General features: G+C 35.8%; 50 protein-coding genes and 2 tRNA genes. 40 read left to right on the top strand and 12 right to left on the bottom strand.

All coding sequences use genetic code 11. The features are described 5' to 3' along the window. The first annotated feature begins 204 nt into the window (after positions 1-204). From QWY88_RS11425 to QWY88_RS11415, 3 genes are all read left to right on the top strand, one after another. Positions 205-543 carry a P-II family nitrogen regulator gene (locus tag QWY88_RS11425; protein WP_304546527.1) on the top strand — a complete coding sequence of 113 codons (339 nt, stop codon included), beginning with the start codon at positions 205-207 and terminating at the stop codon, positions 541-543. Between the two features lie 126 nt (positions 544-669). Continuing rightward, a complete protein-coding gene (locus tag QWY88_RS11420; RefSeq protein WP_304546526.1) occupies positions 670-1845 on the top strand; it encodes an ammonium transporter in 1176 nt (391 codons plus the stop codon). A gap of 94 nt (positions 1846-1939) precedes the next feature. After that, entirely contained in the window at positions 1940-2587 is a 648-nt protein-coding gene (locus QWY88_RS11415; RefSeq protein ID WP_304546525.1) for an energy transducer TonB, read from the top strand. Between the two features lie 79 nt (positions 2588-2666). Here QWY88_RS11415 and QWY88_RS11410 read toward each other — a convergent pair. After that, a tRNA-Glu gene (locus QWY88_RS11410) sits at positions 2667-2741 on the bottom strand. Positions 2742-2756: 15 nt separating this feature from the next. After that, a tRNA-Lys gene (locus QWY88_RS11405) sits at positions 2757-2832 on the bottom strand. Between the two features lie 118 nt (positions 2833-2950). On the opposite strand from QWY88_RS11405, the gene QWY88_RS11400 reads away from it, so the two are divergent. From QWY88_RS11400 to QWY88_RS11350, 11 genes are read left to right on the top strand one after another with little or no spacing between them, the layout of a single operon-like run. Further along, the gene (locus QWY88_RS11400) at positions 2951-3880 is read left to right on the top strand and encodes a VWA domain-containing protein (protein ID WP_304546524.1); all 930 of its coding nucleotides are present in this window, start codon (positions 2951-2953) and stop codon (positions 3878-3880) included. Beyond that, complete coding sequence (locus QWY88_RS11395) at positions 3877-5322, top strand: vWA domain-containing protein (protein ID WP_304546523.1); 1446 nt, start codon at positions 3877-3879, stop codon at positions 5320-5322. Before QWY88_RS11400 ends, QWY88_RS11395 begins: the two co-directional genes overlap by 4 nt. Beyond that, on the top strand, positions 5303-6406 hold the full coding sequence (locus tag QWY88_RS11390; protein ID WP_304546522.1) for a hypothetical protein: 1104 nt from the start codon (positions 5303-5305) through the stop codon (positions 6404-6406). Before QWY88_RS11395 ends, QWY88_RS11390 begins: the two co-directional genes overlap by 20 nt. Before the next feature lie 38 nt (positions 6407-6444). Then, a complete protein-coding gene (locus QWY88_RS11385; RefSeq protein WP_304546521.1) occupies positions 6445-7443 on the top strand; it encodes a CsgG/HfaB family protein in 999 nt (332 codons plus the stop codon). Further along, a complete protein-coding gene (locus tag QWY88_RS11380) occupies positions 7440-8432 on the top strand; it encodes an LPP20 family lipoprotein (protein ID WP_304546520.1) in 993 nt (330 codons plus the stop codon). Before QWY88_RS11385 ends, QWY88_RS11380 begins: the two co-directional genes overlap by 4 nt. Positions 8433-8492: 60 nt before the next feature. Beyond that, positions 8493-9440, top strand: a complete 948-nt coding sequence (locus QWY88_RS11375; protein ID WP_304546519.1) for an AAA family ATPase — start codon at positions 8493-8495, stop codon at positions 9438-9440. 11 nt (positions 9441-9451) lie between these two features. Continuing rightward, positions 9452-10282 carry a DUF58 domain-containing protein gene (locus tag QWY88_RS11370; protein WP_304546518.1) on the top strand — a complete coding sequence of 277 codons (831 nt, stop codon included), beginning with the start codon at positions 9452-9454 and terminating at the stop codon, positions 10280-10282. A 2-nt stretch (positions 10283-10284) separates the two neighbouring features. Next, complete coding sequence (locus tag QWY88_RS11365; protein WP_304546517.1) at positions 10285-10695, top strand: hypothetical protein; 411 nt, start codon at positions 10285-10287, stop codon at positions 10693-10695. Then, on the top strand, positions 10688-11617 hold the full coding sequence (locus tag QWY88_RS11360; RefSeq protein WP_304546516.1) for a vWA domain-containing protein: 930 nt from the start codon (positions 10688-10690) through the stop codon (positions 11615-11617). The genes QWY88_RS11365 and QWY88_RS11360 overlap by 8 nt, the downstream gene beginning before the upstream one ends. Beyond that, positions 11617-13449: a VWA domain-containing protein gene (locus QWY88_RS11355; protein ID WP_304546515.1), complete on the top strand. Its 1833-nt coding sequence runs from the start codon at positions 11617-11619 to the stop codon at positions 13447-13449. Before QWY88_RS11360 ends, QWY88_RS11355 begins: the two co-directional genes overlap by 1 nt. Beyond that, positions 13433-14872 (top strand): BatD family protein, encoded by a 1440-nt coding sequence (locus tag QWY88_RS11350; RefSeq protein WP_304546514.1) that lies wholly within the window; start codon positions 13433-13435, stop codon positions 14870-14872. Before QWY88_RS11355 ends, QWY88_RS11350 begins: the two co-directional genes overlap by 17 nt. Here QWY88_RS11350 and QWY88_RS11345 read toward each other — a convergent pair. After that, positions 14865-15695 (bottom strand): prephenate dehydrogenase, encoded by an 831-nt coding sequence (locus tag QWY88_RS11345; RefSeq protein WP_304546513.1) that lies wholly within the window; start codon positions 15693-15695, stop codon positions 14865-14867. The genes QWY88_RS11350 and QWY88_RS11345 overlap by 8 nt on opposite strands. A 105-nt stretch (positions 15696-15800) precedes the next feature. Here QWY88_RS11345 and bamA point away from each other — a divergent pair, with 105 nt between their 5' ends. Next, complete coding sequence (bamA, locus tag QWY88_RS11340; RefSeq protein WP_304546512.1) at positions 15801-18059, top strand: outer membrane protein assembly factor BamA; 2259 nt, start codon at positions 15801-15803, stop codon at positions 18057-18059. Here bamA and QWY88_RS11335 read toward each other — a convergent pair. From QWY88_RS11335 to plsY, 6 genes are all read right to left on the bottom strand, one after another. Continuing rightward, entirely contained in the window at positions 18056-19522 is a 1467-nt protein-coding gene (locus QWY88_RS11335; RefSeq protein WP_304546511.1) for a Ppx/GppA phosphatase family protein, read from the bottom strand. The two genes, bamA and QWY88_RS11335, sit on opposite strands and share 4 nt — an antisense overlap. 5 nt (positions 19523-19527) lie before the next feature. Then, positions 19528-19779, bottom strand: coding sequence for a YfhL family 4Fe-4S dicluster ferredoxin (locus QWY88_RS11330; RefSeq protein WP_304546510.1), 252 nt, complete (start codon positions 19777-19779; stop codon positions 19528-19530). Between the two features lie 82 nt (positions 19780-19861). After that, a complete protein-coding gene (locus QWY88_RS11325) occupies positions 19862-21157 on the bottom strand; it encodes a sensor histidine kinase (RefSeq protein ID WP_304546509.1) in 1296 nt (431 codons plus the stop codon). Between the two features lie 42 nt (positions 21158-21199). Next, positions 21200-21874, bottom strand: coding sequence for a homeostatic response regulator transcription factor HsrA (gene hsrA, locus QWY88_RS11320; protein WP_193112985.1), 675 nt, complete (start codon positions 21872-21874; stop codon positions 21200-21202). Positions 21875-21972: 98 nt separating this feature from the next. Next, a complete protein-coding gene (locus tag QWY88_RS11315) occupies positions 21973-22305 on the bottom strand; it encodes a dihydroneopterin aldolase (RefSeq protein WP_304546508.1) in 333 nt (110 codons plus the stop codon). Between the two features lies 1 nt (position 22306). Further along, positions 22307-22921, bottom strand: coding sequence for a glycerol-3-phosphate 1-O-acyltransferase PlsY (plsY, locus tag QWY88_RS11310; RefSeq protein ID WP_304546507.1), 615 nt, complete (start codon positions 22919-22921; stop codon positions 22307-22309). Positions 22922-23015: 94 nt separating this feature from the next. Here plsY and nadA point away from each other — a divergent pair, with 94 nt between their 5' ends. From nadA to xseA, 15 genes are all read left to right on the top strand, one after another. Beyond that, entirely contained in the window at positions 23016-24014 is a 999-nt protein-coding gene (nadA, locus tag QWY88_RS11305; protein ID WP_304546506.1) for a quinolinate synthase NadA, read from the top strand. Continuing rightward, complete coding sequence (nadC, locus tag QWY88_RS11300) at positions 24011-24826, top strand: carboxylating nicotinate-nucleotide diphosphorylase (RefSeq protein WP_304546505.1); 816 nt, start codon at positions 24011-24013, stop codon at positions 24824-24826. Before nadA ends, nadC begins: the two co-directional genes overlap by 4 nt. Positions 24827-24846: 20 nt before the next feature. Continuing rightward, complete coding sequence (flhB, locus tag QWY88_RS11295) at positions 24847-25899, top strand: flagellar biosynthesis protein FlhB (protein WP_304546504.1); 1053 nt, start codon at positions 24847-24849, stop codon at positions 25897-25899. A 151-nt stretch (positions 25900-26050) separates the two neighbouring features. Further along, positions 26051-26596 carry a hypothetical protein gene (locus QWY88_RS11290; protein ID WP_304546503.1) on the top strand — a complete coding sequence of 182 codons (546 nt, stop codon included), beginning with the start codon at positions 26051-26053 and terminating at the stop codon, positions 26594-26596. Continuing rightward, entirely contained in the window at positions 26593-27957 is a 1365-nt protein-coding gene (gene pgp6 / locus QWY88_RS11285; RefSeq protein WP_304546502.1) for a peptidoglycan metallopeptidase Pgp6, read from the top strand. The genes QWY88_RS11290 and pgp6 overlap by 4 nt, the downstream gene beginning before the upstream one ends. An 8-nt stretch (positions 27958-27965) precedes the next feature. Beyond that, the gene (gene lpxC, locus QWY88_RS11280) at positions 27966-28850 is read left to right on the top strand and encodes a UDP-3-O-acyl-N-acetylglucosamine deacetylase (RefSeq protein ID WP_304546501.1); all 885 of its coding nucleotides are present in this window, start codon (positions 27966-27968) and stop codon (positions 28848-28850) included. Next, positions 28843-29301 carry a hypothetical protein gene (locus QWY88_RS11275; protein WP_304546500.1) on the top strand — a complete coding sequence of 153 codons (459 nt, stop codon included), beginning with the start codon at positions 28843-28845 and terminating at the stop codon, positions 29299-29301. The genes lpxC and QWY88_RS11275 overlap by 8 nt, the downstream gene beginning before the upstream one ends. Positions 29302-29314: 13 nt before the next feature. Next, positions 29315-30196, top strand: coding sequence for a homoserine kinase (gene thrB / locus QWY88_RS11270; RefSeq protein WP_193112975.1), 882 nt, complete (start codon positions 29315-29317; stop codon positions 30194-30196). 60 nt (positions 30197-30256) lie between these two features. Further along, the gene (locus QWY88_RS11265) at positions 30257-30481 is read left to right on the top strand and encodes a YlxR family protein (protein WP_304546499.1); all 225 of its coding nucleotides are present in this window, start codon (positions 30257-30259) and stop codon (positions 30479-30481) included. Further along, complete coding sequence (gene infB, locus QWY88_RS11260; protein ID WP_304546498.1) at positions 30474-33041, top strand: translation initiation factor IF-2; 2568 nt, start codon at positions 30474-30476, stop codon at positions 33039-33041. Before QWY88_RS11265 ends, infB begins: the two co-directional genes overlap by 8 nt. Before the next feature lie 3 nt (positions 33042-33044). Then, positions 33045-33410, top strand: coding sequence for a 30S ribosome-binding factor RbfA (gene rbfA / locus QWY88_RS11255; protein WP_304546497.1), 366 nt, complete (start codon positions 33045-33047; stop codon positions 33408-33410). Beyond that, complete coding sequence (locus QWY88_RS11250) at positions 33410-33862, top strand: LSm family protein (protein WP_304546496.1); 453 nt, start codon at positions 33410-33412, stop codon at positions 33860-33862. The genes rbfA and QWY88_RS11250 overlap by 1 nt, the downstream gene beginning before the upstream one ends. Then, positions 33853-34866: a bifunctional diaminohydroxyphosphoribosylaminopyrimidine deaminase/5-amino-6-(5-phosphoribosylamino)uracil reductase RibD gene (ribD, locus tag QWY88_RS11245; protein ID WP_304546495.1), complete on the top strand. Its 1014-nt coding sequence runs from the start codon at positions 33853-33855 to the stop codon at positions 34864-34866. The genes QWY88_RS11250 and ribD overlap by 10 nt, the downstream gene beginning before the upstream one ends. Before the next feature lie 4 nt (positions 34867-34870). Continuing rightward, positions 34871-35581: a bifunctional demethylmenaquinone methyltransferase/2-methoxy-6-polyprenyl-1,4-benzoquinol methylase UbiE gene (gene ubiE, locus QWY88_RS11240; protein ID WP_304546494.1), complete on the top strand. Its 711-nt coding sequence runs from the start codon at positions 34871-34873 to the stop codon at positions 35579-35581. Between the two features lie 9 nt (positions 35582-35590). After that, entirely contained in the window at positions 35591-36841 is a 1251-nt protein-coding gene (gene xseA / locus QWY88_RS11235; RefSeq protein WP_304546493.1) for an exodeoxyribonuclease VII large subunit, read from the top strand. Positions 36842-36856: 15 nt separating this feature from the next. Here the strand turns inward: xseA and sppA are convergent, their stop codons facing one another. From sppA to mqnF, 3 genes are read right to left on the bottom strand one after another with little or no spacing between them, the layout of a single operon-like run. Beyond that, positions 36857-37726 carry a signal peptide peptidase SppA gene (sppA, locus tag QWY88_RS11230; RefSeq protein ID WP_304546492.1) on the bottom strand — a complete coding sequence of 290 codons (870 nt, stop codon included), beginning with the start codon at positions 37724-37726 and terminating at the stop codon, positions 36857-36859. Then, positions 37726-37983 carry an amidohydrolase family protein gene (locus QWY88_RS11225; RefSeq protein ID WP_304546491.1) on the bottom strand — a complete coding sequence of 86 codons (258 nt, stop codon included), beginning with the start codon at positions 37981-37983 and terminating at the stop codon, positions 37726-37728. Before QWY88_RS11225 ends, sppA begins: the two co-directional genes overlap by 1 nt. Further along, complete coding sequence (gene mqnF / locus QWY88_RS11220; RefSeq protein WP_304546490.1) at positions 37980-39044, bottom strand: aminofutalosine deaminase family hydrolase; 1065 nt, start codon at positions 39042-39044, stop codon at positions 37980-37982. The genes QWY88_RS11225 and mqnF overlap by 4 nt, the downstream gene beginning before the upstream one ends. Before the next feature lie 74 nt (positions 39045-39118). Between mqnF and QWY88_RS11215 the strand changes: the two genes are divergently transcribed. From QWY88_RS11215 to mnmA, 10 genes are all read left to right on the top strand, one after another. Beyond that, a complete protein-coding gene (locus tag QWY88_RS11215) occupies positions 39119-39451 on the top strand; it encodes a hypothetical protein (protein WP_304546488.1) in 333 nt (110 codons plus the stop codon). A gap of 68 nt (positions 39452-39519) precedes the next feature. Next, entirely contained in the window at positions 39520-39999 is a 480-nt protein-coding gene (gene aroQ / locus QWY88_RS11210; protein WP_304546487.1) for a type II 3-dehydroquinate dehydratase, read from the top strand. 3 nt (positions 40000-40002) lie between these two features. Next, positions 40003-40491, top strand: coding sequence for a 2-amino-4-hydroxy-6-hydroxymethyldihydropteridine diphosphokinase (folK, locus tag QWY88_RS11205; RefSeq protein WP_304546486.1), 489 nt, complete (start codon positions 40003-40005; stop codon positions 40489-40491). Further along, positions 40488-41762: a flagellar biosynthesis GTPase FlhF gene (flhF, locus tag QWY88_RS11200; RefSeq protein ID WP_304546485.1), complete on the top strand. Its 1275-nt coding sequence runs from the start codon at positions 40488-40490 to the stop codon at positions 41760-41762. The genes folK and flhF overlap by 4 nt, the downstream gene beginning before the upstream one ends. After that, the gene (locus QWY88_RS11195; protein WP_304546484.1) at positions 41759-42634 is read left to right on the top strand and encodes a MinD/ParA family protein; all 876 of its coding nucleotides are present in this window, start codon (positions 41759-41761) and stop codon (positions 42632-42634) included. The genes flhF and QWY88_RS11195 overlap by 4 nt, the downstream gene beginning before the upstream one ends. 20 nt (positions 42635-42654) lie before the next feature. Further along, the gene (locus QWY88_RS11190) at positions 42655-42990 is read left to right on the top strand and encodes a hypothetical protein (RefSeq protein WP_304546483.1); all 336 of its coding nucleotides are present in this window, start codon (positions 42655-42657) and stop codon (positions 42988-42990) included. Then, on the top strand, positions 42990-43673 hold the full coding sequence (locus tag QWY88_RS11185; protein ID WP_304546528.1) for an RNA polymerase sigma factor FliA: 684 nt from the start codon (positions 42990-42992) through the stop codon (positions 43671-43673). The genes QWY88_RS11190 and QWY88_RS11185 overlap by 1 nt, the downstream gene beginning before the upstream one ends. Before the next feature lies 1 nt (position 43674). Further along, positions 43675-44802, top strand: a complete 1128-nt coding sequence (gene fliM / locus QWY88_RS11180) for a flagellar motor switch protein FliM (RefSeq protein ID WP_304546482.1) — start codon at positions 43675-43677, stop codon at positions 44800-44802. Further along, positions 44795-45691: a flagellar motor switch protein FliY gene (fliY, locus tag QWY88_RS11175; protein WP_304546481.1), complete on the top strand. Its 897-nt coding sequence runs from the start codon at positions 44795-44797 to the stop codon at positions 45689-45691. The genes fliM and fliY overlap by 8 nt, the downstream gene beginning before the upstream one ends. 65 nt (positions 45692-45756) lie before the next feature. Then, positions 45757-46782, top strand: coding sequence for a tRNA 2-thiouridine(34) synthase MnmA (gene mnmA / locus QWY88_RS11170; protein WP_304546480.1), 1026 nt, complete (start codon positions 45757-45759; stop codon positions 46780-46782). Positions 46783-46881: the final 99 nt, after the last annotated feature.

Raw genomic sequence — 46881 nt, 5'->3', positions numbered from 1 at the left:
ATCGTTTACTATATCGCAGCTGCAATCACTGGTGGTGGTAGAGTTGATGATGAAACTGAACAACTTGGTCTTGATGAAGCTGTTCATGGCGAAAAAGTATTAAACATATAAAGTAGTTGATTTAAACCATAAAAGTGGTTACAATTTTAAAATCGAAAGAAGAGCTAACAAAGCTCTTCGAAGAAATGAATGGAGTTTTTAGATATGAAAAGAGTAGAAGCGGTTATCAAACCATTTAAATTAGAAGATGTGAAAGATGCACTAGCAGAGATTGGTGTAACTGGTATGACTGTAAGTGAAGTAAAAGGTTACGGTCGTCAAAAAGGGCACTCTGAACTTTACCGTGGTGCTGAGTATGTAGTAGATTTCTTACCGAAAATCAAAATGGATATGGTTGTAGCTGATGAGATGGTTGACCAAACGGTAAGTACAATTGTAGAAGCTGCTCGTACTGGAAAAATCGGTGACGGTAAAATCTTCGTAAGTGATGTAGATAAAATTATCAGAATCCGTACAGGTGAAGAGGATAACGAAGCTATCTAGTTGTCTTGAACAATTCTACACTGCATATGCATTTTGCATATGCAAAAACCCCTCCGTTAAAAATTATTTAATTAAAAAAAAATCTTCTTTTTGTTACACTTACCCAATTATTTAAAAAGGGTATATATGTCAGAACTAGATCTAAAGTATATTTTAGATACTTTCTTCGCACTTTTCTCAATGGTTTTAATCATTTTCATGGTTCCAGGGTTTGCTATGCTAGAGGCTGGGCTTGTTCGTACTAAAAATGTTTCTTCCGTACTTACGGTAAATACGATGATATATGCAGTAGCTTCGTTAATGTTTCTATTGGTAGGTTATACAGTAGCTTTTGGATCGTGGGAAAGCACGTCTATGAGTATATGGGCAGCATTTTTATTTCAAATGGCTTTTGTCGGTAAAACGGTAAATATTATGAGTGGTGGTGTAAGTGAGAGAGTTCGCATAATACCTTTAATGTTTTTTACGGTTGTTATGGCTGGTCTTATCTACCCTGTTGTTGTAAATATCAGTTGGGGTGCAGATATCTTAGCGGGTACAATGTTAGATATAGAGATGTATGACTTAGCAGGTTCTACAGTTATTCACTCTACAGGCGGCTGGGCACTTTTAGCTGCTATTATGATTATGGGACCGCGTCATGGAAGATATAAAGACGGTAAGATTAAAGTTATCCCTGCATCTAATATTCCGTTAGTAGTTCTTGGTGCATTGTTGCTATGGATCGGGTGGTTTGGATTTAACGGCGGAAGTGTCGGTTCAATCTCTAGTGTTGAAAATGCTGATGCCGTTGCAAAAACGATTATGAATACAAACACTGCAGGTTTAGCAGGTGCTCTTCTTGCAGGAATTTTAATGTATATTAGATATAGACTCTTAGATATTACAATGATCTTAAACGGTGCTCTAGGCGGGCTTGTTGCTATCACTGCAGGACCTGATCTTTATGATATGTATACACCTATACTTATCGGTGCTATCGGTGGTGCATTGGTTGTATTTGCAGTTCCAATGTTTGATAAGCTGCGTCTCGATGATCCTGTTGGTGCGCTTTCGGTTCACTTAGTAAATGGTATCTGGGGGACTTTAGCGGTAGGTATCTTTGCAGCAGATGTATCGTTTATGGCACAACTTAAAGGTGTGGCTGTAGTTGCAGTTTTTGTATTTGTAACTTCATTTGTTGTATTGTACATCATAAACAAAGTTATAAGATTCCGTGCTGAAGATGAAGCACAAATCGAAGGGCTTGATGTTCAAGAGGTGGGTGTGGAAGCATACCCTGAATTTAAACGCGCTATATAGTTAAAAGTTCTTGCGATATTCTAAATCTTTTCTCATATCACTGTTGATACATACAGTATTGGCAGTGGTAATATTTGTCTCATATAAAACTATCTTGCAATCCCGACAAGCAGAACATCTTTGTGCCTGTTGTACAACCAAAATCAATCTTAATACTGTAGAAACAAATAAACAAACTCAAAAGCCTCTCGAAAAGAAAGAACTAGTTCAAAAAACAGTGCCTAAAGAAGAAAAAAAAGTTGTTAAGAAAATAGAGCCAAAGAGAGAAGAAACGGTTGTTGTTCAAACACAAGAACCAAAGAGGATAGAAGAGGCTAAAACGGCAGAAAAGCTACAAAGCACTCCAGAAGTAGTTCAAGCAGATAAAAATGCCACACAGGCCTCTCAGAGTGTCCAAGAAGAGCTTCCAGACACCCATTGTGCAACAGAGGTTGTCGTGGAGAAAAAAGTAACAAATAAAGAGGATGACTATATCTCTTTGCATCTCGAAGAAATAGTTTCTTTGTTGAAAGAAAATCTATACTATCCAAGACGTGCTAGAAAACAAGGATTGGAAGGGATAGTGAAGATAAAGTTTACACTCTCTACAAATGGAGATATCTCAAATATTGAAGTACTAAACAGTGATTATGAGATACTCTCACGTGCAGCTAGAGAAACGATAGAAAACTTAGATAAAAAACTACCAAAACCTGATGAGGAATTGACGTTAACAATACCGATAGATTATGATTTAAAATAGTTAAAATATTAGTGAAAAATTCATGATGTTTTGTTTGTGTTTTCAAAAGAATTTAATTGATTGTTTTTAATAAAAAAGATGGTGACCCCACGGAGACTCGAACTCCGGTAACATGGATGAAAACCATGGATCCTAACCGCTAGACGATGGGGCCAACAATAGTAGTAAATGGTGTCCCGTGATGGATTCGAACCATCGGCCACATCATTAAAAGTGACGTGCTCTACCAGCTGAGCTAACGAGACATTTGTTTCTCTCATTTAAGAGGCTGGAATTATAGACAAAAAGAAATTATATGTCAAGGGTTTTTAGAAAAAAATATTAATTTTTTTAAAAAAGGTTGTTTTCGCTAAAATAGCATTAATGAATTACTATGATTTTGAATACCCATATTTAATATTTTTATTGTTGCCAATCTTATGGTGTCTATATAGATGTAAAGAGCATATAAAACAAAGATATTTTGTACATCTGCATCTTTTAAGGTCAGGAAGAAGATTTTTTAAAATTGAGTCTTTTTTAAAGGTACTTATCTTTGTACTATTACTGATAACATTAACATCACCCATCAAGGTAGATAAAACAAATCCAAACAATAGGTTTGGTAAAGATATAGTTTTAGCACTTGATGGAAGCGGTTCAATGAATGCAAGCGGCTTTTTAAAAGATGATGAAGCATTTGAACAAGCATTTAAAGACTCTTTACATGTCAGTAGATTTGATCTGAGTAAATATCTAGCTAAAGAGTTTATCAAAAAACGAGTGAATGATAATGTCGGTGTAGTCCTTTATGGAGATTTCGCTTTTATCGCCTCCCCGATCACTTACGAGAAAAATGTCGTAGTGGAGATGTTAGAGTATCTCACACAAGGGATGGCCGGACAAAATACCGCAATAGGGGAAGCGATTGCAATGAGTGTTCGAGCCTTTAAACATTCAAAAGCAAAAAGCAAGGTTATCATCCTTTTAAGTGACGGGGAACACAATAGCGGAAGAGTTTCACCAAAAGAGGGTGTAGCGCTTGCAGTTGAGCAAAATATAAAGATATACACTATAGCGATAGGGGAGGCTGATTCCGCTTTAATGAAACATATAGCACAAAAAAGTGGAGGGGAGTTTTTCTCTGCTAAAAATGCTACGGAATTGCAGAGTATATATGAAGAGATAGACAGTTTAGAATCTTCAAAAATCAAATCAAGCCAGTATAAAGTAAAAGATTATCTTTATCAAAGTGTTTTATTGATAGCAATCGCTTTACTTCTATACTTGATCTTTCGGGAGAGTAAACGATGAATTTTTTAAGTCCTGAATATTTTTGGCTGATGTTGTTTCTGGTAGTAGCCTTAGTGAAAAACGATTTAAAGTTTTCAAGTTTTAGAATGCTGGCATATGTAGTGAGTTTCATTTTACTTGTTATAGCACTTGCAAGACCTGTGATAGAAGAAAAACCTATTAAATCCGAGGAGTTACTCAGTGATGTGGTTTTGGGAATTGACCTCTCATACTCGATGCAATCAGATGATATCAAACCGACTCGTCTGGAGTTTGCAAAGCAACAATTAGAAAAGTTAGTCAAGAATGAGCATAAGAGCCGTTTTGGTGTAGTAGGTTTTACTACAAATGCGATTATCCTCTCCCCGCTGACACAAGACAGCGAGTTGCTTTTGCATCTGTTTAGCTCACTTGATCAAAATATGATCCTGACAAAAGGGAGTTCCGTATTACCTGCATTAGAACTTGCAAGAAAGATCTCAAGTGCGAAAAAAGTGAGTGTCGTTCTTTTTAGTGACGGAGGTGATCAAAAAGAGTTTTCAAAAGAGATCGTTTTTGCCAAAGAGAATAATTTGATAGTAAACATATTTATGAGTGCTACAAGTTTTGGAGGTACGCTAAAAACAAAAGATGGCTCATTACTCCAAGATGAAAACGGAGATATTGTAGTAAGCCGTGAAAATAGTGCCATAGAGAGTTTAAGCAGTGCCACGGGTGGTATTTATACAAAAGAGCTCTCTTCTATTGAAGATGCTTTAAGTGCGCAGCGAGATGAAAACTTTATGCAGGAGAATACGATCGTTCAAAACAAAGAATTGTATTACTATTTTGTTGCAATTGCTTTGATCTTGTTTTTAGTAGCGACTACGACACTTAAAAAGTATCTGCTTCCACTCTTTTTACTTTTTGGTATAGAGATGCAAGCGAGTGCTTTGGATTTTGTAAAGAATGAAAATTACCTGGCTTTTGAAAGGGGCGTGAGCAACTATCAAGAGGGGAAATATGAAGATGCAATAGGTGACTTTTCTCTTGTTCAATCAAGCAGTCCCAAGATAAAAGCGATTGTGTACTACAATAAAGGAAATTGTTTTGTCCGTTTAAAGCAGTTTACAAAGGCAAGGGTGGAATACTTGAAGTCTTTAACTCTTATGTATTCAAAAGAAGCGGATGAAAACCTGCAGCATATAAAAGGTGCAGCTGATAATACTGAGATGAGTACAGGGATGCAAAAATCGAAGAAAAATAAAGAGCTTGCAAGCGAAAGAAAAAATTCGCAAAGTGCTAAAAGCGGAGGGGGCTCAAACATGAAGATAGAGAGCTCTTCGAGCGGTGCAGGTGATGGAGGGAAGAAGATAAAATCTTCACTTGCAAAGATGGACCTAGGCGGTTCAAAATCTAAGCTGAGTTCAACGCAATATGAATTGATTAATAAAAGGGGTGTTAGTGAAAAAAAACCTTGGTAGAGTACTTATACTGTTTTTTCTGTTGAGTGCTGCTTTAAAAGCAAGTACATACACATGGAACTTGGAACTGGATAAAAAAGATGTTGTAACTAATGAAGCGGTTTATTTTAAATATGAGTGTGTATTTAGTGATAAATCAGAGTTGTATGTGATCGAGTTTAATCCTGTAACAGATAATGAGAACTACACAGTCAAACTTTTAAGTGAGACAGAGAATATTGTTGAGAATCATAGGGTAAACAGTTTTGAATTTGTATTATATGTAAAAAAAGGTGGAAAGTTTTCTTTGAATCTTGAAGCCAGAATGAAAAAGACAAATAAGGATTCGATCGAAAATACAGTTTTAGGGCGTGATAATGCTGTATATGAAGAGTATTCGATCAAAACACTACCGCTTGAGCCTATTGTATTGGATGTCAAGGATGTAAACCAAGCTCTTGTAGGGAATTTTTCTTTAAAAGTAAACCAAGATGAACCAAAAGTGAGTCAGTTTGAACCTTACCATCTTGAGATTCTTATCAGCGGAGAAGGGAATTTTGAAAAACTGCAACCTTTTAGTTTTGAGATCAAAGGTGTAAAAATATTTCAAGAGGAACCGGAGTTAAACGTAAAATTGACTAAAAACGGTTACGAAGGCACTTGGAGTCAAAAGTTTGCTTTTGTAGGTGAGAAAGGATTTTCTATCCCTATGAAACAACTGCACTATTACGATCTTAAATCAGCTGCATTAAAAACACTTCAGATCCAAGAGACACAAATCGATGTTAAAAAAAGTAGTTTTCAAAAAGAGGAACTTTTAGATACACCAAAAGAGAACAAGATAGAATTAAAAAAAGAGTATCTATATTATTTTTTGACATTTATAGCCGGCTTTTTAGTAGCTAAGATTAAGTTTAAACGAGACAAAGAAGCAGGGAAGAAAGAACTCGGTTTATGTGCAAAAATATCGAAATTAAAAAGTTTAAAAGAGCTCAGTGTGGTTTTAGTTTTAGAAGATGAAAAAAGATATAAAGAGATAATTGAGAAGATAGAGAAAAATGAATTCAAAGATATTTCAAAAGTGAAAAAATTAATATGTGGTTAAACTTTTTTTAACTAAAATGATTCAACAAAGGGGACTTGATGAAAAAAACGTTATGGGGTGTTGCGATATTAGCGATATTTTTTAGTGGGTGTGCACAAAAAGTTGGTATCTCTGCATTAGAGCCTGCAGAGGTTGATAGAATTTCACAAACAAAAAAAGTGACAGTAACATATTTTCAAAACGATAGAGTAGGCCTTTCTGACAAAGTTGAAGCAAAACTAGCGGGTTTTAGACTTGATAGAAAAAAATATTTTACTATAGTCAGCAGAAAAGATTTTAACGATATTATTAGTGAACAAAAACTGCAAAACAGCGGCTTGGTAGATCCAAAGGATGCAGTAAAAGTTGGAAATATTATTGGAGCCCAGGCAATTATATCGGGTAGAGTGAGCACTCCGACACTTCAAGATAGTAGTTTTTATGAAAAACGTGTGAAATGTGCAGATCTAAAGTGTAAAGAGCTTGTTTATTACAATGTACGTTGTACAAAAAGGGTATCAAGTCTTTCTGCCGATATGAGAATTATTGATGTTGCAAAAGGGGATATCATCTATGCAGATACGTTAACTAGATCGATGACAAACAAACACTGTAGTGATGACTCGAAAGTATTGCCGTCAAGAGGGATGTCCGGACAATCGTTGGCAAATTCTATAGCTGATGCATTTACATATAAATTAACCCCTCATTATAGACGTTTTAACGTGGTATTGTTAGAGGAGCCTGATATAGAATACAGTGATAGAGATGAAAAACTTTTAGAGGTCTCTTTAGAGTATATCGAGCAAGGAAGATATGATAAAGCGGAACAGCTTTTAACACAGCTTATAGACTCGACAAATCAAAAAAGTTATGTCCCTTTTTATAACTTAGGCGTTATAAAAGAAGCACAAGGAAAATACAAAGAGGCAAAAGAGTATTACGGTTATGCGGATAACTTGATGATTGAGCCTATTAAAGAGATCAACACGGCAATTGTCAGAATAGATACTTTAATAGAAAAACGTCAACGTTCAATGGAGCAAATAAACAGATGAGAATCCTCTATTTCCTTCCTTTAATTTTAATTTTTCTCCTTAGCGGATGTGGTGCAACAAAAGAGCCTCAGGTCCTCATAAAACAAGAGCTCCCGGGATGGTATCAAAACCCACCTCTTTCAAACAGCGCAACACTATATGCGATAGGTGAAGGGAAAAATAAAGAAGAAGCGATAGCAAATGCTTTAAACTATATGGCTTCAACTTTAAGCATTTCGATCTCTTCAAGCTATAATGCAAAAACAACAGTAAGAGAGGGGAGTGTTAACTCTCATGAGGGTGTTTACAAATCCGATATATCTTCAGATGTAAAAAAGATAAGAATCAGTAACTATGAAGTGATTCAGGCAAAAAGTTTAGGTTTTAGAAAATATGCAGTTTTAATTAAATCAGATAAGCAAAAACTATTTGGAAGTTTAAAACATGAGATAGATCAAACGATTGCACTCGCTAAGGCAAATGAAAAAAACTTGGGTGATGATGCTCTTGGAAAGTATCTGTTTTACAAAAAACTACAAAAAGAGTTAGAAAATTTACCACATACTTTAGTTGTGATGAAAGAGTTAGATAACCGTTTTAATTCGGAAGTTTATTTACAAACACTCAATAGCGTAAATAAAAAATACAGATATTATCAGTCAAATATTAGTTTTTCGGTAGTATCAAATATAGCAAACTTAAAAGCACCAATAGCAAAAGCACTAAGTAAAAGAAATTTTAAAGTGAATACCGCAAGTTCAAAGATGCACTATAAAATTGCTATAAATACTTCAGTAACGAAGGCAAATGCTTATGGATTTACTTTAGCTAGGGCAGAACTTCGTATTGTAACAAGCAACTATAAAGGTGCAAATGTTGCATCAAATGTCTTTCATTTAGTGGGACAGTCTTCACAGGGATATGATGTTGCAATTCAGGATTTAGTAAGACAATTGAATGATAAAATTCAAAAAGATGGAATTGATAAAGTATTAAATATCAATATTTAGAAATTATTTACCTCAAACGATTATACTTACAGTACTTTATATAAATTAGGTAGGGTAAGTATGATAAGTAAGATTGAAGAAGTTAAAAAAGAGGTTGCAAAAGTTGTAGTGGGTCAAGAGAAAATGATCGACTCTCTTTTAATAGCACTTTTATGTGAAGGGCATATCCTAATAGAAGGTGTTCCCGGTCTTGCAAAGACAACAACCGTAAATGCACTGTCAAAAGCTTTAGGTTTAGACTTTAAACGTGCACAGTTTACCCCCGATCTATTACCGTCAGATATTTTAGGCGCTGAGATATATGATCCTCAAAACAATCAGTTTAAAATTAAAAAAGGTCCAATCTTTACAAACCTTTTACTTGCAGATGAGATCAACCGTGCACCTGCAAAAGTACAGTCGGCTCTACTTGAAGTGATGCAGGAAAAGCAGGTGACGATTGGCGATACATCTTTTAAACTCGATCTGCCGTTTTTCGTAATGGCTACACAAAACCCTGTTGAACAGGAGGGTGTTTACCAACTTCCAGAAGCGCAGTTAGACAGATTTATGCTAAAACTTATTGTTGGATACAACACAAAAGAGGAAGAGTTAGAGATAGCTAGACGTATATCAGCCGGAAACTTTGAGACTATCGAAGCGGTTTTAAATAAAGACGAGATTGCAGAAATTAAACAAGCTATCAAAAATATCCATGTGGATGAAGAGGTTGAGAAGTATATGATCGAGCTTATCTCAGCTACTAGAAATCCTGAAGAGTATGGACTTGAAGAGATTAAAGATTTTATCCAGTTCGGTGCATCTCCAAGGGTTAGTATCGATATGTTCAAAGCTGTAAAAGCGATGGCATTTATGCGCGGAAAAGATTACGTAACACCTGTAGATGTTGCTTACATCGTAAAAGAGTTGATGAGACACCGTATTGTTTTAACATATGAAGCGGAAGCTGACGGTGTAACAACGGATGAAATTATCCAAAAAGTTCTTGAGATAGTTCCTATTCCATAAGGGGTCATACGTTGTCTAAACTACAAAAGATCTTAGTAAAAGCTCGTCGTCAAGTGTTTTCGGAGATGGTTGGAAACAATCCCTCTATCTTTCAAGGGGAGGGGTATGACTTTATAGAGCTGCGAGAGTATATGGCCGGAGATGATATTCGTCATATAGACTGGAATATCACTGCTAAGATGCAGCGTCCTTATATCAAGATCTTTCGCGAAGAGAGGGAACTTAATGTTGTCGTTGCAACGATGCTCAACGGAAGTATCCATTTCGGTTCAAAACGCTTTAAACAAGATGTGATCGCAGAACTTGTAGCACTGCTGAGTTTCTCTGTAATTAAAAACGGCGATCTCTTAACCAACTATAACTTTAGCGATAGATTAATCTCCCATCTTAAACCGAGTAAAAAAGTGTTTCAGGTGCATCGTGCAGTTGAAGAGATCTTGGAGTTTGACCCTTTAAATCAAAAAGCGGATTATGATAATCTTGCCCAGACCCTATTTAAACGGATAAAAAGAAAATCTTTGATTATTGTGATCGGAGATTTTTTTGAGATTCCCGATTTTCGAGTTCTAGCTAAAAAACATGAAGTGGTAGCAGTTATTGTACGTGATCATTTAGAGGAGAAACCGCCTGAAATGGGATTTGCCTCTTTGGTGGATCCAGAAAGCGGAGCGGTGCTTGAGGGTGACTTTAATAAAGCAAGTGTAAATGAGTATGCAAAAAGAGTGCATGCTCACGACAGAAAGCTGTATGAAGCACTGAGAAAACAACAGATTCGTTTTACAAAGATCTATACAGATGACAGTGTGGGTGTAGCACTCAGACGTGTTTTTGAGGGGAGATAGTGATGGATAAACTAGACAATACTTACGATATACCGCTCCACGATATAAAACCCCTGATTGAAGTGCAAGAGTACTCTTTATATTACTTTATTGCAATCGTTACGATCACATCTATTATTCTTATAGGGATGCTGTATCTTCTTTATAGATATCTACGAGACAGAAAAAAGTACAACAAAAGAAAAGAACACTTTACGATCCTAGAAGCGTTGGATTTTGAACAGACAAAACAAGCGGCGTATGATCTCACACTCTATGGTGCAACGTTTAAAGATGACACACCAAGACATCTTAAACATTATGAGCTTATGGTGGAGAAGTTGGAACCGTATAAGTATAAAAAAAGTGTTGAACCTTTCGATGGTGAAACATTACGACAGATCGATGTATATAAGGGGATGTTAGATGTTTGATGGCATCTATTTTGAGTTCCCTAAGATCGCATTTGTGATCTTTTTTTACATAGCGTGTGAGACGCTGTGTAAAATGAGATTACCCTCTATCTATTTTCCCCACTCCACACAGTTTATAAAAAACTCTATAGCTAGCTCAAAACTTCTGTTTTTACTCAAATGGCTTGGCATCGTTATGATGGTGTTGGCTTTGATGTCACCGGTAAAAGACGAGCCCTATGAGTTAAAACCTAAGCAGGGGTACGAGATAGCACTTATTTTAGATGCATCGGAATCTATGGCTCAGCGCGGATTTGATATGTTAAACCCGGGATCAAGTCGTTTTGATATTGTCAAAAATATAGTAAGCGACTTTATCCAAAAAAGGGAGAACGATAATATGGGGCTTGTTGTCTTTGGGCAGTACTCTTTTATCGCTTCACCGCTTACTTACGATAAAAACATTCTCTCTTCACTGGTTATGCAGCTTCATGAAGGGATCGCAGGAAAATACACGGCACTTTATGAGGGACTGGCACAAGGTGTTCACCTCTTAAAAGAGAGTGATTCTAAAACAAAAATAGCAATTCTTTTAACAGACGGGTATTCAACGGCAGGGGTTGATAAGATTCCCCTTGATGTTGCCCTTGATATGGCTAAAAAAGAGGGGATTAAAGTATATCCGATCGGAGTGGGTGCACCCAATGAATATAACCGCGCGGTACTATCTAAAATAGCGCAAGATACGGGTGGTGTAGCATACGGCGCTTCAAACGCTTCACAGCTTAAAGAGATCTATGAGAAGATCGATAAGCTAGAGAAATCGGAGATCAAGAATGAGACTTTTACCTATAAACAGTACTACTATTTTTATCCTCTTTTCGTGGCCCTTTTATCGTTAATGTTTTATGTCTATTTGAGAAATAAACGGGGAGGTATGTGATGAGCTTTTTACATCCGGAGTTTTTATACTATATGCTTCCGCCTGTATTTATACTCTTTGTTCTTTTACTGACACAAAAGGAGTCACAGGCAACTTTCTTCTCTGAGCCCGTGATGCAAAAACTGCGTGTGAGTGCAAATACATTGACACTAAGAGCCCGAAATGCACTCTTTTTTTTAATGGCGGTTTTGATGGTAATTGCATTGGCATCTCCTGTGATCAAAGAGGGGGAAATAGAGATTCAGGCTAAAAGTGCAGATATTATTTTGGCTTTAGATATATCTGATTCGATGCTTGCAGAAGATCTTTATCCAAACAGGTTGAAACTTGCAAAACACAAAGCTTTGGAGTTGTTAAAAATGGCACCCAATGAGCGTGTAAGTGTGATCGCGTATGCGAAAAACTCTTACCTTGTCTCTCCTCTTAGTTTCGATCACAGTGCGGTCTCTTTTTTACTCGATAAGCTCGATACCGATTCAATAACAGAGAAGGGAACAAGTCTTCTCTCAATGCTTGAAGTTGTCAAAAATAATATAGAGAGTGATAAGCAAAAGTACCTTCTGGTTTTAAGTGACGGGGGTGATAAAGAGGAGTTCTCAGAGGAGATAGCATTTGCTAAAGAGAACAATATTGTTCTCTTTGTAATTGGTGTAGCAACTCCTCAAGGTGCTCCGATCAGAGAGAAAAACGGTGAGTTTATCAAACAAAACGGTGATATAGTGATCTCAAAACTAAATGAAAATATCTCCGAACTGGCTGTTAATACAGGCGGTGTGTATATCCAGAGTGTGAACTCCGATCAGGATATTAAAAAGATGATAAGCGAGATCGAATCGATCGCGAAGCAAAAAGAGTTAAAATCGAAAAAGATTGAGAAGTATATTCCACTCTTTTACTATCCGTTAGGTTTGGCAATGATAATTTTTCTGATTGCAACATCATCAATGAGTAAACGCCAACATGTTGAAGTACCTGCAACTATCTTATTAGCCCTAGCACTATTTGGAGGTACAAACCTCAAAGCGGGTGTATTGGATTTTGTTGACCTGGACAATGCAAAAAGTGCCTATGAAAACAAAGAGTACAAAAAAGCACAAGAGCTTTACAAAAACTATGCAACAACCCATAAAGACGATGCAAGTTACTATAACAGTGCAAATGCCCTATATAGACAAAAAGAGTATAAAAAAGCGATTGAACACTATACAAAAGCACACTTTATAGATGATGATTCAGAAGCAAACAAATACGGAAATATCGGGAACTCTTATGCAAAAATGGGTGATGAAAAAAGTTTACAAAGTGCAATAGATGCCTATAAAAAATCATTAAAACTAAAAGATGATAAAGATATTCGTGAAAATCTTGAAGCGGTTGAAAAAGCTCTAAAGAAGAGAAAACAACAACAGGAAAATAAAAAGAATCAAGATCAAAAACAACAAAACAAAGATCAAAAAGATCAGAAAAAAAATAACGACGAGCAGAAGAAAGAGCAAAACGATCAGCAACAAAATCAGGGTGATAGTAAAGAGAAGCAGCAAAACAAAAAGCAAGATGAAAAACAAAAATCTGAGCAAAAAAAGCAGGAAGAGAACAAAAAAGAGAATGAACAAGAGAAACAAAAAGAGTCAGAGCAACAAAAACAGGAGAATAAAGAGGAGAAGTTAGATCCTCAAAACTCCAGTGCTGCTCAAGCCCATAAGCAAGATACTATGAGTGATGCTGAAGAGAAAAAATGGCTCAAAGCCTTAAACCATAAACAAAAAACATTTCTATACCAACTCAATCAAGACCAAAAAATCCAAAGGAGTGAAGATGAAAAGCCTTGGTAAAATCTCTATATTATTTTTATTTTTAGTAAGCAGTTTATACGGAGGTGTGAGTGCCAGCATCTCTCCGAAAGTAGTAACTCTCGGTGATATGGTGACCTATTCCTTAAAAGTAGACGCTTCTGACGCTGTGCAACCATCTATCTATCAACTTTGCGGACACAATATTATCTCAAGCGGTTCACGTACAAATATTGAAATGATTGGAACCGATTATAAAAAGACATATACATACGTATATCAGTTTATAGCACAAAAAAGTTGTACAATTGATCCTGTTGAGGTGGAGCTTGACGGAAAGGTAGTAAAATCAAACAGCGTAAAGCTGGAGGTTAAAAAGCAGAGTGCACAAGCGGGAAGGGATTTTCTTTTAGAATATGATGTTTCTAAAACAGATCCTTATGTTGGGGAGAGTATTACATTAACGTTGCTTCTCAAACAAAAGCAAAGTGCTTCTGTGGTAGACAGTAAATTTTTACCATCAGACTTTAAAGGTTTATGGAAAAAAAGTGAATCTAAACCGAGCAGAAGTGAGGACGGAGAGTATGTGCTGACAAAAGTGGAGTATGTACTCACTCCTCAACGGGAGGGAAATGTTACGATTTCAGCGGCACAACTACGGGTGGCATCAAGGGTAAACTCGCAAGGGTGGAGTCCGACGTTTATGCCTCAGGTACAATGGAAGAGCTATTTTTCCAATGAGATCACTTTAGATGTGAAACCGCTGCCCCATGATGCGAAATTAATAGGGGACTTTACTATTGCTACAAGTGTAGATAAAATAAGTGTCAATCCAAATGAGGCCGTTAATGTAGTTGTAAAAGTGCAAGGCAGCGGAAATTTAGAAGATATTGAGAGTTTTAAACCCCATATAGACGGTGTGAATGTTTTTGATGAAAAGAGTGAACTAAACGGAAACAGTTTGACGCAAAAACTTGTTTTTGTGGGAGATCATGACTTTACGATCAAACCTTTTGAAGTTACATTTTTCGATACAAAAACAAAACAGCTCAAAACTATACAGACACGGCCTATAGATATTAAAGTTCACGGTTCTACACAAAAAACACAGCAGCCGCTGAACATAAAAAAAGAGCAAGAAGTAGAGGAAAAACCATTTGCTACACAAAGTGAAGTTACAGCAAAAACAGATTATCTCTCTGTACTTTTAGCATTTATTTTCGGTATTTTAATCGGTATAGTAGTGATGCTCTTAAAAGGGAGAAAGTTTTCAAAAAATGAGAAACAAAAGCTCTCTTTAAAAGATGAAAAACTACTTCTTGTAAAACTGTTACCGTATAAAGATATTGACGGGGATGTAAGAAAAATCGTAGAGATCTTGGAGAAAAACCTTTACTCTTCTGAGAAAGAGCAGGTTGATAAGACAAAACTAAAAGAGATTATAAAAAAATACGGTATCACTTAAAGATATCGTATAGTTTGTTTCCATCCGACATCCCTTTATGTACAGCATCCCACTCATCATTTTCGATAGCTGTTTTCATATTTGAGAGTTCATTTTCAAAAAGTTCTATTGCCTCTAAAATATTTGCTTTGTTTTGTCTAAAAATATCTTCCCACATATTTGGGGAACTTTTTGCCAAACGGCTCATAGACCGAAAACCACCCGCTGCAAGTGCTAAAATATTGTGTTTATTTTCTTGTTTCATTACCGTATTTGCCAATGAGTAAGAGATAGCGTGCGGCATATGCGAGATAAAAGCGGCGTGGCGGTCATGCTCATGTGCTTTCATGAAGATCTTTTTCATATTGAGTGCTTTAAAGATCTGCTTCGTTTTTGTACATTGAAGCTCACCGCTATCTTCAAGATTACACAGTACTACAACTTTATCTTCATAAAGACCTTCAATGGCAGCTTGCGGACCAAAATTTTCAGTCCCTGTCATTGGGTGTGCAGCTACAAAGTTTTTGCGTATCTCTTTAGGTACCGAAGCTACAATCTTCTCTTTTGTACTTCCAAGATCGATAATAGTTGTTGTCTCACTCACATCTTTAAGATTTTCAAGAGCAGCTATAACACCGTTTACCGGAATAGCTAAAAAAATCACGTCTGCTTTTTTTACCTGCTCAAATGAAACTATTTTATGTACTAAATTAAGTTCTAAAGCTGTAGTCTGGTGGTTCTCATTATGATCGTAACCAACAACACTCTCTACAAAATCCAACTTTTGTAAGCTTAAAGCTAAAGAACCACCCATTAAACCAAGGCCGATTATTGCAATATTCATATTTATATTCTTTATCTTTCTATTTTTTGTCAAATTATACAGAATTTACCTAATGTTAACCTCAAAAGGGGTAAAATCTACTCCAATTTTAAGTATGGAATTTTAATGAAAATATTTTTATCGGTTTTATTTTTAGTTTTTACATCTAGTTTAGCTGCTGAGATTGTGAACTCTATCAAGTTTCATGGTATGGTGCATATATCTGACAGTGTAGCACTTCGTATGTTAGGTTTTGACAAGGGTGACGAGATAGATGTTGAGATGGTTGATAAGTCGATAAAAACTTTCTTTGATCAAGGATACTTCAACGATGTGTGGACAGAGTTTGAAGATGGTGAGTTAAATTATTATTTCAAAGAGAAAGCTATTATCTCAAAAGTTGAACTCAAAGGCTATAAAGAAAACGATGATGAGTTTAAAGACGGTGTTATCCAGATTAAAAAAGGGACACTGTATGATGAAAAAAAGATTGAAGCTGCTAAAAATCGTATAGTTGAGGCGATAGCACAAGAGGGAAAAATTGACTCTGTTGTAGAAGTTGAAACAACATATCTGGAAAACGGAAGTATTAAAATTACGTTTTTAGTCAATGAAGGTGAAGAGATCATCATTGACAGTCTAAATTACAGTGGTGTATACGGTTTAGACAGTGACGACTTTGATGAAGTTATCGCAAATAAAGAGCATCAATTTATGGGCTGGTTCTGGGGTCGTAACGATGGGAAAATGTCTCTTCGTGATTTAGAATATGACAATCTTAGAATCCGTGACTATTATATGCAGCACGGCTACCTTGATTCAAAAGTTGATGAACCGTTCGTACGTGTAAACTTTGACAGCTATAAAGCGGATATGTCTTATCAGATTGTTGAGGGTGAACAGTATACAATCTCAAAGGTTTCAATCTATCAGGTAAAACATGTAATTGAAGATGAGAAGATAGAAGAACTGTTAGAGTTAAAAGCTGATGAAGTGTTTAACATTAAAACGTTTAGAGAAGATGCAGAGAAGATAAAAACACTTATTGCTGACCAATCATACGCATTTGTACAAGTTGTTCCGGATCTTAGAAAAAATAAAGAAGATAAAACTGTTGAGGTTGTATTTAAGATCAATCCGGGTGAAAAAGTAAAAATCAGAAACGTAACGATCTCCGGGAACTCAAGAACACTTGATCGTATCATCCGTCGTGAACTTTATCTCGGACCTGGAGATATGTACTCTTTAACAGATTTAAAAGACTCAAGAAACTCTATAGGAAGACTTGGATACTTTGATAGCAATACGATCGAAGAAAAAAGAGTAGATAATGAAACTATGGACCTTGTTGTAAAAGTAAAAGAGGCTCCGACAGGTAACATTCAAGTTGGTGGTGGATATGGTTCATACGGTGGACTTCTTGTAAGTATCGGTGTAAGTGACAGAAATATTTGGGGAAGCGGTATCAATGTTGGTGTAAAAGCCGAAAAATCACAAACAAATAAAAATATTTCGTTTAACATCTCAAATCCTAGACTTAACGATAGCGACTTTTCAGGTAACTTTTCAGTTTTTCACTCTTCATATGATTACAATGATTACTCTGTAACAACTGATGGAGCTTCTGTAGGTATTGGACATAGATTTTCTAGATATATCAGTGGATACTTAGGATATGGATACTCTAAAAACTCATATACGTTTTCATCTGACTTTAACACATCTCAATACCCTAGTTACTATTTTGAAGAGTATGCTAAATCGGGTGTAACGGTAAGTGTAAAATGGGATAATACGGATGATTACTATCTTCCTAGAACAGGATTTGAACTTTCACAAAGTTTCGAGAAAGCAGGTATAGGTTCAGATGCAAACTACTTAAAATCTAGAACGAATTTTTCGGCATATAAAGGTTTAGACGAGTTTGTAGGCTTTGATGCCATCCTTAGATACAAGGCAAGATTTTATAATATCTTAGACAACGGATATGTACCATTAGCTGAGAAATTTTATATGGGTGGTATCGGTAGTGTTAGAGGGTATGAATCTTACTCTCTTTCACCAACGGTAGCGGATGCTGCTGCAACTGACGGAATTAGAAGAATAGGTGGTACACAAACATTTTCAAACTCTTTAGAGGTGAGTTTTCCACTTGTGCCAAAAGCAAAAATGCGTCTTGTAACGTATCTTGACTGGGGATTCATTGGTGAAAGTGTGACAGATGCTTCACTTTTAAATAATGATATCTCTCGTGCAGGTTACGGTGCAGGTATTGAGTGGTTTAGCCCGGTTGGACCGATTCAGTTAATGTTCGCAAAAGCGATCAATCCGCAAGACGGTGATAAAACACAAACATTTGAATTTACGATGGGACAAAGATTTTAAGAGTTAAAAATAACTCTAAAATCTTTTAAACATTGTAGTTTCTCTACACTATCTTTTACTAGATATAGATTACTACTGCTTTTTACTTCCAATACACCATCATTAAATGCAAGCTCAAAGTCTATGTTCCTAGGTCTGTGACTGAGAAGAATAATACTCATAGACAGAAGAAAGCTTAATGCATTTACAGTTGTTTCATTAGGTAAAAGCTCTTGATATTTTTCAAGATGAGATTTTGCAGGGAGTTTATTTCTCGCATATTTCATCAGTGTTGAGATAAGGGTAATATCCTGATGTGTAAAGCCGTATTCCAATGCTGTTTGGGCAATGTAATAACTATGTTTATTTTGTGAATAAAAATGGATACTACTTCCCGTAGGATATAACTTTGCTGCAATTGAGAGTCTTTCTCGATATACTTTGTCTATATTGAAAAACGTATGTGTAAGATCAAAGAGCTGTTTTGAAACCTTAGTAAGATTGTTTGAAAACTCTTTATCGCTTAAGTGTGCATCGAGTATATATCTTACAGAAGTGTTATAGTTCGCAGGAAATTGATGTTTAGATGAACGAAGCAGATCGGATAAGTAAACACCTTCTCTTACACCTACACCACTAGTGATGATGTCTGTAATAGCAAACTTTTCTAGAAGCATTTTTAAGATAAGTGCACCAGGTTTTATTACATCAAATCTGTTTGACTTAATAAAGAGTTCACCGAGTTCTATCTCATCTGCATCCAAAATCTTATTGATATACTCTACAAAGATGGGTTGTTCATATGCAAATGCATGGAGTTTATTAAGCGGATACTCTTTTGATTTTTGAATAGCTGAAGAGATTGCTCTAAATGTTCCACCGATACCAACTAAACTAGATATCTCTTTTGTTGGAATTTTATCAAGCTCTGCTTGTATAAATTCTTTTGCACCATCTATATCGTTAGTATCAAAAAACAACTCTTTAAGGCGTACAGTTCCAAGTTTTAACGATTGGGTATGAGAGACATTGTGTGCATCTATAAAAGCAATCTCTGTAGAACCACCACCAATATCTATACTCATGGCATTATGTTGCTGGGGTAAAAGATTTGCGCATGCGATTGCACCGAAATAAGCTTCTTTTTCACCTGAGATTATTTTAATATTGAGTTTTAGTTTTGTTCTTACTTTTTGAATGAATTCTTGTTTATTGGGAGCATCACGAAGTGCAGAAGTAGCTACACATAACACTTTCTTTGTTTTAAAAGAATCTGAGATCCTTAAAAAGTTTTCAAGTGCATCAAATGTTCTTTGCATAGGAGTCTCTTGAAGCACTCCATCATGCTTATATGCATTTTCCGATATTCTAACTTTAGATTTCTCTTCGTGTAACAGGTGGAACGCAAAGCGTGAGGTTTTTTCATAGATAACCATTCTAACCGAGTTAGAACCGATATCTATCACTGAGACGCGCTTTGCCAAATTGACTACTCTTCTAAGTCTAAGTTTTTATATTTGAATTTTAATTCAGCAATTGTTTCAACATTATCCGGATCCGGAACGATACAATCAACAGGACATACAGAGATACATGCTGGTTCATCATATACACCAACACATTCAGTACATCTATCTGGGTCTATAAAGTATATAGGATCACCTTCTTCTATAGCTATTGTTGGACACTCTTCACGACAAGCATCACATGCAATACATTCATCATTAATTAATAATGCCATATTCAAAAACCTTATAGTATATTAGTTTGTTTTACGTGTCCGATTTATAACAAAATAAACCTTTAGTAAATTTGAAAGCGATCTATTTTTGAGGAATTATACAAGATAATTGAGAATTGAGTTGTAATGTAGCTTTTGTTCCGTCAATACCATCATCTCTATTTTCCAGTTTTATCTTAGCTCCTAAAGCATCAGCAGCGCTTTTTGCTAAAAAGAGACCAAGACCTACACCACTTTTATTTCCCTGTCTTTTAAACGGCGCAAAAAGGTCGACACTCTCATCAATTCCACACCCTTCATCGATAACTTCGATTAAGAGTCCAAAATCATCTTGAGAGCTTCTCAACGTAACTTTTTTCTCTTGTGGCGTGAACTTTAAAGCATTTTGTAAAAAGTTTTGAACGATCTGGTTGAGCAGTCCCACTTGAATTGTCGCCATAAATACATCAGGAGCAAAACTGATCTCTAAAGTTTTCCCCTCATTCTCGGCTAAAAGTTGAAAATCGTTTGCCTTTTGTTTGAGAAGCTCAATCACATCTACTTCTTGAGGCTGATCAAGCTGTGCACCCTCCTGACGACCGATATTTAAGATATTTGATACAATCACATTCATCTCATCAATCGTTTTATTGGTAGTATTAATAGCCTCTATATACTCCTCGGCAGAGCGTTTTTTAATTAACGTTACCTGGTTTTTGAGCTTGATAACTGCAAGGGGAGTTTTTAATTCATGAGCAGTTCCGATAAAGAGCTCTTTTTGGTACTTTACAAAGTTTTGAATCCTTGCAATAAGATGGTTGATCGTACCTGCTAATGGTGCAAACTCTTGTGGAATTTCATCCATTTGAATAGGCTTCATAAGGTGTTCATTCATATTTGCAAGATCTTGACTCAATTTTTTAATAGGAGAAGCCAACATTTTTGAAAGCGCGATAGCATATAAGATTACAAGTAAAAAGCCCGCTATATTGATTATGAAGATATAGTTGACAATCTTTTTAAGAAGCTTTTTTGTCGGTGATACATCTTTGACAAGCTTGAGATAAACATTTTGTTTTGTATCAAAAGGGTAGATTAGTGTTAAAAAGGTCTTATCGCCTGAAGTTTTTTCATAAACATCTATCTGATCGGTCGGAGAGATAAGAGATATAACTTCAATATTTAAAGATAAAAAGTTGTCGGGAAGTTCACCAAAATCATACACTGCTTTGTAGTTAGAGATGTTCTGTGCATAATGGATAAGTTCGTCTCTTTTTTCATCATAGATAGATTTTTCGATATAAAAGTATAATAGTGAGGAAAATATTAAAATGAGTGAAGCAGAGGAGATTAACAGTTGAACTAAGAAGTTCTTTCTTATACTCTGTTGTCGTGACATGTGCGATAATCCCCTAAGATTTTTAGGAGATTATACCATTATTTAGCTTACTTCTTTTGGAAAACAGAAACGGTATCCGCGGCGGCGAACAGTTTCTATCGTAGTAATACTTAAAGGTTTATCCATCTTTTGACGGATTTGATTGATCGCAACTTCAATTACATTTGGAGTTACAAGTTCCGGCTCTTCCCAGATAGCATCTAAAAGTTGCTCTTTAGACACGATTTGATCACGGTGACGTGCAAGGTGAGTAAGAACTTCAAAAGGTTTCCCTTTTAATTCAATCTCAGTCTCTTTGTAAGTGATTTTTTCCTCTTCAGGATTAATTGTTAAGTCTTCAATTTCGATGATATTGCTTCCACCAAAACGAAGTCTTGCTTCTAGACGAGCAATTAATACTTCAAAATCAAATGGTTTTCTGATATAGTCATCAGCACCGGCACGAAGTGCTTCGATTTCACTTTCGTTATCATCTCTAGCAGAGAGAACAACAACAACTGTTTTTGGTGTATTTGCTTTGATATCACCAATGATATCTACAGAGTTACCATCCGGGAGCATCCAGTCCATAAGAACTAAATCGTAGTTACGGATGTCTAGGTAGTATTCACCATCTTTTAAAGTTTCAACAACATCACTTTGGTAACCAAATTCTTTTAGTCCCTCAGCAAGCATCTTATTTAATGTTACTTCATCTTCTATAATAAGAATACGCATTAATTTTTTCCTATGAGTTAAATATTTGTGCGGAATAATAGCATAATTTTAGGTAACTTTAAAGTTTTTTTCAATTTTTTTTAAAAAAAAATGAAGTTTTATTTAAGATTAAAATGGAAACTATCCTCTACACTTACCCTGCAGTCGGGTAAAATAGAGGGTTTTGTGATTTTTAGTTTAAGAGTATCTATTTTTGAAAAATTTTCTTGTAAATTTTTTGAAATTTTCTCAATAGCATCTTCTAAAAGAAGAAATTTTTCATTTATCATAGTATTTTTAATTTCTGAAGCAAGATCTGCGTAGTTGATAAACTCCTCTTGAAAATCGTATTCAAGTTCGAGATTGATGATAACGTCCTGTGGAGTTACTCTTTCAAAATCCAAGATCCCTATGATACATTGGAATCTTAAATCCTCAACATAGATCTTCAATTTAGATTACCCGTTTCTCTTCACCTTTAAGCAGGCGAACAATATTTGGAATATGTTTGTAAAACAGAATAAATACGATAAATACAACAGGTGCATGAGCAATATCCGGATGTATAAAGAAACTTGAAATTAACATCGCTAAAACACCTGTTAAAGATGAGATAGACGAGATGCGTACAGTTTTTGCCATAACAATCCATACCACTAAAGCGATTGCAGTTTCAATAGGAAGCATAAACATCATTACACCCATACCTGTTGCGATCCCTTTACCGCCTTCAAGTCCCAAATAAGGTGAAAAACAGTGCCCGATTACAGCCAGAACTGCTATAGCCCACATTGTTGCTTCACTTACACCTGCAAAATATCCAACTGCTAAAACAGCTACCCCTTTAAGTGCGTCAAGTGCTAAAGTAGCAGCACCAAGTTTTTTTGCCAGTGAAGGATTTGTTTCCTTTACAACACGTAAAACATTCGTAGCTCCAATACTTTTACTTCCTGCTGATTTTACATCAACACCTGCAAATGCTTTGGCTAGCAGCAAACCAAAAGGGATACCACCGACTAAGTATGCAGCGATATAAAACTGTATATTTATATTAAATAAGAAATCCATATATAACCTTAAATTTTTTAGTGGGCGTATTTTACACTTATTATGCTAAATAAATTTTGATATAATTACAACACTATTAATTTGAGGATATTTTTTGAAATTAAGTAACGAAGAATTAAAACAAGAGATACAACGATTAAAAGAGAAGCTAAGTGTTACGGTTGTCGCACACTTCTATCAACGTGATGAAGTGTTTGAGATAGGTGACATTACAGGTGATTCACTTGAGCTTGCAATGAAAACTCAAGCTGATGATGCAGAGTTTGTACTCTTTTGCGGTGTTGGTTTTATGGGGCAAAGTGTTAAAGTATTAAGTCCTGAAAAACGTGTTGTAATGCCAAAGATAGCATGTTGTGCAATGGCAAGAATGATCGATTCACTTTACTATGATGAATCTGTAAAGTATTTAAACGATAACGGAATTCCAAGTGAAAACATTCTTCCAATCACATATATCAACTCAAATGCAGATGTAAAAGCGAAAGTTGGTGAGATGGGCGGTATGGTATGTACAAGCTCAAATGCTAAAAAAATTATAACAACTGCATTAGAAGAGGGTAAAAAGATACTTTTCGTTCCGGACAGATGTTTAGGACAAAACATTGCAAACCAAATGGGACTAAAATCTATGGTTATAGGTCAAGAGGGTGATCCTAAAGAGGCTGATATCATCTGTTATGACGGTTTTTGTTCAGTTCACCAACTTTTTACTGTTGAAGATATAGAGTTTTACAGAAAGAAATATCCGGGAATTAAAATAGCGACACACCCAGAATGTGATCCTGCTATTTGTGATGCGAGTGATTTTGTGGGTTCAACTTCACAGCTTATTAAGTATATTACTGAACTTCCTGAAGATCAAAAAGTGGCAGTTGGAACAGAGTTCAATATGGTAAACCGTTTACGTCCGAAAAACACTTATGTTTTAAGTTCGACAAAACCTGAATGTCCAACTATGAATGAGACAACTTTAGAAGATGTGTATCTAACACTAAAATCGATCGAAGACGGTGCACCTATCAATGAGATCGAAGTTGATGAATCGACTCAAAAATGGGCAAAAATTGCTCTGGAAAGAATGTTGGCATTATGATTAAAGAGTTTGTAAAAGCGGCACTTGCTGAAGATGTCGGGCGTGGTGATCTCTATGCTTTAGTAGAAGAGAGTGTACCTACGAAAGCAGATATTATTGCTAAATGCGACGGTGTATTTGCAGGAGTAAAATATATTGACGTGTTGGCAAAAGAGGAAAACCTTGATGTTATCTGGGGTAAAAAAGATGGAGAAAGTTTTGTAAAAGGGGATGTGATTGCAATCATAAAAGGTGCTTCACACGATGTTTTAAAAACTGAAAGAACTCTTTTGGACCTTGCTCTGCATGCAAGCTCAATAGCAACTCTTACAAGAAAATATGCTGAAATAATCGCTCCGTACGGTGTAAAACTTTTAGATACTAGAAAGACACGTCCTATGCTAAGAGTATTTGAGAAATACGCTACTAGATGCGGAGGGGCTACAAACCACAGAATGGGACTTGATGATTCTCTAATGATCAAAGATACTCACTTAAAAACTATCGACAATCTTGCAGAATATATTGTAAAAGCGAGAAAGGTTATCCCTTTTACCGCTAAGATTGAAGTTGAAGCTGAAACGCTTGAAATTGCAAAGTTGGCATTTGAAGCACAAGCGGATATAGTTATGTGTGACAATATGACTCCCGAGCAGGTAAAAGAGGTTGTGGAGTATCGTAATGCTAATCATCCACATATCTTACTTGAAGCAAGTGGGAATATCTCTCTAGAGACTATTGAGTCTTATGCAAAAACAGGTGTTGATGCAATCAGTTCAGGTTCCCTAATCCATCAGGCAAACTGGATAGACCTTTCTATGAAAATCTCTTAATAAAGCGGGAACGGGTTTAGATGGCTGACGATCAGGAAAAGACCGAAGAACCCACCGCCAAGAAGATAGAGGACGCCCGCAAAGAGGGGAATGTCCCCAAATCTCAAGATGCCTCAGGTGTTATCACCTTATTTGTAGCTATTTTGGCTACATTGATGCTTTTTCCGTTTATATCAAAACACATGTTATTGCTTTTTCAGTACTACTTCTCTTTAGTTGGTACACCCGTTGATAAACTTTTTGTAATGGATATCGTGCTGGTAACGATTCGTGAAGTGTTATTAATGATGATGCCGCTGGCTATTGCTGTCGCTATCGCAGGTATTATTGCTGCTTTTGCGCAGTTTGGATTCTTGTTTACAACAAAAGCGATTGTTCCCGATCTTAAAAAAATAGACCCGATTAAGGGGACAAAGAATCTTTTTTCTATGAAAAAATTGATAGAGGGGATCAAGATCACCTTTAAATCTTTTACCACTTTGGGTGTAGGGTTTGTATTTTTCTTTTACTTTATCTTAGAGTTGCCGACAGTTGCACTCTTTGGACTGGATCAGCAGCTTTCCTGGTTAAAAGACAAGATGATTATCATCTCTTTAGTGATGCTTTTGATCATTTTTGTGTTTGCGATTATTGACCTAATCATTGTAAGAAAACAATATTTTGACGGACTCAAAATGTCCAAACAAGAGATTAAAGACGAGATGAAAAACATGGAGGGGGATCCTCTTGTTAAGTCAAAAATCAGACAGATACAGATGGAAACGGCTCGTCGTAGAATGATGGCAGAAGTTCCCGAAGCTGATGTGGTTATTACCAATCCGACACACTACGCAGTTGCTATTAAGTACGATCAGGATAAATACAGTGCACCGATAGTTGTTGCTAAAGGGGTGGACAATATTGCTCAGCAGATTAAAAAGATAGCACGGGAAAATGATGTGCATATAGTACAAAATCCTCCGTTAGCACGTAGTTTATATAGTGATGTAGAGATTGACAAACCGATCCCTGAAGCTCTATTTGCCGCAGTTGCAGAAGTTCTTGCATATGTTTACAAGATGAATAAAAGATAGGCTATAATTTCACTTAAAAAGTAGCAGACTCTTGATTGAACTCAATAAGATAAAAGAAAGTAAACATATTGTGCTGATTAGCGATAATGAATCCTTTTCATTGGCTAATGTACTATACACATACATACTCACTCTACACAAAAAAGTATCTTTGGTAGTAGAGGAAGAGCTTGATAGAAAGTTTACTTTTTTACCTTGGTTTGATAAAGTACGAAAACAGATACCAAACTCTTGTGACCTTGAGATAAAAATCTCTCTGGATACATTAGGAGTTTATGCGCAGTTGCAATCAGAATCTATTAAGATTAATGCTAAGATGGCAACCGCTTTTTACAGCTCATTTCTTGTAGAAGATGAATCACGTAATGTTTTGTGCGAGAGTCAAAAACTGACTGTTTTAAGTGAACTGATTTCACTCGGGGCAGATTGTCGGCTATGTTATCGCTCTTTGAGAGAAAGTAGAAGTTTAGCGCTTTTTAGACTCAAATCTGCTCTGTTTGCAAATTTTCTTTTAAAAGAAGAGGGAACTTTGGCAGAGGTATACATTGATGATGAGATACTAAAAAAAAGCGGTGCGGACTTAGAAGATGCTTTTTTTGTCTCTAAAGAGCTTTTAGAGATAGCACATGTAAGTAAAGTTGTTCTGATAAAACAGGATGAAAATAAAGTTATAAAAGAGATAAAGGGATACAATTGAAAAGAAAAAATAATTCGTCGTTCGTAACACTATTTTTAATGTTAGTGCTTGTAGGTGGAGGTTTATATATCTATTTTTCATCTACATTTGAAAGAGTTGCACCGGAGGTTACTTTAAAAACTAACGGTTTTTGGAATTTAAAAGAGCCTTTAAATCTAAAAATTAGTGATACAAGCGGAATTAAGTCTTATAAAATCTCTATGAAAACTTCTAAGGGTGTGAAGCAGTTGCAATTTGAACAGCTTATCACTCCAATGAATTCCCTTGAGCTTTCGATCGAACCTCCAAGAGGTATGTATGCTTTAAAAGATAAGGAAATTGAGATTATTGTTGAAGCAAACGATACTAGTAAATGGAATATGCTAAACGGTAATACGGCACTAAAACTTTATAAATTAACGATAGACAAAAAAAGACCGAATGTAAGTATTATTAATAACTCTTACAAGATCTCTCGTGGTGGTTCAGCACTTGTTATCTTTAGTGTAAAAGATGAAAATCTTGAAGATTTTTACGTACTTGGAAACAATAACAAAAAATTTAAAGCACAACCTTTTTATAAAGAGGGGTATTATATAGCTCTATTAGCTTGGCCTGTTATTGACAAGGGATTTAAAGCGACTGTAATAGCAACGGACAGTGCAGGAAACGTTGCTAAGTCATATGTGCCTTTATACCTCAAAGATAAAGCATACAAAGTTTCCAACATCAATCTTTCAGATAAGTTTTTAAAAGGGAAAATTTATGACCTTGCAGAAGAGTTTGAAGAGACACAGGGTGTAGAGGGCTCATTAGAACAATTTAAACTTATTAACGAAGATGTACGTGCTAAAAATGAGAAGTTAATCCATGAGATCACTTCAAAAGTTTCAGATGAGATGATCAGTGACTTTAAAATGAAAAAGATCTATCCTCTTAAAAACGGGCAGGTTGTAGCACATTTCGGTGACCATAGAAAATACTATTATGAGAAAGAGTTTGTAAGTGAAGCGTACCATTTAGGTTTAGATCTTGCAAGTTATGCTATGGCTCCTATTAAGAGTCAAAATGGTGGGAATGTAGTGTTTACAGACTATAACGGCTTATACGGCAATATGCCGATTATTTCACACGGTTTAGGTCTGTACACTCTTTATGGACACTGTTCAAGTGTAGATGTGACTGCAGGTGAACATGTTCCGGCTAACTCTAAAATTGCAAATACTGGTAAAAGCGGATATGCAATGGGTGACCACCTTCATTTCGGTGTACTTGTACAAGGGATCGAAGTTCGTCCGCAAGAGTGGATGGATGCACAGTGGATAAAATTAAATATAAGTGATATAATTAAAGAAGCTAAAAAAATTATAGATCAAAGATAGAGGCTGATATGTATCAAACAACTATAAAAAAGAGTGTTGAACTCGTTGGAATTGGACTGCACAAAGGTTCACCGGTTAAATTAAGACTTGAACCATTGGAAGCAGAAAGCGGGATCGTCTTTTATCGCAGTGATGTTGATGTCTCTATCCCCTTAGTACCTGAAAATGTTGTAGATACAAAGATGGCTACTGTAATAGGTAAAGATGGTTATGTGATCTCTACGATTGAGCACCTTCTCTCTGCCGTATATGCATACGGAATTGACAACTTAAGAGTTGTGGTAGATGCTGATGAAGTACCTGTAATGGATGGAAGTAGTGCAAGTTATTGTATGCTTTTAGATGAGGCTGAAGTTGTTGAGCTTGATAAGCCAAAACGCATTATGAGAATTAAAAAAGATGTTGAGGTACGAGAGGGCGATAAGTATGTAAAACTATCTCCTGCAAAAGATTTGAGTTACGACTTTACTATCAAGTTCCCACACCCGGTAATTCAAGAACAAGCGTATGTATTAAAGTTTACGAAACAATCGTATAAAGAAGAGATTTCCAGGGCTAGAACTTTCGGGTTCTTACATGAAGTACAATATCTTCGTTCAAAAGGTTTGGCACTTGGCGGTAGTTTAGAAAATGCCGTTGTATTGGATGAAAAAAAGATTCTAAATCCTGAAGGATTGCGTTACGATGATGAGTTCGTACGTCATAAAATACTTGATGCGATCGGTGATATGAGTCTTATAGGGATGAACTTTATCGGAAATTATGAAGCATTTGCAGGAAGTCATGATTTGAATCATCAACTTACTTTAGAGTTATTGAAAAACCCTGAAAACTATGAAGTTATAGAACTTGTAGGTGAAGAGTTAAGAGAGTTAGAAAAAGCATATGCGTAAAAAAGTTGATGTTGTCTGTATTACTTTGACTTCACCCATAATGATAGGGATTTATGAAGAACAAAAGTTGATCGATGTGATCGAATCTGAGGAAAAAAGTTCAGATGTTCTTCCTCTGATTTTTGAAGAGATTTTACAAAAGTATGATCTTCAAGCACTTTTTTATGTTAATGGACCGGGGAGTTTTATGGCTATTAAAGTGGCATATATCTTTTTAAAGTCATTAAGTGTCCTCAAAGATATACCGCTGTATGCAAGAGATGCTTTTTATTTTAATAATAATCAACCTATAAAAGCGATAGGAAAGCTATTTTTTGTTAAAATGCAAGACGATATAAAAACAGAAAAATTAGAAACAGTACCGGTGGCGAGTTTTCAGCTCCCCGATCTACTCGAGTATAAAGATTTTAGTAAGGAAGCGGCACCGCTGTATAAAATAGCTGCCGTTTAATAGGGAAGTATTAGTGATAATTAGTGTACCAGCTACATCTGCAAATTTAGGGCCAGGGTTTGACTCATTAGGTCTGGCAGTTGATTTAAGAAATAGAGTTGAATTTCATCCATCAAAGTTTTTTAGTGTAAGTATTAAGGGTGAAGGTGAAAACAATGCAAGACTTAAAGGTAATAACCTTTTTGTAAGCATTTTTAATGAACATTATTCAAGACTGACAAAGAAAAAGCAAAATTTCAAGTTTACATTTTATAACTCTATCCCTATGTCTAGAGGATTGGGAAGTTCATCTGCTGTAATCGTAAGTGCTATCGCTTCTGCACATGAAGCTGCAAACATTAGAGTTTCAAAGCGTCGTATTTTAAACCACGCACTTGTGTATGAACCGCATCCCGATAACATTACACCTGCTGTAATGGGTGGTTTTAATGTTGCAACTATTGAGAAAAATAAAGTGTTCTCTCAAAAGAAACATCTGCCGGATTATCTTAAAGCAGTAGTAGTTATCCCAAACAAGCAGATGAATACATCAAAATCTCGTACAATTTTGCCAAAATCATACTCTAAAGAAAATGCTGTGTACAACTTGTCGCATACTGCTTTGACGGTAGCTGCATTTTTTAATGAGGATTGGGAGATGTTAAAGCTTGCAGCCCAAGACAGATTCCATCAAAAAGCAAGAATGAAAACATTGCCTGAACTTTTTTCCGTACAAAAAGTTGCGTATGAAAGTGGTGCGTTAATGAGTACGTTATCTGGAAGTGGAAGTACATTCTTTTCACTAGCATATGATGATGATGCAGCGATGATTGCAAACCGTTTAAAGCAAAAGTTTCCGGAATTTGCTGTCAAAATTTTAGATTTTGATAATAGCGGTTTGATAATCGAGAGATAAACAGTAAAGATCAAGTATTATTTGGGTATAATGGCGAAAAATTTTTATAGACCAACGAGGATGTGTGTAGCTTGTAGAGAAAAGCACACACAAGAAAATCTTTTAAGGCTTAGATGTATAGATGGAGAGATATCTGCATTTAGCGGAGTTGGAAGAAGTTTTTATTTTTGTAAAGTTTGTCTAGATGATGAAAAGAAGATTGCCAAAGTACTGATGAGACAGTGCCGTAGTGGTAAAAAAGATGAACTTATGAGTAAATTAAAGGAGATTGTCATTAATGAGTGAAAAAGTTAGAGTACACGAAATTGCTAAAGAATTGGGGATTACTTCTAAAGATGTTTTAGAAAAAGCCAATAAGATGGGAATAGATGTTAAATCTGCACAAAGTGTTGTAACAATGGAACAAGCAGAAGGTTTAGCAAACTATATTATGAATGGTGAACCATCTGAAACAGAAGCAAAACCTGAGAAAAAAACAAAAGCAAAGACAGAAGATAAAAAAGAAGCAACTCCTACAAAAGAAGAACCAAAAGCAAAAATTGACAACTCTACAACTTCAGAGGCTAAAGAAGAAGAGCCTGTAAAAGTGGCAACGTCAGAAGAGGTTAAAGAAAAAGAACCTTCAGAAGATAAAACAGCTGATATTACTCCTAGAATCAAACCTGTTGTAAAAAAATCCGGTTTAAAAATCGTTAAAAAGAAAAAACAGGTAAAAGAAGAAGTTTATGAAGCTCCGAAAAAACAAGAAGCTCTTGTTTCTTCTTACGGAAAAATGAGTGAAGAAGCTCTTCAAGAATTAGCACAAAAGAAGAAAAATAAAGAAAAAACTGCTCCTGTTTCGAAAAAAGATCAAGGTACTAAACTAGATATATTTGGTGGTTCTTTGGCTGATGTTTCTATCGATATGGATGACCAAGTTGTTTTACTTGACCTGAATGCTACTGAAAGACAAGTTATTGAGCCAGAAGAGCCTAGAAAGCCGAAACAACCAAAACCAATCGGAAGAAATGCAAATAAAAAACAAGCTCCAAGAGCAAGAAAAGTTTCTCGTGACAAACGTAAAAAATATACTAAAGACAAACCTACTGATGAAGTTGTAACACACGTAGAGATCCCTGAAGATATCCGTGTTTACGAATTTGCAGAAAAATTAAAACGTCCAATGAGTGACATTATCAAAGTTCTTTTTGACCTTGGTATGATGATGACGAAAAATGACTTCTTAGGTGCTGATGAGATTGAGATCTTATCTGAAGAGTTCGGAGTTGAAGTAACTATCGTAGATCCAAAAGATGAATTTAACTATGTTGAAGAAGTTGAAACTGAAGAAGAGGGTGTTGAACGTCCACCTATTATTACAATTATGGGACACGTTGACCATGGTAAGACTTCACTTCTTGATGCAATTAGAGAAGCAAAAGTAACTGAAGACGAAGCGGGTGGAATTACACAACATATCGGTGCATATACAATTTCTCAACACGGTAGAGAGATTACATTTATCGATACTCCGGGTCACGCGGCGTTTAGTTCAATGCGTCAAAGAGGTACAGATATTACAGATATCATCATTATCGTAGTTGCTGCTGATGACGGTGTAAAACCTCAAACTGAAGAGGTTATCAAAATTGCTAAAGAATCTGGTGCACCTATCATTGTGGCACTTAACAAAATGGATAAAGAAACTGCTAACCCTGACCTTGTAAAAGGACAAATGGCTGAGCGTGGTATCTCTCCTGTTGATTGGGGTGGTGACATTGAATTCGTTCCACTTTCTGCAAAAACAGGTATGGGACTTGACGATCTTCTTGAAAATATCCTTTTAACTGCTGATATTCTAGAGTTAAAAGCAAATCCTGATGCAAATGCAAAAGCAGCTGTAGTTGAGTCTTCACTTGAAAAAGGGCGTGGTCCGGTTGCTACGGTAATCGTTCAAAACGGTACATTAAAAGTAGGTGATAACGTTGTTTGTGGTAAATCACACGGACGTGTAAAAGCACTTATCAATGAGAATGCAAAACAGATTAAATCTGTTCCACCATCACATACTGCAGTTGTTGTAGGTCTTAATGAAGTACCTGCTGCAGGTGAGATTATGATGGTTATGAAAAACGATAAAGAGGCGAAAGAATACGCTCAAAAACGTTATGAATATGATCGTCATAAAGAGTTAAGTAAATCTACGAAATCTACTCTAGAAGATATGACTTCTATGATTGCAGAAGGGAAACTTAAATCTCTTAAAGTAGTACTTAAAACTGACGTTCACGGTTCACTTGAAGCTATCAAATCTTCACTTTCAGAACTTAGAAATGAAGAGGTTAAAATCGATATCATCTCTAGCGGTGTCGGTGGAATTACAGAGAGTGATGTTGAACTTGTATCAAATAGTGAAAACTGTGTACTTCTTGGATTTAACGTTCGTCCAACAGGTTCAGTTAAAGCCTTAGCGAAACAAAGAAATGTAGATATTAGAACATACTCTATTATCTACCAATTACTTGATGATATGACTGGTATGTTAACTGGTATGATGGCACCGAAATTTACTGAAGAAAATACAGGTCAAGCAGCAGTTAGGGATGTGTTTAAATCGCCTAAAGGTATGGTTGCTGGATGTGTTGTTGAAGACGGTAGACTTATCCGCGGTGGACTTGTTCGTGTTATCCGTGAGGGTGTTGTTGCATTCGAGGGTGAACTAGTGAGTCTTAGAAGATTCAAAGATGATGTTGAAGAAGTTGGTAACGGTTACGAGTGTGGTGTTATTATCTCTAACTATGAAGATGTACAAGTTGGCGATGTAATTGAAACTTTCAAAAAAGTTGAGCAAAAAGTAAGCCTGTAAGTAATGACTGAAGCACAGATCAAACTTAAACGTACAGAATCGGTTCTTGAGGAACTGATTCCAGAAGCACTTTCACAACTTAACGATGGGCGTTTACATGAGTTAAGCGTAACAGCTGTTAAATGTTCACGCGGTAGAAGTGATGCGAAAGTATATGTAGACCCTTCATACTTCAATGAAGCAGAAAAAAAACTTTTATTAAAACAACTCAAAAAAGCAAGACCAATTATTGAAGATTATTGTATGAAAGATCAAGGTTGGTTTAAATCACCGAAACTTGCTTTTGAGTTTGATGAACACCTTAAAAAAACACAAACAATCGAAGAGTTATTTAAAAAAATAGCAAAAGATACAAAAGAGGAAGAGTAATGAGCTTACAAAATGATATAGAATCTTTAGTAAAATCTGTTGGCCTAGAACTGTATGATACTTCAGTTGTGTCTGAATTTGGTGAAACTATCTATAGAGTTGCTGTCATCTCTCCTGAATTTGAAGATGGTAAAAGAAAAGGTGTAACGATGGATGAATGTGTTGACCTGACACATTTAATCTCTCCACTTTTAGATGTAACACCTCCGGTTTCAGGTGAGTATAGACTTGAAGTAGGTTCTCCAGGTTTAGAGAGAAAACTGACAACTCTTGAGCATTTTGCAAAGTCTCTAAACGAAAATATTGCTTTTACGACAATGGAAAATGAGAAAATAAAAGCAAAACTCGTAAATGTTGATGGTTCTAAGCTTACATTTGAAAATGAAGATGGAACTACAGAGCTAGAGTTTAACGACATTAGAAAAGCTAAAACTTATTTTGAATGGAAATAGATCATAAGTTTTATATGAACCTTGCCTTGCAAGAGGCTTGGAAATATCAAGTTCTTACTTATCCAAATCCGGCAGTCGGTTGCTGTGTTGTTGGAAAATATGGCGAGATTTTGGCTGTTGAAGCACACCACAAAGCGGGTGAGCCACACGCTGAAGTAAATGCTCTGCAAAAAGCTTACTACAAACTGACAAATAATCAAGAAATATTAGAACTCTCTGCTTCACAAGATATTCACACATTTTTAATTAAAAATCATAATAACCTTTTTAAAGAGTGTAGTGTTTATACAACTCTTGAACCATGCTCACATATCGGTAAAACTCCATCTTGTGCGAATTTACTAAGTAGCTTGGGTGTAAAAAAAGTATATGTCGGTGCAAATGACTTCAATGAAGAAGCTGCACAAGGCAATGAGATACTGCAGAAGCATAATGTGGAAGTTGAGACACAGGTTTTAGAAAAAGAGAGTAGTGACTTACTCCTGCCATTTAAAAAGTATATTGAGGGAAGATTTGTATTTTTTAAATGGGCACAAAGGTTAAACGGAACTTTCGATCAGGGTTCGATCTCTTCACAAGAATCAAAAAAGCAGGTTCATGCGATGCGTGATCGATGTGATCTAATGATTATCGGCGGCAATACAGTAAGAGTTGACAAACCGACGCTTGATGCACGTTTGGTCAATGGAAAAGCACCCGATGTTTTAATTATCTCCAGGGAAAAAGAGTTTGATCAAACGATCCCTCTTTTTGGTGTAGAAAACAGAAAAGTTTTTATAGCGGATAATTTTGAATTGATCAAAGAGTATAAAAATATTATGATTGAGGGCGGTGATACTCTTTACAGTTTAACAAAAGAGTTTGTAGACCTTTACTTGTGTTATTTGGCACCAAAAATAGGCGGTAAAAGAGTATTTGAAAATATTGATGACGAGTTAGAGATTTTAAATGCAGATAAAGCGGGCGAAGATATAATTATGTGGATGAAAAGAAGGGGTAAATAGACTAATGGAAAAACAAGAAAAAATTGTTTCAATGTTTGATGATATTGCATCAACTTACGATACTGCTAATCGTGTTATGAGCATGGGTGTAGATATCGCTTGGAGAAAAAAAGCTTGTGATTTGGCATATGATTATCTCGGGAAAAAAGAGATAGATAGAATTATCGATGTTGCCTGTGGAACAGGTGATATGATGGGTCATTGGCAAAAACAGGCATCAAAAGCAGATATCAAGATCGATGAGATCGTAGGTGTTGATCCATCAAACGGAATGGTTGACGTAGCACGTAAAAAATTTCCTGAGTTTAATTACCACATCTCTAAAGCAACAGAGATACCTTTAGAAGATGCTAATGCAGACATTGTAAGTATCACTTACGGTATCCGTAATGTTGTTGAGCGTCAAGAAGCCTTTTATGAATTTAACAGAGTACTTAAACAAGGTGGTCTTGTTGTGATCTTAGAGTTTATGAAACAAGAGAAAAAAACTTTAAAAGACAAAATCAGAGATTTTTATATGCATAAGATTTTACCTTACGTAGGCGGTGCTATCTCTAAAAACCTAGAAGCGTACACTTATCTTCCAGATTCTATTGAGAACTTTGTAACGATTGAGGGGATGCAGGCAGAACTTGAGAAAGCCGGCTTTGAGATGCTTTATACACAAAGTTTCTCTATGGATATCTCTACACTCTTCATTGCGAGAAAAAAATAGTTTCTGTCCATGAATACTCTTAGCGTATCTGCATTAAACGAACAGATCAAAACATTACTTGAGAGTAGTTTTGAAAGAGTTTTTGTTGAAGGGGAGCTCTCACGCATCACTTTTCACAACTCCGGACATATATACTTTACACTAAAAGATAAAGATTCTAGCATAAGCTGTGTAATGTTTCGAGGCAACGCTACAAAACTGAAGTTTCGATTAGAAGAGGGACTGAAAGTTTTAGTTGACGGAGCAATATCCGTATACAAACCGCGAGGTTCTTACCAGATTAACTGTTTTATGATTGAGCCTTCAGGGCAGGGTGCCTTAGCATTGGCCTATGAGCAGTTGAAACAAAAACTCTCAAACCAGGGGTATTTCGATCCGCAATTAAAAAAACAACTTCCGAAGTTTCCGTCAAAGATAGCACTAATTACCTCTGCAACTGGCGCAGCACTTCAAGATATGCTTAGAGTAGCAAATAAACGCTATAGAAATATATCTCTAGATGTTTATGACGTACTTGTTCAAGGTGAGGGTGCAGCATTTGCTATCTCTAATGCGATTAAGCAAGCTGACCTTGTAGGGTATGATGTTATTGTAGTTGGACGCGGTGGGGGAAGCATAGAAGATCTGTGGGCGTTTAATGAAGAGATTGTAGCAGATGCTATATTTAAGGCGACTACACCTATTGTATCTGCAGTTGGACATGAGATAGATTATCTCATCTCAGATTTTGTAGCCGATGTTCGTGCGGCAACGCCGAGTGCTGCGATGGAGATTATATTACCCGATAATAATGAACTTTACCAATATATAGATTCACTCTCAGATCAGTTCACACAAACAATATCTCAAAAACTTTTTAATAAAACTCAGGAACTGCAACATCTCCAAAAATCGTTTGCACAACACTCTGTTGACAGAAAGTTATTACAACACAAAGAGAGTATTAAAGCTTTGCAAGAGAGTTTTAATCAAACTATGAGTTACAAATTCCAAAAGTTCTCTTTAGAGCTGAAAAATCTTCAAGAGAGATATCCACAAGCAATTGATAATCGTATAAACTCTTTTAAAGAACAGGTACGAAATCTAGAAAGGATGTTGGAATCAAACCATCCGAAACTCAAACGTAAAAAAGGGTTTGCTCAGATATCAAAAGAACATAAAGTTATCGACTTAAACTCTTTAGAGCCTGATGAAATATTTGAAGCACAAAGTGATGAAGTGGTTATATCTGCGAAAGTTTTACAAAAGAGAGAGATTTAAAAGTGTGAGATACCCTTATTTTAGGGTAATCTCAGGAAAGTACGTATAGAGTGTAACTGCTGCTGAAGCTGAAAGTTTTTTCATAAGCTTTTCAAACTTGTCCTCTTTATTCCATAGTGGTTCTTTAACACCGCTGAGTCTTACAAGCTCATTTTTGGCATCTGTCTCAACACCAAGTGCATCTATAAGTCCAACCTCTTTAGCTTGAGATGCGGTAAATATATGTGCATTGGCATAGATGTCACGTTTTGCGATCTTAAGTCCTCTGGCATCAGCTACATCTTGAGAAAACATATCGTAAGTGTCTTGTATCACTTTATTGAGCTCATTTATCTCATAATCTGTCCAAGCTCTGTCTGATGTACCCACTTGTTTATATTTTCCAGCTTTTACTACTTGTGATTTTATGCCGATTTTATCCATCAACTCACTCACATCTGCACCTTGCATAATTACACCAATACTTCCAACCATGCTTCCTGGATTTGAAATGATTTTATCGGCCCAGATACTTGCGTAGTAACTGCCGCTTGCAATTGTTCCTTTTGCATAAACAACTACAGGTTTTTTTGCACTTGCGCGTTTTATTGCATAAGCAATTTCAATAGAGGGGGAAACTGCACCACCGGGTGAATCTACACAAAGCAATATACCTTTGATTGTGTTATTTTCTGTAGCTTGATCTATTTTTTCAACAACTTCAGTTGCATCAAAGATAGGTCCAACGAGGTTGATTTTTTGTAGATTATTGTTAAACACCTGATTGTTATTAGTCGGTGCAAACAATAAAAACAGTATTAATACAAAAACACTTGCTTTAAAGTGCTCCTGAATAAATTTTATAGGCATAGTTATAGGTAAAAAAACCTTTTTTAAAAACTCCATTATATCTCCCCTTTTTCAAGTTTACCATTGATAAACACTTTAGATATGTTGTAATGGTGTAGTATGAGATGAACCGCAAGCTCTTCATTTGGTTCACTCTCTAGATCAATTACGATCATATCGGCATTTTTCCCCTCTATTATCTCTCCCGTATTTAATCCCAGAGCATCAGCAGCATTTTTAGTTGCAGCATTTAACAAACTTTCGGCAAACGCTACTAAAGGTGCATCACCATGACTAAATAAAGAGATCTTCATCTCTTCAAAAAGATCGNTTTAGTTGCAGCATTTAACAAACTTTCGGCAAACGCTACTAAAGGTGCATCACCATGACTAAATAAAGAGATCTTCATCTCTTCAAAAAGATCGAGTTTATAGTTTGAACTTAGACCGTCAGTAGCTATTACCCATGGAATACCGTGCTCATCTAACTCTTTGATGTTGAGTATACCGTTACCGAGCAATCTGTTTGAGATTGGGCAGTGGATAATCGTATGTTTTGCATCTTTTATAGTTTGAAGCTCTTGCTCATTAGATTTTACAACATGGGTAAGGAGTGTGGGTATTTGATTGAAATGTTCTAAAAACTCTTTAGAATCACTCACATTATGCTCTTGTTTGAGAAACTTTTGAAAAAATTCACTGAAGTCGCCTTTACTTTCATCAAGCCAGTTACGTTCAGCTTCACTCTCCATGAAATGAGCCGTAAGTTTAAGTTCCTCATTTTTTACGATCTCTAAGGCTTTTTTGATAAGAATAGGGTGTACTGAATATGGCGAGTGGACTGCAACTGCAGGGATGAAACCGTCTCTTTTTACACTTTTACTTGCATCCAGTCTTGCTAAAAAGTCACCAAAAAGAGCATCAGCCATTGCAGCTTGGGAACCGATAAGTTCATTGAAAAACACAACGTTTTGTTTTGCATTGGCACACGCTTCCAGGTCCATCGCATGGGAGCTGATAGCACCAAATGTCGTGATCCCTCGATCAAGCATGGCATCGATCGCTTTTTGCATACACTCCTGCTCACAACCGTTTATTAGATCATCACGGTTTTCTATAACACTATAAAGCCAGTTAATGAAATCACCGTAACTCAATTGTGTTTTATTTGCTGAAAACTCTATATGTACATGGCTGTTGATAAGTCCAGGCATAATGAGAGAATTTTTTGCAAGTTGTGTTACTTTCGCATCCGGAAACTGCTTTTTTAATTCTTCTAAAGGTGCTATTTTTTGAATTTTTTTATTATATGCTATTGCAACGTTTTTAAGCAATTTATTAGGTGTTAAAATGTAATTTGGTGATATAATATTCATATTATTTGTACTTTATATATAGATTTAAGTAGAATTATACACTTTTTATTAAACAACTACAAAAGGGAAGCGCTATGATTAAGTGTCATTTGAAGTATGAGAACCTCGAGGCTGAATTAACAGAGTTGGAAGATGTTTTAAAAAACAGCCTGCAAAATGAAGTTTTAACTATAAAGCAGCTAAATAAGGGTTCTGAAAAATATAATTATGTAAATGAAAATGTGAGAAATATCGAGGATGCCGAGTATGTGATTTTCTCTACATATATGAATGAAAACTATCATGAATCGGAGCAGTTCTTGTTTTTAGATAAACAGGGGAAAATTGTTGCTACTATCTCAGGACGAGAGATGGATCTTTACGACATGATCAAAGATTGTGAGAACTTAGTTGAAACTAAATTTTAACATGTTGTGATTTTTTTAATCTTTTTTTCGCTAGAATAAATCTTTAAATATAATAGTGAAGGTTAGAAATGAAAATAGTAGTTATTCAAGGTCCAAATCTAAATATGTTAGGTGTACGTGAACAACAGATTTACGGGCCGATGAAACTAGAACAGATCCATGCTCAAATGAAAGAAGTAGCAACACAAAACGGTGTTGAAATTGAGTTTTTTCAAAGCAATTTAGAGGGTGAGATCGTAGATAAAATTCAAGAGTGTTACGGTGAAGCGCACGGTATTATTATCAACGCTGCAGCATATACACACACATCGATCGCAATTCGTGATGCAATCTCTGCAGTGAATATCCCTACGATCGAGGTACATATCTCAAATATCTACAGACGTGAAGATTTCCGTCAGAAAAATATGATCGCACCTGTATGTGCATCATCTGTTGTTGGTTTTGGTCCGTTTGGTTACCATTTAGCAATGATGGGAATGTTACAAATTATGAATGAGATTCAAGCGGCTCAAGCTGCACACCAACAAGCTCAACAACAAGCATAATATATGTACTTAAAACGCAAGATAAATGAACAGCTACTCTCTTTTCATAGCTTGCGTTTTCCCCTTTTTAAAAAGATAAGAACATCACATAGATATGAAGCTGTTGTGGGCATTGGCGGTAATGTAGGTGATGTTAAACGCAGGTTTGAACATCTTTATATCGCATTTAGCAGAGATAAAAGGGTTGAACTCTTTAAAACTTCATTGATTTTAAAAAATCCTCCTTTTGGGTATGAGAATCAGGATGATTTTTTAAACGCAATAATGGTGTTTAAAACTTCAATGCAACCAAAAGAGTTTTTACGTTATTTGTTGCGAGTTGAGAAACGATTTGGAAGAAAAAGAAGCTTCCCAAATGCACCAAGGACGTTAGATTTGGATATAATTTTTTTTGACAATCGAAATATAAATACAAAAGATTTACAAATACCACATCCACATTGGTATAAAAGAGAGAGTGTAGTGATCCCATTGATAGGTGCAAATATATGAAAATGCTGACATTTACTGGAAAATCACCATCAGAAGCATTGAAAAAGGCAAAGATGGAGATTGGTGATGAAGGTATGCTGATCGAGACCCGTGAACTGAGAAAAAAAGCTTTAGGTCGTGATGGACTTTATGAGATAGTTATCGGGGTTGATGATGATATGGTAATGCCGAGTTACCACAAGCCTAAAAAACCTTTAAGCTCGCAACAGCCGCTAAAAGAGGAGTCTAAAGATGTCCTTTTTGATATCTCAAGTGCTGCTGAGCAAATTTCTAAAATATCACAAGTAACAGATCCTTTTAGTGGTTATGATAAAAAAGCAACTGTACAAATACCAACCGTTGAACCTTTAGAGCTAAAAGAGATAAAATCGGAGATCAACAAACTTACCGATAAAGTCAAAATTATTCAGAATATGTTTTGGGATGAAAAATCACCAGACCTTTCAAGCAGTATACCGCCGGAATTTGCAGAGATTTACCGTTTAGCAAATCAAAGCGGGATGAATAAAGAACATTTAGATATGTTGATGCAGGTAACTTTAGAGCATATGCCTTTAAAAATGAGAGAGAACTCTGCAACGGTAAAACGCTATTTTCAAACTATTTTACGTAAAATGGTTCCGATTCGAATGGAGTCTATGCCTTCAATCGGAACTAAAAAGGTGATGATGTTAGTGGGACCTACCGGTGTCGGTAAAACTACATCGATCGCAAAACTGGCTGCACGCTACTCTTTTTTATTAGAGAAAAAATATAAAGTGGGCTTAGTTGTTTTAGATACATATAGAATCGGTGCCGTTGAGCAACTGATGCAATACGCAAGAATGATGAAACTCGGTATTGAAACGGTTGTAGATCCTCCGGAGTTTTCTTCAGCATTGGATTCACTGAAATATTGTGATTGTATCTTGATCGATACTATGGGATCTAGCCCTTACGATAAAGGGAAAATAGAGAAAATTTATGAGTGTTTAAATGCAAATAAGACACATTATGAAGTTGATGTAGTGCTTGTAATGCCTAGTAGTATTAAGTATGAAGATCTAAAAGTGACATATGATAATTTTTCATCACTTGGTGTTGATACACTAATGTTTACAAAATTAGATGAAACAAGAGGCTTTGGAAATATATTTTCTTTAGCATATGAAACGAAAAAACCTATAAGTTACTTTTCTGTTGGGCAAGAGGTTCCTGAAGACCTTGTAACAGCTTCAAGTGACTTTTTAGTTGAGTGTTTATTACATGGATTTAATAGGAGTAAAGCATGATGGGACATCAAGCTGAGAAATTAGAAGAGTTGGTTTCATCAAACGCTGCTAGAAAATCTAAAAAAACACGCTTTATTGCCGTAACAAGCGGTAAAGGCGGAGTGGGTAAAAGTACGATCAGCTCAAACCTTGCATACACTTTGTCTCAAAAAGGTTTGAATGTCGGTATATTTGATGCAGATCTTGGTCTGGCAAATCTTGATGTGATGTTCAATGTTAAGATTAAAAAAAATATCTTACATGTTTTAAAAGGTGAAGCAAGTGTTTCTGATATTTTAATACCCATTACACGAAACCTGATTTTAATTCCGGGTGAAAGCGGTGATGAGATCTTAAAATATTCAGACAGTGCGCTTTTTAAGCGTTTTATGGAAGAGGCACAAATATTAGACAAACTTGATGTAATGATTATCGATACGGGTGCTGGAATAGGGGAACATATTCAGATGTTTTTAAATGCAGCAGATGATGTAATTGTTGTAACAGTTCCTGATCCGGCAGCTATTACGGATGCCTATGCTACCATTAAGACAATTGCAACGCTTAGAGATGATGTTAATATGATCATGAATCAGGTGAAGAGCGAAAAAGAAGCGGTTGGAGTTTTTGAGAAGATTAAAAAGGTTGCCAGTGTCAATATTGGTGGAAATTTAAATCTACAGCTACTCGGTAAAATCAATAGTGATATAAAAGTTTCATCTGCCGTGAAACAAAGAGGGTTATTCTCGTTGTTATATCCATCTTCTCAGGCTACAAAAGATCTAGAGTTGATTGTTCAAAAGATTATTTCAAAGCTGGAACGAAATATGCTGGTAAAATCGACTGAAAGTGGTTTAAGTGGTCTCTTTAAACGTTTAATGGATCACTTTTAAAAAAAAAGTGTGGAGTAGTGATGTTAGGTGAAAATTTTGTATATTTTTTTACTGTTCAAGGTTTTTTTGTAGGTATTATTTTTGGTATATTAAAATCTTTTGATGCAGCAGGGTTATTAACTTATACTTTCTTTATCACTACCTTTTTTTATCTGTTTTCACATATAATTATTGCACTTTATTATAAAACGATAAGTATTAAGGCTTACAATTTTCCAAAAGATGATCACGAAAAAGAGTTAGATATCTTTGTAAAAGAGATCAACAAGCGTGAAAAACTTATTGATTCTGCATGCAGGTTAACTGACTATGCCGTGAAGATGAACTCAGAAGATATAGCAGGGCAAAAATTATGATGCACAATGCTTATGTTCAAGATTTAAAACATAAAGAAGATGAACTGGCAATTCAATACCTCCCGGCTGTAAAAGCGATGGCATTTCGTTTAAAAGAGAGACTCCCGAGTTCAATAGACTTCTCCGATCTGGCAGCTATAGGTACTGAAGAGTTGATTAAACTTGCTCGTAGGTATGATGACAGTTTGAATGATAACTTCTGGGGATATGCTAAAAAAAGAGTATACGGTGCAATGCTTGATTATCTAAGAAGTTTGGATGTTTTAAGTCGATCAAACAGAAAACTTGTAAAAGCGATTGACCATGCTGTTGAAGAGTATAGACTTACACACGACGAAGAACCGACAGATGAAGAACTCGCTACAATTCTAGAGGAAGATGTAGAGAAAATCCATGAAGCACGAGTAGCTTCAAATATTTATACAGTAATGCCTCTTCATGATCAACTTCAAGTTGGTGATGAAGGTGCAGCACTTGCACAGATTGAAAAAGAGGAACTTATTGATGTGATCAAAAATGTGCTCTGTAACTACAAAGAGAGAGAACAGATGATCATACAGCTTTATTATTTCGAAGAATTAACACTTAAAGAGATAAGTGAAATCTTAGATATAACAGAATCAAGAATTTCTCAAATCCATAAATCTGTTTTACAAAAAATTAAAGAGAGTATAGGAGCGTAGTATGGCAGATATACTTTCCCAAGAAGAGATTGACGCACTATTAGACGTTGTAGAAGATGAAGGGGATGATGTCCTTGAGTCGGGTGAAGAAAATTTAATCCCGCAACGTCAAGTTACACTTTATGACTTCAAACGTCCAAATAGGGTCTCAAAAGAGCAGTTACGTGCATTTCGCGGCGTTCACGATAAGATGGCAAGAAGTTTGGCATCACAGATCTCTTCTATTATGAGAAGTATCGTAGAGATTCAGCTTCATTCAGTCGATCAAATGACATACGGTGAGTTCTTAATGTCATTGCCTAATCCTACGAGTTTCAATGTTTTTTCGATGAAGCCTTTAGAGGGAAGCGGTGTTATAGAGATAAATCCTTCGATCGCTTTTCCAATGTTAGATAGACTTTTAGGCGGGAAGGGTGAGCCTTTTGATTCTACAAGAGAGTTTTCAGATATAGAACTCTCTTTATTTGAGACAATTTTACGTGTAATGATGGCGACGTTAAAAGAGGCTTGGGGACCAGTAATGGATGTATATCCTACAATTGAGTCAAAAGAATCAAGTCCCAACGTTGTTCAGATCGTTGCCCAAAATGAGATTGTCGTAATGGTTGTAATGGAGATCATTATCGGGCATAGTTCAGGTATGATGAATATATGTTATCCTGTTATCTCTTTAGAACCTGTTTTACCGAAACTTGCATCTCGTGATTTAATGCTTAATGAAACCAGTTCTAAAAAATCAAGAAATACGGAATTAAAAGTACTTCTGGGTGGTGCTAAGGTTAATGTTGAAGCTAATTTAGGAGAAGCAGATCTTTCTATGTCTGAGATTCTTGAACTTAAAGTTGGAGATGTTTTAAGACTATCAAGTCCTGCAGATGATGTAGTGACTGTGTCTGTAGATGGAAAAGACAGATTTCGCGGAGAGATAGGGCTTCGAAGATTTAGAAAATCTATTAACGTATTAGAGATTATTGAAACAGAAAAAGATGAAGTGAAATTTGCACTAGAAAATCTTGAAAGACAAAGACACGACAAAATTTCAGGTGTAAGAGATATTATTCATGAAAATGAAGATGAATATGAAAGTATGCAAAATGATGAAAATGAAAAAGGGGGAATAGATGAGTGATTTTATAAAACTATTTGAAAATGAAACAGTTGGTACCATAGAAGCACTAGTTGGTGTAGCACCGTCTATTGAATTAAAAGAGGAACAAGAGCTTAGTATTATCTCAAACATTGTACCACCGATAGTCCTTGTGAAGTTAAAAATCAGCGGGGATGTTGATGCTGATGCTATGATCGCTCTTCCTCCAAACTTGGCAGCATCACTCTCAGATATGATGATGGGTGAAGAGGCCAGTGACAGAGAAGATGTAACAGACGACGATATGGATGCTGCAAAAGAGATAGTATCTAATATTTTTGGTGCAATAGGGAATACACTCTCTGCACAAAAAGAACTCCCTGTTTTATCTTTTAGTGTAGATAATATTGAACTTATCGGTGAGAGTGAAGATGTTAGTCTTGAGCAGTTTAGTAAAATGTATGTTTACAAACTTAGTTTAGATTCTTTAAACTCATTATTGATGTTTATAATAGATGATAAGCTTAATTCAAAACTATATGGTTCTGATGAAGAAGAATTACCGATGGAGCTAGAAGACTTAGACGGTACTTCTATTAGTGCAACACCATCTACATCTACTCCTACACCTTGTAATGAGACAAAAGTGAAACTATCTGATGATGAAATAAACAATATAGGATTGATCCTAGATGTTAAACTACCGGTGAAAGTAAGAATCGGTAAAAAAAGAATGTTACTAAAAGATGTTCTAAATATGGATATAGGTTCTGTTATTGAACTTAATCAGTTAGCAAACGATCCCTTAGAGATTTTAGTTGACAATCATGTAATTGCTGAAGGGGAAGTTGTTATTGTTGACGGTAACTTTGGTGTGCAGATTACATCTATAGGTAGTAAAAAAGAAAGACTTAATAAATTAAAAGAATAAACTCCCCATTATTTTAATTCGTTATAATTACAAAATTGTGACTATATAGAGTTAAGGTATAAATAATGAAAAAAGTTTTAGTTGGTATGAGTGGAGGTGTTGACTCCACTATTACAACACTGTTATTAAAAGAAGAGGGTTATGAAGTTGAAGGAGTATATATGAAACTCCACTCAAAACCCGGTTATCATGAAATCCACTTAGCACGTGCTCAAAAAGCGGCAGACTTTGTCGGTGTAAAACTCCATGTATTAGATCTACAAGATACATTTAAAGAAAAAGTATTCCAACCTTTTATAGATACCTATGCTGAAGGTAAAACTCCAAATCCTTGTGCATTATGTAATAGAAACCTTAAATTTGGTGCAATGGTTGATTTTGCCGATGAGATAGGAGCAGATTACGTTGCTACTGGACACTATATTAAGACAGACGGTGAATATTTATATGCTGCTGATGATGATACGAAAGATCAAAGCTACTTTCTTTTCTATATAAATAAAGAGATCTTACCAAGATTAAAGTTTCCTCTTGGGGAAAGAAAAAAAAGTGATATTAAAGAATTGGCTGCTTCTATTAAAGGATTGGAGTCATTTGCATCACAAGCTGAATCAAGTGAAATATGTTTTGTTGAAACAACTTATACAGATGTGCTTAAAAACTTTGTTGAAGTAGATCAGCCTGGTGAGGTTGTTGACAATCAAGGTAATGTAGTTGGTGAGCATAAAGGATATATGCATTACACTATAGGTAAGCGTAGAGGCTTTACAGTTAACGGTGCGCATGAACCACACTTTGTAACTAAAATTATTCCTGAGAAAAACCAGATAGTAGTAGGAAAGCGTGAAGAGCTTGCATGTAATAAAGTGATATTAAATAACCTGAACTTTTTTAATGACGAAAAAGAGTTTAAATCAACTGTTAAGTTAAGATACAGAACTAAAGCAGTAGATTGTAATGTAAAGATAGAAGACGATAAAGCGTATGTAACACTAGCAGAGGGTGTATTTGGTGTTGCGGTAGGGCAAGCAGCAGTCTTTTATGAAGGGGATAAACTCATCGGTGGAGGATGGATAATAGAAGCAAATTAACAAATTTGCGAATTCTTTTTGAATTCCTCAAATAGTTAAGCTTCTTCTAAGCATACTTCTCCTATAATTCCCGTCCACAAACGATGAGAGGCCATCGAA

Source organism: Sulfurimonas sp. hsl 1-7, from assembly GCF_030577135.1.
Taxonomy (GTDB): domain Bacteria; phylum Campylobacterota; class Campylobacteria; order Campylobacterales; family Sulfurimonadaceae; genus Sulfurimonas; species Sulfurimonas microaerophilus.
The sequence above is the reverse complement of the archived record's forward strand: the minus strand, read 5'-3'. Positions and strand labels throughout refer to the sequence as shown.

Bases quoted from the DNA above. Each gene is read 5' to 3' on its own strand.
- QWY88_RS11275 (WP_304546500.1), top strand. From the start codon at position 28,843: ATGCGTAAAAAAGTTGATGTTGTCTGTATTACTTTGACTTCACCCATA.
- QWY88_RS11385 (WP_304546521.1), top strand. From the start codon at position 6,445: ATGAAAAAAACGTTATGGGGTGTTGCGATATTAGCGATATTTTTTAGT.
- flhF (WP_304546485.1), top strand. From the start codon at position 40,488: ATGAAAATGCTGACATTTACTGGAAAATCACCATCAGAAGCATTGAAA.
- QWY88_RS11265 (WP_304546499.1), top strand. From the start codon at position 30,257: ATGTGTGTAGCTTGTAGAGAAAAGCACACACAAGAAAATCTTTTAAGG.
- nadC (WP_304546505.1), top strand. From the start codon at position 24,011: ATGATTAAAGAGTTTGTAAAAGCGGCACTTGCTGAAGATGTCGGGCGT.
- QWY88_RS11420 (WP_304546526.1), top strand. From the start codon at position 670: ATGTCAGAACTAGATCTAAAGTATATTTTAGATACTTTCTTCGCACTT.
- QWY88_RS11345 (WP_304546513.1), bottom strand. From the start codon at position 15,695: ATGAATATTGCAATAATCGGCCTTGGTTTAATGGGTGGTTCTTTAGCT.
- QWY88_RS11225 (WP_304546491.1), bottom strand. From the start codon at position 37,983: ATGAAGATCTCTTTATTTAGTCATGGTGATGCACCTTTAGTAGCGTTT.
- bamA (WP_304546512.1), top strand. From the start codon at position 15,801: ATGAAAATATTTTTATCGGTTTTATTTTTAGTTTTTACATCTAGTTTA.
- ribD (WP_304546495.1), top strand. From the start codon at position 33,853: ATGGAAATAGATCATAAGTTTTATATGAACCTTGCCTTGCAAGAGGCT.
- hsrA (WP_193112985.1), bottom strand. From the start codon at position 21,874: ATGCGTATTCTTATTATAGAAGATGAAGTAACATTAAATAAGATGCTT.
- QWY88_RS11215 (WP_304546488.1), top strand. From the start codon at position 39,119: ATGATTAAGTGTCATTTGAAGTATGAGAACCTCGAGGCTGAATTAACA.
- QWY88_RS11250 (WP_304546496.1), top strand. From the start codon at position 33,410: ATGAGCTTACAAAATGATATAGAATCTTTAGTAAAATCTGTTGGCCTA.
- plsY (WP_304546507.1), bottom strand. From the start codon at position 22,921: ATGGATTTCTTATTTAATATAAATATACAGTTTTATATCGCTGCATAC.
- fliM (WP_304546482.1), top strand. From the start codon at position 43,675: ATGGCAGATATACTTTCCCAAGAAGAGATTGACGCACTATTAGACGTT.
- QWY88_RS11350 (WP_304546514.1), top strand. From the start codon at position 13,433: ATGAAAAGCCTTGGTAAAATCTCTATATTATTTTTATTTTTAGTAAGC.
- sppA (WP_304546492.1), bottom strand. From the start codon at position 37,726: ATGGAGTTTTTAAAAAAGGTTTTTTTACCTATAACTATGCCTATAAAA.
- QWY88_RS11365 (WP_304546517.1), top strand. From the start codon at position 10,285: ATGGATAAACTAGACAATACTTACGATATACCGCTCCACGATATAAAA.
- xseA (WP_304546493.1), top strand. From the start codon at position 35,591: ATGAATACTCTTAGCGTATCTGCATTAAACGAACAGATCAAAACATTA.
- QWY88_RS11185 (WP_304546528.1), top strand. From the start codon at position 42,990: ATGCACAATGCTTATGTTCAAGATTTAAAACATAAAGAAGATGAACTG.
- mnmA (WP_304546480.1), top strand. From the start codon at position 45,757: ATGAAAAAAGTTTTAGTTGGTATGAGTGGAGGTGTTGACTCCACTATT.
- QWY88_RS11400 (WP_304546524.1), top strand. From the start codon at position 2,951: ATGAATTACTATGATTTTGAATACCCATATTTAATATTTTTATTGTTG.
- QWY88_RS11375 (WP_304546519.1), top strand. From the start codon at position 8,493: ATGATAAGTAAGATTGAAGAAGTTAAAAAAGAGGTTGCAAAAGTTGTA.
- QWY88_RS11425 (WP_304546527.1), top strand. From the start codon at position 205: ATGAAAAGAGTAGAAGCGGTTATCAAACCATTTAAATTAGAAGATGTG.
- QWY88_RS11355 (WP_304546515.1), top strand. From the start codon at position 11,617: ATGAGCTTTTTACATCCGGAGTTTTTATACTATATGCTTCCGCCTGTA.
- QWY88_RS11190 (WP_304546483.1), top strand. From the start codon at position 42,655: ATGTTAGGTGAAAATTTTGTATATTTTTTTACTGTTCAAGGTTTTTTT.
- rbfA (WP_304546497.1), top strand. From the start codon at position 33,045: ATGACTGAAGCACAGATCAAACTTAAACGTACAGAATCGGTTCTTGAG.
- QWY88_RS11380 (WP_304546520.1), top strand. From the start codon at position 7,440: ATGAGAATCCTCTATTTCCTTCCTTTAATTTTAATTTTTCTCCTTAGC.
- folK (WP_304546486.1), top strand. From the start codon at position 40,003: ATGTACTTAAAACGCAAGATAAATGAACAGCTACTCTCTTTTCATAGC.
- QWY88_RS11325 (WP_304546509.1), bottom strand. From the start codon at position 21,157: ATGTCACGACAACAGAGTATAAGAAAGAACTTCTTAGTTCAACTGTTA.
- flhB (WP_304546504.1), top strand. From the start codon at position 24,847: ATGGCTGACGATCAGGAAAAGACCGAAGAACCCACCGCCAAGAAGATA.
- QWY88_RS11330 (WP_304546510.1), bottom strand. From the start codon at position 19,779: ATGGCATTATTAATTAATGATGAATGTATTGCATGTGATGCTTGTCGT.
- QWY88_RS11360 (WP_304546516.1), top strand. From the start codon at position 10,688: ATGTTTGATGGCATCTATTTTGAGTTCCCTAAGATCGCATTTGTGATC.
- QWY88_RS11395 (WP_304546523.1), top strand. From the start codon at position 3,877: ATGAATTTTTTAAGTCCTGAATATTTTTGGCTGATGTTGTTTCTGGTA.
- aroQ (WP_304546487.1), top strand. From the start codon at position 39,520: ATGAAAATAGTAGTTATTCAAGGTCCAAATCTAAATATGTTAGGTGTA.
- ubiE (WP_304546494.1), top strand. From the start codon at position 34,871: ATGGAAAAACAAGAAAAAATTGTTTCAATGTTTGATGATATTGCATCA.
- lpxC (WP_304546501.1), top strand. From the start codon at position 27,966: ATGTATCAAACAACTATAAAAAAGAGTGTTGAACTCGTTGGAATTGGA.
- QWY88_RS11195 (WP_304546484.1), top strand. From the start codon at position 41,759: ATGATGGGACATCAAGCTGAGAAATTAGAAGAGTTGGTTTCATCAAAC.
- infB (WP_304546498.1), top strand. From the start codon at position 30,474: ATGAGTGAAAAAGTTAGAGTACACGAAATTGCTAAAGAATTGGGGATT.
- fliY (WP_304546481.1), top strand. From the start codon at position 44,795: ATGAGTGATTTTATAAAACTATTTGAAAATGAAACAGTTGGTACCATA.